The organism is Azohydromonas australica DSM 1124, assembly GCF_000430725.1.
In the GTDB taxonomy this organism is placed as follows: domain Bacteria; phylum Pseudomonadota; class Gammaproteobacteria; order Burkholderiales; family Burkholderiaceae_C; genus Azohydromonas; species Azohydromonas australica.
Genome location: NZ_AUMO01000038.1, coordinates 1 through 57,290, shown reverse-complemented (window position 1 = coordinate 57,290; position 57,290 = coordinate 1). Strand labels below are relative to the sequence as shown.

Annotated in this window: 49 protein-coding genes (1 of these 49 running past the window's edge); 25 read left to right on the top strand and 24 right to left on the bottom strand. The window is 69.8% G+C overall.

Annotated features, from left to right (window positions below; all coding sequences use genetic code 11):
• Positions 1-1,372, top strand: partial view of an amidase gene (locus tag H537_RS0106055; RefSeq protein ID WP_028997171.1) — the 3' portion only. Its footprint begins 26 nt before the window's first position; only the last 1,372 of its 1,398 coding nucleotides appear in the window; its start codon lies off the left edge, out of view; it ends in the stop codon at positions 1,370-1,372.
• 22 nt (positions 1,373-1,394) lie between these two features.
• Here the strand turns inward: H537_RS0106055 and H537_RS0106050 are convergent, their stop codons facing one another.
• The 8 genes from H537_RS0106050 to H537_RS0106015 form a co-directional block, all read right to left on the bottom strand.
• On the bottom strand, positions 1,395-2,159 hold the full coding sequence (locus H537_RS0106050) for a fumarylacetoacetate hydrolase family protein (protein ID WP_028997170.1): 765 nt from the start codon (positions 2,157-2,159) through the stop codon (positions 1,395-1,397).
• A 301-nt stretch (positions 2,160-2,460) separates the two neighbouring features.
• Positions 2,461-3,528, bottom strand: coding sequence for a phospholipase A (locus tag H537_RS0106045; RefSeq protein ID WP_028997169.1), 1,068 nt, complete (start codon positions 3,526-3,528; stop codon positions 2,461-2,463).
• Positions 3,529-3,600: 72 nt separating this feature from the next.
• Positions 3,601-6,030 carry a DUF3772 domain-containing protein gene (locus H537_RS41520; RefSeq protein WP_051242011.1) on the bottom strand — a complete coding sequence of 810 codons (2,430 nt, stop codon included), beginning with the start codon at positions 6,028-6,030 and terminating at the stop codon, positions 3,601-3,603.
• 70 nt (positions 6,031-6,100) lie between these two features.
• Entirely contained in the window at positions 6,101-6,454 is a 354-nt protein-coding gene (locus H537_RS0106035) for a DUF1428 domain-containing protein (protein WP_028997168.1), read from the bottom strand.
• 198 nt (positions 6,455-6,652) lie between these two features.
• A complete protein-coding gene (locus H537_RS0106030; RefSeq protein ID WP_028997167.1) occupies positions 6,653-6,883 on the bottom strand; it encodes a hypothetical protein in 231 nt (76 codons plus the stop codon).
• 107 nt (positions 6,884-6,990) lie between these two features.
• Positions 6,991-7,305, bottom strand: coding sequence for an ATP-binding protein (locus H537_RS41515; protein WP_310733010.1), 315 nt, complete (start codon positions 7,303-7,305; stop codon positions 6,991-6,993).
• Positions 7,306-7,355: 50 nt separating this feature from the next.
• Complete coding sequence (locus H537_RS0106020; protein WP_043458297.1) at positions 7,356-8,540, bottom strand: multidrug effflux MFS transporter; 1,185 nt, start codon at positions 8,538-8,540, stop codon at positions 7,356-7,358.
• Complete coding sequence (locus H537_RS0106015; RefSeq protein ID WP_051242009.1) at positions 8,537-8,992, bottom strand: MarR family winged helix-turn-helix transcriptional regulator; 456 nt, start codon at positions 8,990-8,992, stop codon at positions 8,537-8,539. The genes H537_RS0106020 and H537_RS0106015 overlap by 4 nt, the downstream gene beginning before the upstream one ends.
• 257 nt (positions 8,993-9,249) lie before the next feature.
• On the opposite strand from H537_RS0106015, the gene H537_RS56455 reads away from it, so the two are divergent.
• Entirely contained in the window at positions 9,250-12,120 is a 2,871-nt protein-coding gene (locus H537_RS56455) for an ATP-binding protein (protein WP_310733009.1), read from the top strand.
• Here H537_RS56455 and H537_RS0106005 read toward each other — a convergent pair.
• Positions 12,063-12,788, bottom strand: coding sequence for a hypothetical protein (locus H537_RS0106005; RefSeq protein WP_156901458.1), 726 nt, complete (start codon positions 12,786-12,788; stop codon positions 12,063-12,065). The two genes, H537_RS56455 and H537_RS0106005, sit on opposite strands and share 58 nt — an antisense overlap.
• A 269-nt stretch (positions 12,789-13,057) precedes the next feature.
• Between H537_RS0106005 and H537_RS41505 the strand changes: the two genes are divergently transcribed.
• The 16 genes from H537_RS41505 to H537_RS0105920 all read left to right on the top strand — a co-directional run bounded on the left by H537_RS41505 (position 13,058) and on the right by H537_RS0105920 (position 29,777).
• Positions 13,058-13,906: a DUF3014 domain-containing protein gene (locus tag H537_RS41505; protein ID WP_051242005.1), complete on the top strand. Its 849-nt coding sequence runs from the start codon at positions 13,058-13,060 to the stop codon at positions 13,904-13,906.
• A gap of 6 nt (positions 13,907-13,912) precedes the next feature.
• Positions 13,913-15,106: a cation:proton antiporter gene (locus H537_RS0105990; protein WP_028997162.1), complete on the top strand. Its 1,194-nt coding sequence runs from the start codon at positions 13,913-13,915 to the stop codon at positions 15,104-15,106.
• 1 nt (position 15,107) lies between these two features.
• A complete protein-coding gene (locus H537_RS0105985) occupies positions 15,108-16,232 on the top strand; it encodes a YbdK family carboxylate-amine ligase (protein WP_028997161.1) in 1,125 nt (374 codons plus the stop codon).
• A 71-nt stretch (positions 16,233-16,303) separates the two neighbouring features.
• The gene (locus tag H537_RS0105980; RefSeq protein ID WP_064735923.1) at positions 16,304-16,816 is read left to right on the top strand and encodes a MarR family winged helix-turn-helix transcriptional regulator; all 513 of its coding nucleotides are present in this window, start codon (positions 16,304-16,306) and stop codon (positions 16,814-16,816) included.
• Between the two features lie 112 nt (positions 16,817-16,928).
• Positions 16,929-17,372: a hypothetical protein gene (locus H537_RS0105975; RefSeq protein ID WP_028997159.1), complete on the top strand. Its 444-nt coding sequence runs from the start codon at positions 16,929-16,931 to the stop codon at positions 17,370-17,372.
• A gap of 140 nt (positions 17,373-17,512) precedes the next feature.
• Positions 17,513-18,718: a formaldehyde dehydrogenase, glutathione-independent gene (fdhA, locus tag H537_RS0105970; protein ID WP_043458294.1), complete on the top strand. Its 1,206-nt coding sequence runs from the start codon at positions 17,513-17,515 to the stop codon at positions 18,716-18,718.
• Positions 18,719-19,269: 551 nt separating this feature from the next.
• On the top strand, positions 19,270-20,277 hold the full coding sequence (gene paaA, locus H537_RS0105965; RefSeq protein ID WP_028997157.1) for a 1,2-phenylacetyl-CoA epoxidase subunit PaaA: 1,008 nt from the start codon (positions 19,270-19,272) through the stop codon (positions 20,275-20,277).
• Positions 20,278-20,304: 27 nt separating this feature from the next.
• Positions 20,305-20,601: a 1,2-phenylacetyl-CoA epoxidase subunit PaaB gene (gene paaB / locus H537_RS0105960; RefSeq protein ID WP_028997156.1), complete on the top strand. Its 297-nt coding sequence runs from the start codon at positions 20,305-20,307 to the stop codon at positions 20,599-20,601.
• A gap of 12 nt (positions 20,602-20,613) precedes the next feature.
• Entirely contained in the window at positions 20,614-21,396 is a 783-nt protein-coding gene (gene paaC / locus H537_RS0105955) for a 1,2-phenylacetyl-CoA epoxidase subunit PaaC (protein ID WP_028997155.1), read from the top strand.
• 37 nt (positions 21,397-21,433) lie between these two features.
• Positions 21,434-22,525 carry a 1,2-phenylacetyl-CoA epoxidase subunit PaaE gene (gene paaE / locus H537_RS0105950; RefSeq protein ID WP_028997154.1) on the top strand — a complete coding sequence of 364 codons (1,092 nt, stop codon included), beginning with the start codon at positions 21,434-21,436 and terminating at the stop codon, positions 22,523-22,525.
• Positions 22,526-22,895: 370 nt separating this feature from the next.
• Complete coding sequence (locus H537_RS0105945; RefSeq protein WP_028997153.1) at positions 22,896-23,957, top strand: branched-chain amino acid aminotransferase; 1,062 nt, start codon at positions 22,896-22,898, stop codon at positions 23,955-23,957.
• A complete protein-coding gene (locus H537_RS48940; RefSeq protein ID WP_051242004.1) occupies positions 23,954-24,442 on the top strand; it encodes a hypothetical protein in 489 nt (162 codons plus the stop codon). The genes H537_RS0105945 and H537_RS48940 overlap by 4 nt, the downstream gene beginning before the upstream one ends.
• A gap of 42 nt (positions 24,443-24,484) precedes the next feature.
• Positions 24,485-25,663 (top strand): benzoate/H(+) symporter BenE family transporter, encoded by a 1,179-nt coding sequence (locus H537_RS0105935; RefSeq protein WP_028997152.1) that lies wholly within the window; start codon positions 24,485-24,487, stop codon positions 25,661-25,663.
• A gap of 65 nt (positions 25,664-25,728) precedes the next feature.
• A complete protein-coding gene (locus H537_RS0105930) occupies positions 25,729-27,795 on the top strand; it encodes a glycosyltransferase family A protein (RefSeq protein WP_051242003.1) in 2,067 nt (688 codons plus the stop codon).
• 14 nt (positions 27,796-27,809) lie between these two features.
• Positions 27,810-28,634: an alpha/beta hydrolase gene (locus H537_RS0105925; protein ID WP_028997150.1), complete on the top strand. Its 825-nt coding sequence runs from the start codon at positions 27,810-27,812 to the stop codon at positions 28,632-28,634.
• Positions 28,635-28,637: 3 nt separating this feature from the next.
• Entirely contained in the window at positions 28,638-29,777 is a 1,140-nt protein-coding gene (locus H537_RS0105920; protein ID WP_028997149.1) for an alpha-hydroxy acid oxidase, read from the top strand.
• Between the two features lie 130 nt (positions 29,778-29,907).
• Here the strand turns inward: H537_RS0105920 and H537_RS0105915 are convergent, their stop codons facing one another.
• Both H537_RS0105915 and paaN read right to left on the bottom strand, forming a co-directional pair.
• Positions 29,908-30,729: an enoyl-CoA hydratase-related protein gene (locus tag H537_RS0105915; protein WP_238446616.1), complete on the bottom strand. Its 822-nt coding sequence runs from the start codon at positions 30,727-30,729 to the stop codon at positions 29,908-29,910.
• Positions 30,722-32,377, bottom strand: coding sequence for a phenylacetic acid degradation protein PaaN (gene paaN, locus H537_RS0105910; protein ID WP_028997147.1), 1,656 nt, complete (start codon positions 32,375-32,377; stop codon positions 30,722-30,724). Before paaN ends, H537_RS0105915 begins: the two co-directional genes overlap by 8 nt.
• 218 nt (positions 32,378-32,595) lie before the next feature.
• Here paaN and H537_RS0105905 point away from each other — a divergent pair, with 218 nt between their 5' ends.
• Positions 32,596-34,122: a 3-hydroxyacyl-CoA dehydrogenase gene (locus tag H537_RS0105905; RefSeq protein ID WP_028997146.1), complete on the top strand. Its 1,527-nt coding sequence runs from the start codon at positions 32,596-32,598 to the stop codon at positions 34,120-34,122.
• A 143-nt stretch (positions 34,123-34,265) separates the two neighbouring features.
• The gene (gene paaK / locus H537_RS0105900; protein ID WP_028997145.1) at positions 34,266-35,582 is read left to right on the top strand and encodes a phenylacetate--CoA ligase PaaK; all 1,317 of its coding nucleotides are present in this window, start codon (positions 34,266-34,268) and stop codon (positions 35,580-35,582) included.
• A gap of 81 nt (positions 35,583-35,663) precedes the next feature.
• Here paaK and H537_RS0105895 read toward each other — a convergent pair whose 3' ends face one another.
• The 7 genes from H537_RS0105895 to H537_RS0105865 all read right to left on the bottom strand — a co-directional run bounded on the left by H537_RS0105895 (position 35,664) and on the right by H537_RS0105865 (position 44,139).
• A complete protein-coding gene (locus tag H537_RS0105895) occupies positions 35,664-36,776 on the bottom strand; it encodes a porin (RefSeq protein ID WP_028997144.1) in 1,113 nt (370 codons plus the stop codon).
• Between the two features lie 131 nt (positions 36,777-36,907).
• Positions 36,908-37,879: a Bug family tripartite tricarboxylate transporter substrate binding protein gene (locus H537_RS0105890; protein ID WP_043458293.1), complete on the bottom strand. Its 972-nt coding sequence runs from the start codon at positions 37,877-37,879 to the stop codon at positions 36,908-36,910.
• A 33-nt stretch (positions 37,880-37,912) separates the two neighbouring features.
• The gene (locus H537_RS0105885) at positions 37,913-38,992 is read right to left on the bottom strand and encodes a CobW family GTP-binding protein (RefSeq protein WP_028997142.1); all 1,080 of its coding nucleotides are present in this window, start codon (positions 38,990-38,992) and stop codon (positions 37,913-37,915) included.
• A 4-nt stretch (positions 38,993-38,996) separates the two neighbouring features.
• Positions 38,997-39,365 carry a hypothetical protein gene (locus tag H537_RS0105880; RefSeq protein ID WP_028997141.1) on the bottom strand — a complete coding sequence of 123 codons (369 nt, stop codon included), beginning with the start codon at positions 39,363-39,365 and terminating at the stop codon, positions 38,997-38,999.
• 8 nt (positions 39,366-39,373) lie between these two features.
• Positions 39,374-41,185, bottom strand: coding sequence for a hydantoinase B/oxoprolinase family protein (locus H537_RS0105875; RefSeq protein WP_028997140.1), 1,812 nt, complete (start codon positions 41,183-41,185; stop codon positions 39,374-39,376).
• The gene (locus tag H537_RS0105870) at positions 41,185-43,260 is read right to left on the bottom strand and encodes a hydantoinase/oxoprolinase family protein (RefSeq protein ID WP_028997139.1); all 2,076 of its coding nucleotides are present in this window, start codon (positions 43,258-43,260) and stop codon (positions 41,185-41,187) included. The genes H537_RS0105875 and H537_RS0105870 overlap by 1 nt, the downstream gene beginning before the upstream one ends.
• A 27-nt stretch (positions 43,261-43,287) precedes the next feature.
• A complete protein-coding gene (locus H537_RS0105865; RefSeq protein WP_028997138.1) occupies positions 43,288-44,139 on the bottom strand; it encodes a fumarylacetoacetate hydrolase family protein in 852 nt (283 codons plus the stop codon).
• Positions 44,140-44,298: 159 nt separating this feature from the next.
• Between H537_RS0105865 and H537_RS0105860 the strand changes: the two genes are divergently transcribed.
• From H537_RS0105860 to H537_RS0105840, 3 genes are all read left to right on the top strand, one after another.
• A complete protein-coding gene (locus tag H537_RS0105860; RefSeq protein WP_028997137.1) occupies positions 44,299-45,297 on the top strand; it encodes a LysR family transcriptional regulator in 999 nt (332 codons plus the stop codon).
• A 477-nt stretch (positions 45,298-45,774) separates the two neighbouring features.
• Positions 45,775-46,854 (top strand): 4-hydroxyphenylpyruvate dioxygenase, encoded by a 1,080-nt coding sequence (gene hppD, locus H537_RS0105845; protein WP_028997136.1) that lies wholly within the window; start codon positions 45,775-45,777, stop codon positions 46,852-46,854.
• A 121-nt stretch (positions 46,855-46,975) separates the two neighbouring features.
• The gene (locus tag H537_RS0105840; protein ID WP_028997135.1) at positions 46,976-47,680 is read left to right on the top strand and encodes a glutathione S-transferase N-terminal domain-containing protein; all 705 of its coding nucleotides are present in this window, start codon (positions 46,976-46,978) and stop codon (positions 47,678-47,680) included.
• 69 nt (positions 47,681-47,749) lie between these two features.
• On the opposite strand, the gene H537_RS48935 is transcribed toward H537_RS0105840, so the two are convergent.
• From H537_RS48935 to H537_RS0105825, 3 genes are all read right to left on the bottom strand, one after another.
• Positions 47,750-49,957, bottom strand: coding sequence for an ATP-binding protein (locus H537_RS48935; RefSeq protein WP_156901456.1), 2,208 nt, complete (start codon positions 49,955-49,957; stop codon positions 47,750-47,752).
• Between the two features lie 212 nt (positions 49,958-50,169).
• Positions 50,170-50,691: a GNAT family N-acetyltransferase gene (locus H537_RS0105830; RefSeq protein ID WP_028997134.1), complete on the bottom strand. Its 522-nt coding sequence runs from the start codon at positions 50,689-50,691 to the stop codon at positions 50,170-50,172.
• A 108-nt stretch (positions 50,692-50,799) separates the two neighbouring features.
• Positions 50,800-51,849 (bottom strand): UDP-glucose--hexose-1-phosphate uridylyltransferase, encoded by a 1,050-nt coding sequence (locus tag H537_RS0105825; RefSeq protein ID WP_028997133.1) that lies wholly within the window; start codon positions 51,847-51,849, stop codon positions 50,800-50,802.
• A gap of 637 nt (positions 51,850-52,486) precedes the next feature.
• Between H537_RS0105825 and H537_RS41490 the strand changes: the two genes are divergently transcribed.
• Together H537_RS41490 and oxlT are read left to right on the top strand one after the other, a co-directional pair.
• The gene (locus H537_RS41490; RefSeq protein ID WP_169516958.1) at positions 52,487-54,007 is read left to right on the top strand and encodes a sensor histidine kinase; all 1,521 of its coding nucleotides are present in this window, start codon (positions 52,487-52,489) and stop codon (positions 54,005-54,007) included.
• 208 nt (positions 54,008-54,215) lie between these two features.
• The gene (gene oxlT / locus H537_RS0105810) at positions 54,216-55,427 is read left to right on the top strand and encodes an oxalate/formate MFS antiporter (RefSeq protein ID WP_051242051.1); all 1,212 of its coding nucleotides are present in this window, start codon (positions 54,216-54,218) and stop codon (positions 55,425-55,427) included.
• Position 55,428: 1 nt separating this feature from the next.
• Here oxlT and H537_RS0105805 read toward each other — a convergent pair whose 3' ends face one another.
• The 3 genes from H537_RS0105805 to H537_RS0105795 form a co-directional block, all read right to left on the bottom strand.
• Complete coding sequence (locus tag H537_RS0105805) at positions 55,429-56,124, bottom strand: response regulator (protein WP_028997130.1); 696 nt, start codon at positions 56,122-56,124, stop codon at positions 55,429-55,431.
• A 49-nt stretch (positions 56,125-56,173) separates the two neighbouring features.
• Entirely contained in the window at positions 56,174-56,800 is a 627-nt protein-coding gene (locus H537_RS0105800) for a Crp/Fnr family transcriptional regulator (protein ID WP_043458292.1), read from the bottom strand.
• Positions 56,801-56,955: 155 nt separating this feature from the next.
• The coding region (locus H537_RS0105795) for an NAD(P)(+) transhydrogenase (Re/Si-specific) subunit beta (protein ID WP_211234968.1) at positions 56,956-57,290 on the bottom strand (335 nt) is incomplete at its 5' end.

Sequence of the window (57,290 nt, the reverse complement as noted above, 5' to 3'; positions counted from 1 at the left end):
GGCCTGCGCCCTGCGCGCGGGCTACGCCGAGGGCCGCCTCGACCCGCCGGCGGCGATGCGCGCGTGCCTGGCGCGCATCGCCCAGGTACAGCCCGCGCTCAACGCCTTCACGGCGCTGCGCGCGCAGGCGCAACTGCTGCAGGAGGCCGAGGCCAGCGCCGCGCGCTGGCGCGCAGGCCGGCCCTTGGGCGCGCTGGACGGCATACCGCTGGCGGTGAAGGACAACCTGCCTACCGCCGACCTGCCCACCTCCTGGGGCTGCGCACCCGGCTTCCGTGGCGATCGCGACGAGCTGGCCGTGGCGCGCGCTCGCGCTGCGGGCGCCATCGTGGTCGGCAAGACCAACGTGCCCGAGTTCACGCTGGAGGGCTACACGTCCAACCGGGCCTTCGGCACCACGCGCAATCCCTGGAACCGCGAGCTCACGCCCGGCGGCTCCAGCGGCGGAGCGGTGGCGGCCGTGGCCGCGGGCTGCGTGCCGCTGGCGCTGGGCACCGACGGCGGCGGGTCGATCCGCCGCCCGGCCTCGCACACGAACCTGGTGGGCCTGAAACCCTCCATCGGCATGGTGCCGCGCGTCGATGCGCTGCCCCCGCTGCTGCTGGACTTCGAGGTGGTGGGGCCGATCGCGCGCAACGTGGAGGATGCCCAGCTGCTGTTCGACGCCTTGCGCGGCCCCGACACACGCGACCGCCGCTCGCTGGCGGCGACGGCGGCATGCCGCGAGCGCCCCGCACGGCCGTTGCGCGTGCTGCACGTGGCCACGCTCGACGGCGCGCCGGTGGACGCGCAGGTGCGCCGCTGCACCGCCGAGGCCGCCGCGCGGCTGGCCCGCATGGGCCACGCGGTGGAGGAGGGCGCGCTGCCGCTGGAGCTGGCGGCGCTGAACCGCGACTGGCCGCGCGTCGGCCAGATCGGGCTGGCCTGGCTGTTCGCGCAGCACCCGCACTGGCACGAGGCCGCGGGCGCCCGCTACGCGGCCCTGGCTCGCCAGGGCGCCGCGCAGCCAGCGTCGGCGCTGTGGGGAATGCTGGAGGCGGTGGAGCAGCTGCGTCGCGACTGCGCGGCGCTGTTCGAGCGCGTGGATCTGGTGCTGATGCCCGCGGCGGCCGCGCTGCCGTGGCCCGCCGACGAGTCCTTTCCGCCGCTGATCGACGGCGAGCCCGTGGGCCCGCGCGGGCATGCCGTCTTCACCGGCTGGGTCAACGCGGCCGGGCTGCCGGCGCTGGCGCTGCCCGCGGGCTTCTCGGACGAGGGCTTGCCCATCGGCATCCAGCTCGTGGCCGGCTACGGCCGCGACGACGATCTGCTCGACCTCGGCTTGGCGTGGCAGGCCCAGGCGCCGGAGACGGGGCGACGGCCGGTGCTGTAGCGCCGGCAGCCCGGGGTGGCGGTCAGAGCTGCACCGCCGCCTCGCCGATGCCCTCGAACACCACCTCCACCCGCTCGCCGGGCTGCGCATCCAGGATGCCGACCCAGGTGCCGGTGGTCACGACGGTGCCCTCCGGCACCACTTGGCCGCCGCGCGTGGCATGGCGCAGCCACGCCGGCAGCACCCAGGCCGGGTCGCTACACGAGTGGGTGCCGGTGCGCTGCACGTCCAGGCGCTGGCCGACGCGTACGCGGCAACGTTGCGCGGTCCAGTCGCGTGGTTGCCACGGCACCCATTCACCCAGTACCAGCGCGCCGTGGGTCTGCAGGTCCGCCAGGCGCAGCAGCGCCGGGGCCTGCATGCCCTCGCTCCAGCGGCCATCGACGATCTCGATCGACACCGCCATGGCGTCGAGCAGGGAGCGCGCCTTGTCCACGTCCAGCGTGGCGGCCAGCGCCGCGTCCACCGTGCGGCCCAGGCGCAGCGCGATCTCGGCCTCGATGCCGCGCCGGTGGAAAGGCTGCTTCGACAGGTCCGCCGGCGATGGCTTCACCCCTGCGGGCGGCAGCGGCGCGTGTGTCAGCACGGCCTCCCGCGAGGGGCCGCCCGACTTCCACCAGCGCGGCGGCGCGTCGCCGAACCAGCCCAGCGCACGCGCCACGCGCTCCTGCACCGCGTAGGCCTGTGCGGGCTCGGCCAGCGCCTGGGCCAGCGGCAGGCTGGCCTCGGCTTCACCAGTCCTGCGGGCGTTCACCAGTGCCGTGGCGATGTCGTCGATGTCGGGCATGCTTCGTTCACTCCTGTGCGGCTGCATCCTTTGCGATGGGACGATTCTGTGTGGCGGGGCCCCGCGCCACCACACGCATGGAAGTTCGGACAGTCATGCGCGATGAGGGCTGGCGCCGCAGGGCCTGACTGCGCTAGGCCCCGTGCAGCCCCGTTGCGGCAGGTGGTACGCCACACCGTGGCGCCGTCCGCCGGCAACCCGCATCAGGCCCGTCTGGTTGCAAGCTCAACGCCGATGCGGCAGCTGATGGAAGCGGTGCTGTCCAGGCAGTTTCCGCATTGGCCTGGCGTGGCGGCCATGGTCATTGCCACGGCAGCAGCAGGATGCCCACGCCGAGTGTGGTCTGGCGGTGGTTGTAGTCGATCAGGCTCTCGCCGTGGCCGTGGGTGAGCTGCAGGTAGCCATTGAGCCGCGGCACCACGGGAAAGGCCCAATCGAGCTGCAGCAGGCCGCGGCCGCCGTCGCCGAAGCGGCCCAGCGCGGAGAGCACATGGCCGCCGCGCGTGTACACGAGCCGCACGTCGCCGGAGCCCAAGTAGCGGTCGATGTCCGGGTTGTCGTCGTTGCTGCCCTCGCGCAGCCGCTTCCAGGGCCGCACCAGCAGCGCGTAGTCGCCGCGCTCCAGCCCGAACATCGCGTAGGCGCGGTTCCAGCTGCGCGACAGCGGCTGGCCGCGCCCGTTGGACTGGTGCGCCAGTCCCAGGTTCAGCAGCCGCCAGCGCCAGCCCAGCACGTCCACGCCGGTACGCCAGGAGAAGATCAGCTCCGGCTCGTGGTTGGTCTCGCGCACCGGCGACGAGATGGACCGGTTGTAGAGCTGCCAGCTCGACTGCTGCGTGTAGCCGAACCACAGGTCGCCGTTGTCGCCGATCAGGTTCTCGGCCACCTTGAGCTTGAGGCTCAGCTGGAACTTGGCCTCGGTGTGGTCCAGCCCCAGCGGCTCGGACACCGAGTGATTCGGCGCCGGGCTGGAAGGGCGGGAGTTGGGGTGGGTGGAGTAGCGCACGGGCAGCACGTAGCTCGCCTGGTGTGGACGCAGCTCGAAGGTTCCCCGCCGGCTCTCGGGATCGAGGTCCCACAGCCGGGCGAGCCAGCTGCCGGGCCGGGTCGTCGCTTCCTCGGGGCGGGCCGCGGCAGCGGGCTCGGTGGCAGCTGGAACGGGCGCTGGTGCCTGTGGTGCCTGCCCGAAGCGCGTGTCGTAGCAAGCCAGGCGCTGCGCGTCGTCGGCGATGGAGCGGCACGCGGCGGCCGCGTCATCGGCCGCGGCGGCCTGGCCGCACACGCACAGCAGGGCGGCCCCCAGCAGCGCCCGGTCCGAGCCGCGTCTTGCGGCGGTTTGCGCTGGTGTCGTCACGTGGTCACCCTCCATTCACTGCGTTTCTACCTGCGGCAGGCGCCGCGTCGGGGCCGATGCCTGGTTCCGCCGGGGGCTGCGAGCTCATCACGGCGCCTGCCTCATCCGGCGCAGCTCGCCCATCACCGTGAACAGCAGCGCACTGCGCGTGGCGGCGGTCTTGCGGGGGGATGAGACGAAGCCGGTGGCGTTGAAGATGAGCTTGTCGCCCTCGACGCCGTCGAGCAGCACGTTCGGCGGCGGGTCCTGCAGCACCTCATCGTGCGCCTGGAAGGCCCGCAACAGCAGCTCGCGCACCCGCTCGACGTCCACGTCCAGGGGCAGCGGCAATTTCACCTGGACCAGGCCCAGCGGGTTGTCGTGCGTGACGTTGCGAACGACCTTGGTGATGAATTCCGAGTTGGGCACGATCACCGTGGAGCGGTCGCCCATGCGGATCTCGGTCGCGCGCACGTTGATGCGCCGGATGTCGCCTTCCACCCCGCCGAGCGCCACCCAGTCGCCGACCTTCACGGGCCGCTCGGCCAGCAGGATCAGGCCCGAGACAAAGTTGGACACCACTGCCTGCATGCCGAAGCCGACGCCCACCGTCAGCGCGCTGGCGATCCAGGCCACCTTGTCCAGCGCCAGGCCCACGGCCGAGAGCCCCAGCGCCACGGCCACCACCAGGCCGACGAAGCCCAGCAGCGTCACGAGCGAGCTGCGCATGCCCGCGTCCAGCGAGGTGGTCGGCAGGTAGCGGCAGGCCAGCCAGTGCTGCAGCACCCGCAGGGCGCCCAGCGACAGCATGAACACCAGCACCGCCTGCAGCACCGAGGCCGGGCGCAGCTCCAGCGCCCCGACCGTGATGCCCGCGCCCAGCCGGCTGGTGTGGCCCAGCAATTCGCTCGGCCCTTCGCCGAAGGGCGCCAGCAGCAGGATCAGCAGCACCAGCACGACCAGCAGCCGCAGGACGCCTGAAGCCAGCACGGCCACTTGCGCGCGCCGGCCTGGAGCAGCGTCCAGGTGGCCTGCGGCGTCGCCCGTGGACACGTCCACCGCAGGCCGGACCTGCCATGCCGCGGCGGCGTCGTCCACCACTGCGCACAGCAGGTAGGCCGAGCCCGCCAGGACCATGATCCACACCGCCTGGCGCACCACGAAGCTGCCCAGCGCCACGTAGCCGATCAGGATCGCCGCCAGGCTCAGCACCAGCAGCAGCCAGAGGGCAACGATGAGCATGGACAGCCACCATGGGCGGGCCGGCGTCGCGTCGGACGAGGGCGCCTGCGCCTGGCCGCGCAGCCGCTCCGCCCGCGACACGCCCCGCACCAGGATCAGCCCCAGTGCGAGCGTCACCAGCGCGTCGATGGCCACGGCCGTGGCCAGCCCGGTCTGGACCAGCGCGCCAAGGCGCTGCAGCAGCCAGCTGGCGAAGACGGCCCAGCCGAGCAGCAGCGGGTACGCGCGCAGGCCATGCGCGAGGTGATCGGGCAGCGGCAGCAGGCGCCACGAGGGTCGCTTGGCCAGGAGCAGGGAGCGGCCCAGCCCGACGACGTAGGCCGAGAAGCACACGGCCCCCACCGCGTCGCCCAGCAGCGTTTCCCAGCCCTGCCTCAGCCCGGCCTGGCGGCAGGCGAACAGCAGCGCGTAGGCCACCGCGCCGGGCAGGAGGATCGCCAGCAGCGAGCGGGCCAGGGCGAAGAACGAACGGCGCAGGCGCCCCTGGGGAATGCGCTGCGTGACGAAGCGGTCCAGCCAGCGCCCCAGCGCCCTGCGCAGCGCCACCGCCAGGACGACCAAGGCCAGGCCTCCGGCCACGCCCCAGGCTACGCGCCCCGGGGGCGGCGCACGCAGCGGCGCCGCCAGCTGTCCGAGGCGGATCCGGTCGCGGTGCCAGCTGGCGCGCAGGTCGGTCCAGAAGGCCACGCTCAGCAGCGAGTCGGTGCGTTCGAAGAGCTCATCGCGGAAGCGCTTGCGCTGCAGGACGGCCACCTCGTCCGCCACTTGTTCGCTCTCGACGATCAGCAGCCGGGCCAGCTTCACCCGGGCCTCGATCTCGCTGGTGGACTGCTCCAGGCCCTTGCGCTGCGTCGCAACGTCGGGCGCCTCCGCGGCGGGGCTGCTGGCCGCCGGCCCCAATCCCGCCAGCCGGTCCTGCGCACCCTGGAGCTGCTGCGTCTGCTGCTCGATCACGTCTTCGGCCTGCTGCTGCATCGCCAGGAGCGTGCGGCGCATGTCCACGAGCTGCGCGTCGCTGAGCTCCCGGGCCTGCAGCTGGCGCTGCAGCGTTTCCAGGGTCTTGCGCGCACTGTCGATGACGGCATCCGGGTTGTCGTCGGGCTCGGCCCGCGCGGCGCCCAGCACCAGAACGCACGACAGCACCAGGAGGCAACGCAGCCCGGCGCGCCAGCGCCAGGCGCTGGCCCCAAGGCGGCGGATCAGGTGATAAACGACGGAAACGGCAATTGCGTGGGCCCGCACGTCAGGCAGGCCGACAGCCGCATGCGCGCGCGGCTGTGCGCAGGGGTACAGCACGGGGCATCACGGCAGCCGGCTTCGAAATTCAACAGGCCCGGCCGTTGGCAATTGTGATGCCCGGCAGCGCTCAGGCGTTCACGATCATCTGGAAGCCGCCGTAGATCAGGCGCTTGCCGTCGAAAGGCATGGGATTGGTGTCGGGCTGCAGGCGCGGGTCTTCCATGACCTTCTTCATCCCTTCGTCGCGCACCTGTTTCGACGGCCAGGTGATCCAGGAGAACACGACCGTCTCGTCAGGCTGGCGCTGGACGGCCATGGGAAAGGACGTCAGCTTCCCTTCCGGCACGTCATCGCCCCAGCACTCCACCACGGACAGCGCCCCGTGCTCCTTGAACACGGCGGCTGCCTTCTCGGCGTGCTGCCTGTAGATCTCCCGGTTGGCCGTGGGCACGGCCGCGACGAAACCATCGACATAGTCCATGTAGCGCTCCATCAGTGGGTCCAAGGTGGCGTTACTGTATGAACGTACAGTAGCTGTGGCAACCATGTCAGCGCGGCGCGGATGGAGATCTGGGGACGCCGGGCAGGACGCGCTGGAAAGCGCGCGGGTCGCGACAGTGCCGCTTCTCCGCTCAGCGCCGAGGCCTGGGCGTGCTCGCGGTCCCTGTCCATGGACGGCTCACGCGCCGCCGGGGGCGGGAGGCCGGCCGGCGCAGCCGTCGCGGTAGCCACGGCCCGCTGCCGCGTGTTGCAGGTCCATGCTGCCGGCCAGCGCCATGAACGCCCTGTGGCGCACGAGATCGTCGGTATCTCCAAGGAAAAAGCGCCGCAGGCCATGCCTGTAGCCGGCACCGTAATGGCCCATGTACTGGGCCAGGCGCATGCGCCTCGTGAACTCCTCTGCAACCATGTTTCACCTCGCCTCTTCGGACGTGCAAGGCTTGAACGGGTCTGCCGCGGGATGAGTTGACGCCGCCACCGCAAGCTGTTCGCAAAGGCGCCCAAGGCTGCCGGCGCTCAGGTGCCGTGCGGCTTGACCTGCGCGGCGGGACGCATCGTGATCGCGTTGAAGGGACAACGCACCTCGCACCGGCTGCAGCCGGTGCAGGGCTCGGCCTCCACCAGCACCGCGAACTTCGTCCACCGCTCGGTATGGAAGCCCAGCACGTGCACCGGACACACCGCGATGCAGCGTCCGCAGCCGGTGCAGCGGGCCGGGTCGATGTCCGGCAGGGGCGCTTTCGGAGGCCGCCCACGGGCCTCGCACGCCGGCGCGGGTGCGGGCGCAATCGAATCAGCGAGGTCGTCGGGCGGCAGCATGGCCTGGATCATGCGCGTGCTTCGCATTGGCGCTGGCGTGAGGGCAGGGCGACCGCAAGCGCTCAACGTTCGATCTTCACGCCCCAGCGGAACGCCGCCTGCGCCACGATGCCGGCACCGACCAGCACCAGCGCGGCGGAAACGCCGTGGTCGCTGCCCAGGCCCGCCAGCGCGCTGCACAGCGCGCCAATGGCCATCTGCGTGAAGCCATAGAGGCCCGCGGCGGAGCCGGTGAGGCGCGGATCGACGCTGATGGCCTTGGTGGACACGGCCGGGCTGCACAGCCCGGCGCCCATGGCGTAGAACCCCATGAGCACGGCCACACCCCAGGCCGACGGCTGCGCCATCCACAGCATGGCCAGCAGCAGCGCGGTGGCGCTGGCCAAGCTCAGCGCGCTGGCGTGGCGCATGAGTCGCGCTTGGTGCACTCGGCCTGCCAGGCGCCCGGCCAGCAGGTTGCCGATCGACATGCCGATCACGGGCGCCATCAGGTAGTAGCCCACCTCGTGCAGCGGGCGGTGCAGGCGCTCGCCGAAGATGAAGGGTGCCGCCGCCACGAAGGCGTAGAAGGCCGTGGTGGAGCAGCCGCCGCCGAGGGTGTAGGCCACGAACAGGCGTGAGCGCAGCAGCGTGCGGGCATCCGCGAGCAGCGAGGACTGCCGCGCGGGCGCCGCCAGCGCCGGCCGGGTCTCGGGCAGGCGCAGCCACACGGCCGCCAGCGCCAGCCCGCCCAGCAGCACGAAGCACGCACACACCCAGCGCCAGCCCAGCGTGCTCACCACCGCCGAGCCCAGCAGCGGCGCGATGCCCGGGCCGACCAGCGTGATGAGGCCGAGGGTCGCCAGCCGCTGCAGCGTCTCGGCATCGCCCGAGGTGTCGCGCACGATGGCGCGCGCCAGCAGCAGCCCGGCGCAGCCGCCCACCGCCTGCAGCAGCCGCGCGCCGAGCAGCACCTGCATGGTGGGCGCCCACAGGCACACCAGGCCGGCCGCGGTGTAGAGCGCCAGCCCGGCCAGCAGCGTGGGGCGGCGGCCGAAGCGGTCCGACAGCGGGCCGTAGAGCAGCTGGCCGAAAGCCAGCCCCAGGATGTAGAGGCTGATGGTCGACTGTGCCGCCGCCGCGGTGGAGTGCAGCTCGCGCGCCACCAGCGGCAGCGCCGGCACGAACATGTGCATTGCCAGCGTGCCGCCGAAGGTCACGAGCACCAGCAGCCACAGCGGCGGGGAAGCGTTTCGCAGCGGGCTCATCGGGCTTGCAGGGCCTGGTCGGCCAGCGCGGCTTCCAGCGCGGAGAAGACGCGCAGCGCGGCCTCGACGTCGTCCTTGGCGGCCGACTTGAACAGCCGCCGCCGCAGCTGGGCCAGCGCGTCCTCCAGCCCCTGGGCGCACGCCTGGCCTGCGGGCGTCAGGCGCAGGATGCGCGCACGGCGGTCCTGCGGGTCTTCCTCCCGCAGCACGAGCCCGGTTTCCACAAGCTGGTCGATCACGCGCACCAGCGACGACGGCTCGATCTCCAGCGCCTCGGCCACCGCCCCGGGGCGCGTGCCGTCCGGGCTGCGGCCGATCACCACCACCGGCCAGGCCGTCGCATGCGACAGCCCGAAGCCGGCCGCCACCTGGTCCGCCGCCGCGCGGTAGGCCCGGGACAGCCGCAGCAGGCCCAGCGTCAGCTGGCGCAGCATCAGGTCATTGCTTCGCATGCTAAATAATAGCATGCTAAATTTTAAGGCCGAGGCGTGGTGCCTTCCATGGACTGCGCTGCCGCGCCCGAAGCCGCTTGAGCCGGTCCGAAGCTCACCAACGAGGGGGCTGTACCGGCGCCGCCATAATGGTCCTCGCCCGTCTGGGCAGGTGTAGTGCTTGCTGGGCAGGCTCCGAGGCTGTCATGCGGACGGCCGTATTGCGCGAGCCGTTGTCCATGCCGGACCTGCCGCGCTGCTGACCGATGGATGAATCCATGTCGAGTGTTGCAGGAGCCGCGCGGGACGATGCACGGGCGTCGATCTTTGTGGGCGAAGGCGAGATGGCCCACCTCATGCGGGCCTTTGATTGGGAAGCTTCATCGCTGGGGGCGCCTGAGCGGTGGCCCGAGGCGCTCAAGGTGGCGGTGCGGCTGCTGCTGACCTCGCGCTTCGAGATGTGGCTGGGCTGGGGGCCGGACATCGCCTTTCTCTACAACGACGCCTACCGCCCGACCCTGGGTGCCAAGCATCCGCGTTCGCTGGCCATGCCCACGCATGAGCTGTGGGCAGAGATCTGGGAAGAAATCCAGCCGAGGCTGCGCACGGTGTACGAGCGCGGCGAGGCGACCTGGGACCGTGCGCTGCCGCTGATCGTGCACCGCCACGGCTATCCGGAGGAGACCTACCACACCTTCTCCTACAGCCCGCTGTTCGGCGACACGGGCCGGGTAGAAGGCGTGTTCTGCGCCGTCACCGAGGAAACCGAGCGAATCGTCAACGAACGCCGGCTGGCGCTGCTGCGCGAGCTGGCCTCGGCGCTGGCCGCGGCCGACACGCACGACGAGGTGCTGGCGGCGGGTGAGCGCCAGCTCGCCACCGACCTCAAGGACCTGCCGTTCTGCCTGGTCTACCTGTTCGCCGGCACGCAGGGCGAAGCCGAGCTGGCCATGGCCACGGGCATTGCCCGCGACAGCGCGCATGGGCCGCGGACGCTGCCCGCCCGGGGCGGTGTGTGGGACCTGGGCGGCATCTGGAGCGGCGAGGCCGGCGCGGTGGTGAGCCTGGCGCAGCGGCCGGACCTGCCCGTGGGCGCCTGGGACCGCTCGCCGGTGCAGGCAGCGCTGGTGCCCGTGCTCGGTCAGGGCTCCAAGCGGCCGCTGGGCGCCATGGTGGTCGGCCTCAACCCCTACAGGCCCTTCGACGAGGACTACCGCGGCTTCCTGCGGCTGCTGGCCGACCAGCTGGCCTCGCGGCTGGCCAGTGCCCAGGTGTACGAGAACGAGCGCCGGCGCTCGCAGTCGCTGGCCGAGGCCGTGCGGCTGCGCCAGGAGGCGGCGCAGGCACTGGAGTCGGCCAACGAGCGGCTGAGCTCGGAAGTGGCGCTGCGCACCCAGGAGCGCGACCGGCTGCAGCGGCTGTTCCAGCAGGCGCCGAGCTTCATGTGCCTGCTCGAAGGCCCGCGGCACGTCTTCAGGCTCGTCAACGAGGCTTACCTGCAGCTGGTCGGGCATCGCGACCTGGTCGGACTGCCGGTGCGCGAGGCGCTGCCCGAGGTGGCGGGGCAGGGCTTCTTCGAGCTGCTGGACCGGGTCTACGAGGGCAAGCAGACCTACGTCGGCCGCGACCTGGCGGTGCAGCTGCAGCGCCAGCCCGGCGCGCCGCTGGAGCAGCGCCACGTGCACCTGGTGTACCAGCCGATCATCGACGCGCACGGCGAGGTCGTGGGCATCTTCGTCGACGGCTTCGACAACACGCACCAGGTGCAGGCCGAGACGGCGCTGCAGCGCCTCAACGAGACCCTGGAGCAGCGCGTGGCGCAGCGGACCCGCGACCTCGACGAGGCCATGGAGCAGCTCAAGCGGGAGTCTGAGGAACGCGAGGCCGCGCAGGCGGCGCTGCGGCAGGCCCAGCGCATGGAGTCCCTGGGCCAGCTCACGGGTGGCGTCGCGCACGATTTCAACAACTCGCTGCAGGTGATCAGCACCAACCTGCACCTGCTCTCGCGCCTCGTGGGCGACCATGCGATGGCACAGAAGTGCGTGCGCAGTGCCCTGTCGGGCGTCAGCCGGGGCGCCAAGCTCGCCTCGCAGCTGCTGGCCTTCGGGCGGCGCCAACCGCTGGAGCCGCGTGTGGTCAACATCGGGCGCTTCGTGCACGGCCTGGAAGACATGCTGCGGCGCGTGCTGGGCGAGGAGATCGAGCTGTGCTCGGTGGTGGCGCCGGGTCTGTGGAACACCCAGGCCGACCTGAGCCAGATCGAGAACGCCATCCTCAACCTCGTCATCAACGCCCGCGACGCCATGGACGGCCATGGCCGCCTCACCATCGAGGCCGGCAACGTGGTGCTCGACGACACCTATGCGCGGCTGCACGGCGAAGTCACTCCCGGGCCCTACGTGATGCTGGCCGTCTCCGATACCGGCGACGGCATGTCGGCGCACGTGCTGGAGCGCGCTTTCGAGCCCTTCTTCAGCACCAAGCCCGAGGGCAAGGGCACGGGACTGGGGCTGTCGATGGTGTACGGCTTCGTCAAGCAGTCCGGCGGCCACGTGCAGATCTACAGCGAGGAGGGCAAGGGCACCTCGGTGAAGCTCTACCTGCCCCGCATGCTGCAGGAGGAGGAAGAGGTCGTGGACGCGACGCAGCAGCCGGTGCGCGGCGGCCATGAAACCATCCTGGTGGTGGAGGACGACGATGCCGTGCGCGAGGCAGCCGTGGCGCTGCTGACCGAGCTGGGCTACCGCGTGCTCCAGGCCCGCGACGCCGTCAGTGCCTCCAGCCTCCTCGACGGTGGCGCGCCGGTGGACCTGCTGTTCACCGACGTGGTGATGCCCGGGCCGATGCGCAGCACGGAGCTGGCCCGGCTGGCGCGCGAGCGGCTGCCGGGCCTGGGCGTGCTCTACACCTCGGGCTACACCCAGAACGCCATCGACCACGGCGGACGCCTGGACCCCGGCGTGGAGCTGCTGCCCAAGCCCTACACGCGCGAAGCCTTGGCACGCAAGGTGCGCCACGTGCTGATGCAGCAGGCTCAACAGGCCAGAGAACCCGGCCCCACCGCCGGGCTCGCCATGGGGCGGCTCGCACGCTACGTTCCTGGCGCGGCGTCCGCGGACTCCGGCCTGGCCGGGGAGTCCACGGGCTGAGCCCTGCAGGGCGGCTGCTCGCGAAGCGCGGGCAAGGGCTGCTCCGGAACCTTCAGCGGTGCGAAAAGCCTGATCGACGTCTGGCCGGAGACGTCGCGCCGCCAGAGCACCGCCGGCTGGTCGTTCGTGGGATAGCTGGGGTAGGCCGCGTAGCGGCCACGAATCTCGTCGCTTGCCCGGTCGACCTGCGCGGCATCCGCCTCCTTCGGGAACCGGACCGATATCGTCGCCACGCGGAAATGCTGTCGAGCGTCCAGCGAGGCCACGGGTTCGAAGGCGACGGTCAAACGGGAATCGCCCGGGCCCTTGAGCATCGCGCGAGGCCGCCAGGAGTAGCCCATGTCCACGCACACGGCACGAAGCGAGGCGAGTGCACGCAGCGCCGGCCCGTTGAACCAGCGCTGCGGCCAGTACGCCAGCACGGTGTCGATGTCCTGCGGCTGGCCGCGCAAGGCCGCCGCCACGCGGCGCTGGCCGCGCGTGCGCCCCGCATCGCTCGCGGGCGGCTTCACTTCCAGCCAGGGCAGCTCCAGCATCGACTGGAGCTTGGCTCCGACACAAACGGGCCCGATGCAAGGCATGGGCATGGCGGCATCCTCGGTACGGGCCTGCGCGGAAAACGCGAGCAGGCCGCCGAGCAGCAGGGACGGCAATACAACCTGGGTCATGTAAAACAGCGGATCTCGGCGCTCCCGCGGCGGGAGCGTGGGCCGCGATCCTAAGAGCTGTCCAGCCGCATGACGTAACCGCTGAAGTCATCTGCTGGCCTGCGCGCCGAGGCGCACGGCGGCACGGTTGCAAACTCATCAAACCATGAAAGGGGACGGCACGCCGGGCGCCGTGAAATGCCAGCTCAGGAAGAAGAGGCGCGGCAGGATGTACATTTGCACAAACATTAAAGCACGCGTCGATTTCTTGAAACCTATGGAGAACAGCCATGAGCCTCACGGGTCGCGCCATGTTCGTGGGCGCCGTCGCCACGGTGGTCGCCGTGGTTGCCTTGCGTTGGCGCAGCCAGGACGAAGTTCCGCCGCCGATGCCCGTGCAGCCTGAAGCCGAGACGGTAGAGGCCGCGCCGCCAGCAGCAGCCAGCGCCGCCGAGGCGAGCGCGGCAGCGTCGCAGCCGGCGCCGGAGGTGCAGGTCGAGGTGCCTGCAGCCACGGCACCGCTGGCTGGACCGGAAGACATCGCCTCGGCGCTGGTCGATCTGCTGGGCCGCAAGGCCGTTCTGACCTTCCTGCAGACGGACGACTTCCCGCGGCGTTTCGCCGCGACCGTCGACAACCTGGGGCGCACGCATGCGCCGTCCCGCCTGTGGCCGCTCAATCCCACGGGCGGGCGCTTCACGGTGGAGGAGCGCGAGGGGCGCACCTTCATCTCCGCCGACAACGCACTGCGCTACACGCCCCTGGTGCTGCTGGCGGAGACCGTGAGCGTGGAGCGCGCGGTGGACCTCTACGTGCGGATGTACCCGCTGCTGCAGCGCAGCTACGAGGAGCTGGGCTATCCGAAGGGCTACTTCAACACCCGGCTGCTGCAGGTGATCGACCAGCTGCTGGCCACGCCGGACGTCACCGATCCGATCCCGGTGCAGCTGACCGAGGTGAAGGGGCCCATACCGTCCACGCAGCCCTGGGTGCGCTACGAGTTCGCGGACCCGGCGCTGGAGGCGCTGTCGGCCGGCCAGAAGATGCTGCTGCGCACGGGGCCGGTGAACGAGCGCCGCCTCAAGGGCAAGCTGCGGGAGATCCGCAATGAACTGGTCAAACGGGCAGGGGAGCGATAAGGCACGGTGAGCACTTTCGAACAATTCTTTGCCACCACGGAGCTGGGCTGGCTGCTGCTGTTGGCGCTGGCATGGCTGGTGGGCGAGCTGGGGCACCGCTGGACGAAGCTGCCGCGCATCAGCCTGTATGCCCTGGTGGGCTTCGCTTGCGGGCAGCTGCGCGGCACGCTGCTGCCCGCGGCGGGCGACGACACGGGCATGCTGCTGGCCAACATCTCGTTCGGGCTGATCCTTTTCGAGTTCGGCTACCGCATCAACCTGCGCTGGCTGCGCATCAATCCCTGGCTGGGCGTCAGCGGTGTGCTCGAAGCCGCGGTGACCTGCGTCGCGGTCTACCTCCTGTCGCGGGCATGGGGCGCCTCGATGCTCACGTCGCTGCTGCTGGCGTCGCTGTCGATGTCCACCTCGCCGGCGGCCGTGATGCGCGTGGTCAACGAGCAGCGCAGCGCGGGGCAGGTGACGGAGCGGCTGCTGCACCTCACGGCGCTCAACTGCGTGCTCTCGGTGTTCGTGTTCAAGGTGGTCGTCGGCTTCTGGGCCTTCGACAGCTCGGGCAACGTGTGGCAGGCGGTCTCCAGCAGCGGCCTGGTGCTGGTCGGGTCGGCGGCGCTGGGCATCGCGTTCGGCACCGGCATGCCCGCGCTGCTGCGGCGCCTGGGGCCGCTGAGCCGCGACGCGACGGTGGGCTTCGCGGTGGCCGTGATCCTGCTGGTCGGCATGGCGCAGGCGTTCAAGCTCTCGCCGCTGCTGGCGGCGCTGGCCTTCGGGCTCGTGGCGCGGCATCGCCGGGTGGCGCTCACGCAGACCCAGCGCAACTTCGGCGCGCTGGGCGAGCTGCTCGCGGTGGCGCTGTTCACCTACACCGCCATGGCCGTGGAGTGGCCGCGGGTGATGGCCGGGCTGGGCCTGGCGCTGGCCCTGGTGGCGGTGCGCCTGGCGACCAAGGTGCTGTGCGTCACGGCGCTCGCGCGGGCCAGCGGCAGCTCGTGGCGCAAGGGCGCCCTGACGGGCCTGGCGCTGACGCCGATTTCCGTGTTCGTGATCCTGCTGCTGGACCAGACCCGTTACCTGGGCATCGACCTGCTCGACCAGCTGGCGCCGCTGGCGGCGGCAACGCTGTTGCTGGAGCTGGTCGGCCCGGCAGTGACGCAATACGCGCTGCGCCGTGCCGGCGAGTGCCATGAATCCGAGGAAGCCTGAGATGCCGCTGGAAAACTTCAAGGCCTCGAAGCCGCTGACGCTGGGCGTCGAGCTGGAGCTGCAGCTGGTGTCGTTGAGCGACTTCGATCTCGTGGAAGCCAGTCCCGACATGCTGGAGCTGCTTGGGCGGGGCAAGTTTCCAGGCACCGTGGTGCCCGAGATCACGGAAAGCATGATCGAGATCTCGACCGACGTGCACTCGCGCCATGCCGGCCTGCTGTCGCAGCTGCACGCGATCCGCGACGCGCTGGTGCACGCGGGCGACATGCTCAACGTGGGCGTGTGCGGTGGCGGCACGCACCCGTTCCAGCAGTGGTCCGAGCGCAGGATCTTCTCCAAGCCGCGCTTCAAGGAGGTGTCCGCGCTGTACGGCTACCTCGCCAAGCAGTTCACCATCTTCGGCCAGCACGTGCACGTGGGCTGCGAATCGGGCGACGACGCGCTGTTCCTGCTGCACTCGCTGAATCGCTACATCCCGCACTTCATCGCGCTGTCGGCCTCGTCGCCCTTCGTGCAGGGCAGCGACACGCTGTTCAACTCGGCGCGGCTGAACTCGGTGTTCGCCTTTCCGCTCAGCGGCCGTGCGCCTTTCGTGCTGCGCTGGAGCGACTTCGAGGGCGACTACTTCGCGCACATGGAGCGCACCGGCATCGTGCGCAGCATGAAGGATTTCTACTGGGACATCCGGCCCAAGCCCGAGTTCGGAACGATCGAGCTGCGCGTGTGCGACACGCCGCTGACGGTGGAGCGGGCCGCGGCGCTGGCGTGCTACCTGCAGACGCTTTGCCTGAGCCTGTTGCAGCGCAACGAGCCGCCACCGGCCGAGAGCGACTACCTGGTCTACAACTACAACCGCTTCCAGGCCTGCCGCTTCGGGCTTGACGGGACGGTGGTGGACCCCAAGACCTACGAGTCGCGCACGGTGCGCGAGGACATCCTGGCCACGCTGTCCGGGCTCGCGCCGCACGCCGAGGCGCTGGAGTCGGACGCCGCGCTGCAGCACATCCGCGACGTTGCCCAGGCCGGCGGCGACGCGTCGTACCTGCGCCGCGAGCACCGCGAGCGTGGCAGTGCCGAAGGCATGGTGGAGGCGGCGATCGAGCAGTTCCGAAGCGGCACGTCGTGAAAGCGCCACGGCCCGGCGCCGCGGATGCGCCGCGGTGAGGGATCACCCCCGGGCTTGAATATCATCCGGCGATGTCCACAGCGCGCAAGAAGCCGGCGGCAAAGCCGCCGCAGCCGACCGATAAAGATGAACTGGCCGGGGAGGTGCTCAGGCAGTTCAGGCAGGTCTTCAACGCGGTGAAGACCCATTTCCAGCAGGTCGAGAAGAAGGTCGGCCTGGGAGGCGCGCAGGTGTGGGCGCTCAGCGTGATCCGCGACACGGCGGGCATCCGGGTCAGCGAGCTCGCCCAGGCCATGGACATCCACCAGTCCACGGCCAGCAACCTCGTCAAGGGGCTCCTCGAGAAAGGCCTGATCTCGGCGGAACGGGATGGCCCCGACAAGCGGGTCGTGCGGCTCAAGCTCCAGCCGGCAGGCGGCAAGGCGCTGCGCGCGGTACCCGGCCCCTTCGAAGGCGTGTTGCCCAGCGCCTTGCAGTCCCTGGACGTCGCGACGCTCAAGCGCCTGAATGCGGACCTAGGGGGCCTGGTCACCGTGCTCAACGCCGATGAGCACGGCGCCAAGGTGCCCTTGGCCGAGATGTGAGCCCGCGGGCGTTTCTTCAGCCATCCGCCATGCCCAAGCACCGGGACCTGCACGGCCCCATGCGCCTGCAGCGTGCCGCAACCCGTTCAGTTCCCGATTGGAGACAACGCCCATGCGTGCCATGAAATCCTGGACCTCCGCCACCGCGGTCTCCGTGGCCTGCGGACTGTATGCAACGCCCACGTGGCTGTCGGCTGGACAGGAGAGCCAGAACGGCGCTCGTCCCGTGCAGATCGTCTACTGCAGCGACGTGCGCTGCAGCACCGGGGAAGACGGTGCGGACGACGCGCTGTCCATCCAGCTCGAATCCCGCTATCCGCAGCATGCCGGCGCCATTCTTCGCGTGGTGGTGGTGTCGGAGCATGACAAGCGCTCGGCGCTGATCGACATGACCGTGGACGTGCAGGAGGACGGCGCATTTGGCGTGCAGTTGCCGGTTCACGAGCTTCCCCAGGGCGTGTACGACATCAGCGTGATGGGAGAAGCGGGCTTCGTCGCCGAAGGACGCTTCAAGCTGCTCAAGCTCGGCCAGACGCCCCCGGTACGCCGGCGCTGAACCGGGAGGCGGCAGCACGGGCGGGCTTTTCACCCGGTGGAATGCTGTCCATCCCAGACAATTTTCCGGCGTTTCCGTACAAGACGCCGCTGCCCGCGCTTCCTACAGTCAAACGCTGACCTTGCAACAGGAGACAACACATGAGTGCAAGCAATAGGGGCGTGGTGTACATGGGCCCGGGCAGGGTGGAGGTCCAGGGCATCGAATTTCCCAAGCTGGTGGACCCGCGCGGGCGCACGGCCGAACACGGCGTGATCCTGCGGGTGATCTCGACCAACATCTGCGGCTCCGACCAGCACATGGTGCGCGGCCGGACCACGGCGCCGCTGGGCCTGGTGCTGGGCCACGAGATCACCGGGGAAGTGATCGAGAAGGGCCGCGACGTGGAGACGCTGCAGGTCGGCGACGTGGTGTCCGTGCCCTTCAACGTGGCCTGCGGACGCTGCCGCACCTGCAAGGAGACGCACACCGGCGTGTGCCTGAGCGTCAATCCGGCCCGCGCCGGCGGCGCCTACGGCTACGTGGACATGGGCGGCTGGGTGGGCGGCCAGGCCGAGTACGTCATGGTGCCGTACGCGGACTTCAACCTGCTGCGCTTCCCGGACCGCGCGCAGGCGATGGAGAAGATTCGCGACCTCACCTGCCTTTCCGACATCCTGCCCACGGGCTACCACGGCGCCGTGACGGCCGGGGTGGGGCCAGGCAGTACGGTCTACATCGCCGGCGCGGGGCCGGTGGGCCTGGCGGCGGCGGCCTCGGCGCGGCTGCTGGGCGCAGCCTGCGTCATCATCGGCGACGTCAACCCGGTGCGCCTGGAGCATCCGCGCCTGCTGGGCTACGAGACGGTGGACCTGTCGCTGGACGCCACGCTGGCCGAGCAGGTGGCGCAGATCCTGGGCACGCCGGAGGTGGACTGCGCGGTGGACGCGGTGGGCTTCGAGGCGCGCGGACACGGCCACGAGGGCGCGCAGCATGAGGCGCCGGCCACGGTGCTGAACTCGCTGATGGAAATCACGCGCGCTGCCGGCGCCATCGGCATCCCCGGCCTCTACGTCACCGACGATCCCGGTGCCGTGGACGAGGCCGCCCGGCGCGGCTCGCTGAGCGTGCGGCTGGGCCTGGGCTGGGCCAAGTCGCACAGCTTCTTCACCGGTCAGACGCCGGTCATGAAGTACAACCGCGCGCTGATGCAGGCCATCCTGTGGGACCGCATCAAGATCGCCGACACCGTGGGCGTGGAAGTGATCTCGCTGGACGATGCGCCCAAGGGCTACGAGGCCTTCGACCACGGCGCGCCGCGCAAGTACGTGCTCGATCCGCACTCGCTGCTGCGCAAGGCAGCCTGATCCGGGCGGGCGTGGCCGGGCTTGGCTGAAGCCCGCCACGCCGCGTCCGCCGCGGTCCCGCGCGCGTGTTCGCCGCCGGACCGCGGCCCGCAGTGCCTGCCGCCCTGGCCGGCACTGCCAGCGTCACCTTGGCCCATCTCCGGCGCCACTTTCCCGGCCATGCCTCCCGACGGCAGGGTGCGCCGTGAACCTCTTCCCGCACACCTTGTTCGGTACCACGCCAGCCCAGCTGTCGCGCCGCTTCGGGGTGCACGCCTGCGCCCGCGTGGACGCCTGCCTTTGATCGCCCTCGCCCGGTCCTGACGGCGGCCAAGGGTTTCCCCTGATCCGCGTGACCTGGATCAAATTCTTCCTTGCTCTTATCATCTACCGAACGGTCGGTCGAACATTGCGACAGCGCAACGGCAGCGTTGAAACCTTGCCGCGGCTTCTGGCGCGAGCGGGGTTCGCTTCACCGACTTCCGATTCGCGCCGGGTGGACCGATCCCGGAATGCGGTGGCCGCACGCCGCGTCGCGGACCGGCTTCCCGAGCAAGCAAGGAGATTCAGCCATGTACACCCAGGCGATGGACACCATGGGCCGCGAGGCCGAGGAGAAAGGGCTGCGCAGCGTCGAGGAGCTTCAACTGCAGCAGCGCTTCGACGCCAACATCGACGATGGCGGCTTCATCGAGGCCAAGGACTGGATGCCGGAGAACTACCGCAAGACGCTGGTGCGCCAGATCAGCCAGCACGCGCACTCCGAGATCGTGGGCATGCTGCCCGAGGGCAACTGGATCACGCGCGCGCCCACGCTCAAGCGCAAGGCGATCCTGCTGGCCAAGGTGCAGGACGAGGGCGGCCACGGCCTGTACCTCTACGCCGCGGCCGAGACGCTGGGCACCAGCCGCGACCAGCTGCTGGCGGCGCTGCACTCGGGCAAGGCCAAGTACAGCTCCATCTTCAACTACCCCACGCTGACCTGGGCCGACGTGGGCACCATCGGCTGGCTCGTTGATGGTGCAGCGATCATGAACCAGGTGCCCATCTGCCGCTGCTCCTACGCGCCCTATGCGCGGGCGATGATCCGCATCTGCCGCGAGGAGAGCTTCCACCAGCGCCAGGGCTTCGACTCGCTGCTGGTGATGATGAAGGAAGGCACCGAGGCGCAGAAGGCGATGGTGCAGGACGCGGTGAACCGCTGGTGGTGGCCGTGCCTGATGATGTTCGGCCCGCCCGACGACCAGTCGCCCAACAGCGCGCAGGGCATGCGCTGGGGCATCAAGCGCGTCTCCAACGACGAGCTGCGCCAGAAGTTCGTGGACGCCACGGTGGAGCAGGCCAAGGTGCTGGGCGTGACGCTGCCCGACCCCGAGCTGAAGTGGAACGAGGCGCGCGGCCACTGGGACTTCGGCGCCATCGACTGGGACGAGTTCTGGGGCGTGGTCAACGGCAACGGCCCGTGCAACCGCGAGCGCCTGGCCGCGCGCGTGAAGGCCTGGGACGAGGGCGCGTGGGTGCGCGAGGCCGCGCTGGCCCACGCCGCCAAGCAGGCCGAGCGCGAGCCGCAGGCCGCCTGAGCCCCGACGCATCGAGGAGACGAGATCATGAGCACCGAAGCAAAGAACGAATGGCCGCTGTGGGAAGTGTTCGTGCGCAGCCGCGCCGGCCTGGACCACAAGCATTGCGGCAGCCTGCACGCCGCGGACGCGCCCATGGCGATCCAGATGGCGCGCGACGTCTACACGCGGCGCCAGGAGGGCTCCAGCGTGTGGGTGGTGCGCTCGGACCACATCACCGCCAGCGACCCGGGCGACAAGGGCATGTTCTTCGACCCGATGGAAGACAAGGTCTACCGCCACCCCACGTTCTACAAGCTGCCGGACTCGGTGGACCACATGTAAGGCAGCACCGTCATGCAGGCTTCGATCTCACTTCAACGCGACGCGCGCCAGCAGTACCTGCTGCGCATTGGCGACACCTGCCTGATCCTGGCGCAGCGCCTGGGCGAATGGACCGGCCACGCGCCGGTGCTGGAGGAGGACATCGCGCTGGCGAACATGGCGCTGGACCTGCTGGGCCAGGCGCGCGCGGTGCTCACGCTGGCCGGCGCGCCGCAGGGCCTGGACGAGGACCAGATCGCCTTCCTGCGCGAGGAGCGCGACTACTTCAACCCCACGCTGGTGGAGCTGCCCAACGGCGAGGGCCGCCTGGGCGACTTCGCGCTCACGGTGCTGCGCAACGCCTTCGTGTCCACGCAGCTCAAGCTGCTGTGGCAACGGCTGCAAGGCTCCAGCGACGAGGAGCTGGCCGCCATCGCGGCCAAGGCCGTCAAGGAGGCGCGCTACCACCAGCAGCATTCGGCCGACTGGGTGCTGCGCCTGGGTGACGGCACGGAAGAATCGAACCGGCGCATGCAGGCCGCGCTGGAGAAGCTGTGGCCCTACGTGGCCGAGCTGTTCGAAACCGATGCGGTGGACGACGCCGCGGCCGAGGACGGCCTGGGCCCGCGCTGGGCCGAGCTGCGCGAGGAATGGCAGGCGCAGGTCCACGCGCTGTTGCAGGCCGCGACCTTGCGCATCCCGGCGAGCAGCCCCTTCCGCAGCACGGGGCGGCGCGGGGTGCACAGCGAGCACATGGGCTTCCTCCTGGCGGAGATGCAGCACCTGCAGCGTGCCTACCCGGGCGGTGCCTGGTGAGCGCGGACCTCTCGAACATTTCAAGCCGAGCTGAACCATGAGTGTCATGTTCCATCCGCTGCGGGTGCGCGCCATCGAGCCCGACACTGCCGAGGCCGTGGTCGTCTCCTTCGACGTGCCGGCCGGGCTGCGCGAGGCCTTCGGCTTCACGCAGGGCCAGTACCTCACGCTGCGCAAGACCATCGACGGCCAGGACCTGCGCCGCTCCTACTCCATCTGCGCCGGCGTGGACGACGGCGAGCTGCGCGTGGGCGTGCGCAAGGTCAAGGGCGGCGTGTTCTCCAACTGGATCAACGCCGAGCTCAAGGCCGGCGACGAGATCAGCGTGATGGCGCCGCAGGGCCGCTTCTTCGTGCCCATCGAGGCCGAGGCGCAGCGCCATCACCTGGGCATTGCCGGGGGCAGCGGCATCACGCCCATCCTGTCCATCATGAAGACGGTGCTGGCGCGCGAGCCGAAGTCGCGCTTCACGCTGGTCTACGGCAACCGCTCGCTGCAGTCGACCATGTTCAAGGAAGAGCTGGAAGACCTGAAGAACCGCTACATGTCCCGGCTGGTGCTGCACCACGTGTTCTCCGACGAGCCTACCGACGCGCCGCTGAACATGGGGCGCATGGACCGCGACAAGATCGGCGAGTTCCTGCGCGGCGTGGTGCCCGCCAAGGCCATCGCGCACGTGTACGTGTGCGGCCCGTTCCAGATGAACGACGAGGCCGAAGCGGCGCTGCTGGCTGCGGGCGTGCCGGAAGACCGCATCCATATCGAGCGCTTCGGCATCGCGCAGGCACCGAGCACGGCGCAGAAGGCCGATGCCGTGGTGCACGAGGCGCAGCCGGGCGACGCGGAGAGCGCGCGCATCGTCATCATCCGCGACGGGCTGCGGCGCGAGATCCAGTTCCACAGGCAGCAGCCCAGCATCCTGGACGCGGCCTCGGCCTGCGGCATGGAAGTGCCCTTCTCATGCACCTCGGGCGTGTGCGGCACCTGCCGCGCCAAGGTGGTGGAGGGCGAGGTGCGCATGGAGCGCAACTTCGCACTGGACAAGAACGAGGTCGCGGCCGGCTTCATCCTCACCTGCCAGGCGCACCCGCTCACCGAACGCGTGATCCTGTCCTTCGACGAGCGCTGAGCGCCATCCGGTGGAAACCAGCCGGTGCGTGCAGCACCACCGACGGCCGGCCCGTCACCGGCCGGGTCGGCAACAAGCCTCCCGCTGAGGGCGGCATGGCGACGCGGCCCTGGCGCCGTGGAAACCCAACCACGGCCGCACCGTTAAATAAGTCGCGCCTCACTCCAGTTTTTCGTGCTCGCGGCAATGGACGCAGAGTGTTTACAACCTTGTGACACATACTTACATGTCCTGAGGCCGGCAGTTGCAGGTAGTGCCAGCCCTGAATGTCGGCTGATGGCTGCCCGGTGTATTTCGGTGTGCGGAACGTAGTTCCATGCCGAGGCGGTCCCGTGGCCTTGTAATAACAGGCATGGGTTTGTTGCAGAGCATGGAAATTGACGTCCAGTTGCGCGCAGAGCGCAAGGAGAAACTGCCGGCCGCGCAGTTCGGGTTTGGGGAGAAGGTCAGCGACCATATGCTGGTCATGACCTATGACGCTGATGCAGGGGGCTGGAATCGGCCTGAAATCAAGCCTTACCAGAGTTTTTCCCTGGAACCGCGTGCGCTGGTGCTTCATTATGGCCAGAGCATCTTTGAAGGCTTGAAGGCATTCAGGCGGCCTGATGGCCACATTGCGCTGTTCCGGCCCGAGCAGAATATCCGACGGATGAACGCATCGGCGCGCAAGATGGCCATGCCGGAAATTCCGGAAGCCCTGTTCATGGACGCGCTGCTCAAGTTGGTCGACATCGAGCGGGATTGGGTGCCCGCCGAAGCGGGCGCCTCGCTGTACATCCGTCCGCTGATGTTCGGCAGCGATGCCGTGCTGGGCGTGCGCGCGGCGTCGCGCTACATTTTGTGCGTGATGCTCTCGCCCGTGCCGCCCTATTTCGTGCCGGGCGGCAAGCCTTTCAAACTCCTGGCCCGCGAGGATTGCGCGCGCACGGTGGCCGGCGGTACGGGGGATGCGAAGACTGCTGCCAATTACGGGCGCAGCCTGGTGCCGCTCGATGCCGCGCGCCGCGAGGGTTACGACAATTTGCTTTGGCTCGATAGCGAACAGCACCGCTTCGTCGAGGAAGCCGGTATTACCAATGTCTTTGTCCAGTATGCCGACCGGGTGGTCACGCCGCCGTTGAGCGGGCGCATCCTGCCCGGCATCACGCGTGACAGCGTGATCCGGTTGTTGCGCGACGAGGGCCGCACGGTACTGGAGCAGGAAACCGATATCGGCGACCTGGTCCGTGACATTGACGACGGACGGGTGCACGAGATATTTCTCACCGGCACCGCCACCGTCGTCGCGCCGGTGGATGAAATCGGTTTTCGCGGCCGGCGCCATGCGCTTCAAATTCGGGACGACGGCTTGGCGCTGTCGCTGTACCGGCAACTCACCCAAATCCAGTATGGCTTGGCGCCGGATCGCCACGGCTGGATGCGGGCGCTGTGACGCCCGGCGACGAAAAGCTGGTCGCACGGCTGCATGCCGAACTGTCACGGGTGGCACGTGGCGCCGGTGAGGACTTCACCGGCACCGGCTGCGTGGTGTGCCGCACGTTGCAGGGCTTGCCGAGCTACCCGCTGAATCCCGCCTGGCCGCAGTTCCAGAGCAGCGGAACGGCGCAGCGCCTGTTGGAGCTGTCCCGCCAGGGCAGCGCCCACCACGACGGCTTCCACCTGCTGTCACCGGCGCTGGAGTTCCTGGCGCTGTCGTGCTACGTGGCGGCGCCGGTGATGCCGCACCGGCCCCCGGCAGCGCTTGCCGGCCGCGGCAGCCGCTACGCCACGGCCTGGTTCAGCTCGATGCTGCCGCAGGTGGCCTGCGTGGGCATCGTCAGCCAGCAGCGCCAGGTCAGCCTGTTTTGCCGCGGCGAGCTCGTCGATGGCGATGCCTGCGCAACGCTCTTGGCGGCCGGCTCGCTCACCCAACCTTGAGAGGATATTGCCTTGTATTACGAAGCACGGGCCGGACAGGCCATGCCCAGCCGGTGGCGGCAATTGCGCGAGGATTTCTCCTGGCCCTCCGTCATGGCCGGCTTGATCGCCGTGATCGTGGGTTATGCCGGACCGACGGTGCTGGTATTCAAGGTGGCGGAAAGCGCCCACCTGAGCGAGGCCCAGATCACGTCGTGGCTGTGGGCCTATTCGATTGCCTCGGGCATCACCACCCTCATCGGCAGCCTGATTTACCGCATGCCGCTGATCACCGCATGGTCCACGCCGGGCATTGCCTTCCTGATGTCGGCGATGGCGGGCGTGAGTTTCTCGGACGCCATCGGGGCCTTCATATTGTCCAACGTCATCGTGGTCGCGGTCGGGGCCTTTGGTTTCCTGCAGCGCCTGGTGCGCTGGATACCCCTGAACGTGGCCTCGGCGCTCAATGGCGGCATCTTGATGACCTTCGCGCTGGGCATTGTCGGCTCACTGCAGCAAAACCCGCTGCTGGTGCTCGGCATGTCGCTGGCCAATTTTCTGGTGCGGCGCTTCTCACCGCGCTGGTCGGTGGCGGCGGTGCTGGTGGCCGGGGCATTGCTGTGCCTGCTCACCGGGCAATTGAACCTCGACCGCCTGGCACTGGGCATGGCCAGCCAGGTGTGGACCACGCCGACCTTCAGCTGGCATGCCACGGTGAATATCGCGGTGCCGCTGGCCGTGCTGGCGCTCACCGGCCAATACCTGCCCGGCTTTGCGGTGCTGAAGACCTCGGGTTATGAGCCGCCGGTGGACCGGGTGGTTTCTCTGTGCGGCATCGGCTCGATTCTGGTGGCACCTTTCGGCTGCCACAACATCAATCCCTCGTCCATGATCGCGGCCATCGTGGCCGGGCCCGAGGCCCATCCGGACAAGAGCAAGCGCTACGTGGCGGCCATTTTCGCGGGCTTGGTCTATATCCTGTTCGGCACGTTTGCCACCACGTTCGTGAATCTCTTCGCGGCCTTGCCCAAGGAAGCGGTGGCTGCGCTGGCGGGGTTGGCGCTGCTGTCGGCCATTGCCTCTTCCGTCGAAACCGCGTTCACGCAGCAAAAGGGGTCGCTCACGCCGCTGGTGGTCTTCGTGATTGCGGCCAGCGGCATCAGCATTTACGGCATCGGTGCGGCGTTCTGGGCCATCGTGTGCGGCATCTTGATCCATCACCTGCTGGAGAAAAAGGCTTGAAGAAAGGCCTGAAGGTGACGGCAACCGAATTTTCGCAGTCGGCTGTTTACTCTGGAAGTCATGAAATGACGAACGAATTTCCCTCCCTGTGGAATGAGCTGCCCATGCTGGCCAACCGCCGGCGCGACGCGCAGCAGACGCTGGAGTCGCGCCTGCTGGCGCTGATGCACAGCTCCGATGTCAACAAGATCCCGGCCGAGCAGATCGACGACGCCCGCACTGTGCTGCAGCTGCGCCAGGCGCTGCTGGAGCAAGGCGTGCAGGACCCGCGCGACGCGCGCTGGCAGCCGGTGGCGGCGGTGCAGCGCCGCATCCTGGAGCGCCACCTCCAGGGCCGCGCCGACTACTACGGAGCGGCGCAGTGCGAGCCCTTCGACGAGGCGCAGGCGCTGCTGCGCGAGGGCCGCGACACCTTCCTCGTCATCAAGTTCATGGATGAGGGCCCGCACATCCGCGCCACGCTGGCCTCGCTGCTGACGCAGACCCGCGTCGACCTGCGCCGCGTGGTGATCGTGGCCGCCAACAACAACTCCACCGACGGCTCGGATCGCATCGTGGCCGAGACCGTGGCCGAGATCGCCTCGGCAGCCCGGGTGATCCAGGTCACGCAGACCACGCCGGGCGGGGGCAGCACGGCGCGCTACGGCGTGGACCGCTGCCTGGCCACCATCCACCACATGTGCAGCCTGGACGGCGACTGGAGCCGGCTGCAGCGCGCGCGCATCGCCGTGACCGACGGCGACACCGTCTACCACCACGAGGTCGTGCACCAGCTGTGCGAGACCTTCGACACCCACCAGGGCGTGGACGGCGTGATGCCCTTCCTGATGTACAAGCTGACGGCGGCGCTGCGTTTCTTCCGCAACTACCGCGCGCCCGACGAGCAGGCCCTGGCGCGCATCGCCGCGGGCGCCGAGGCGGTGGCGGTGGGCTTCGCGCTGTCCAACATCGACGCCCACGCGCAGCTGCCGCGCGCCGGCCGGCGCCTGGACGGCGCGCAGATGCGGCTGGCCCTGGCCGACGGCACGGCGCTGAGCGTGCCGCTGGCGCACCGCGCGCCCGATGGCCGCCGCTTCGGCGTGCTGCAGGACCCCGCCGGTGCGCGCGCCTTCGTGCTGGAGGACCGCCAGGTGGTGCTGCACCAGGCGCCGGTCACCGGCTACGACGCGGTGCTGGTGTTCATGGAGAACGGCGGCGTGGGCCCCGACGAGCAGTGGAAGTGGCACACCATGCTCGGCCACGACATGTTCCTGCTGTGGATGTTCCGCGCCTTCGGCGTGCCGGAGGAGGTGGTGGCGCCCGACACCAGCGACGCGCTGAAGATGTTCCGCTGCTGGGCCTTCGCCATCGGCGGGCAGCACCAGCTCTCGCGCCCGGGGCTCAAGATCGTCACGGGCACCGACTACCAGTCCGGCCGGGTGCTGCAGTCCGTGGGCTGCCTCACGGTGCTGGGCCGCGCCGACGCCTGGGCCGAGACCGAGGTGGACCGCCTGGCCAAGATGGTGCGCAACTTCGCCAACGCCCAGAGCGTGTTCTACGGCGAGACGCGCTCGCGCGGGCTGGAGCGCGCCAGCGGCCTGTACCTGCACATGACGCGCATCCAGAAGCAGGTGGAGCAGCAAGTCCTGTCCTATCCCGACAGCTTCTTCCGCGACGTCGCCTTCCCCGAGCGCGTGGTGTTCCCGCTGCGCTGGCTGCTGCAGAACGCGCTGTGCGTGTACGCAGCGCTGGCGCCGGCGCAACGGGCCGGGCTGGAGGCATCGCTGTTCGCGCCGATGTTCGGCACGGCCTGGACGGGGCTGCGCGCGGCGCTGCTGGGCGACGCCACGCTGGCGGCGCTGGACGCGCTGGACTTCGACGCCAAGCGCGACCGCGCCGAGGAGCTGGCCGAGACGCTGCTGCTGCAGGGGCATGCCCAGGCCATGGCCTTCTACCGCCAGGTGGTGACGGCCTTCCTGGAGGCGCACCAGCTGGCCCCGGCCGAGCACGGCTGGCTGTTCGAGGGCTTCGCCCAGGGCCGCAACGCCCTGAAGGAGGAACGCCCCAGCGTGGACCCGGCCGCGGTGTGGCAGGGCCGCGAGTTCGTCATCGACCAGGCCCGTGGCCAGGTCGTGGACATGCACGTGGCCTGAGCGGGAGGCCCTGCATGGAAATCCTGCTCGACCTGCCGCTGTGGCCCGAGGCGGCGCCGCTGGGCGGCATGGCGCATCCGGCCGACATGCCGGTGCTCGACGCCTACCTGCCCGACCCGGCGCGCGCCACCGGGTACGGCATGCTGTCCCTGCCCGGCGGGGGCTACACCTTCCTGTCCGAGAAGTCCGGGCGCGAGTACGGCGAGTGGTTCGCCGCGCGCGGCGTGGCGGTGTTCGTCGTCAAGTTCCGCCTGGGCTCGCGCGGCCACGACTTTCGCGCCAAGTGCGCGGACCTGTTCGCCGCCCAGGCGCTGGTGCGCTCGCGCGCCGCGCAGTGGGGGGTGGACCCGGCCCGGCTGGGCGTGATCGGCACTTCGGCCGGCGCGCACCTGGCCGGGGTGATGTGCGCGGCGGCCGAGCCCGGGCCGGTGCGCGAGCGGCTGGCGCACGCCGGGGTGCTGGCGCAGGTGCCGGGCGCCGCGGCGCCGGCCTTCGCGGTGCTGTGCTATGGCGTGCTGGACCTGACCGAGCCGCTGGCCCACAAGGAGACGCGCGCCAACTTCCTGGGCGCGCTGCAGGCCGACGCGCAGGCGCGCATCGACTTCTCGCCGCGCCTGCAGGCCTCGCCGCGCTGGCCGCGCTGCTTCGTCTGGCACACCGCGGAGGACACCGAGGTGCCGGTGGAGCACTCGCTGCTGATGGCGCAGCGGCTGCGCGAATGCGGCGTGCCGCACGAGCTGCACCTCTACCAGAAGGGCGCGCACGCGCTGGGACTGGCGCTCAGGGAGGGCCTGCACTGGGCCGAGGACTGCCTGCGCTGGATCGTGGCGGACGCCTGAGGCATGGGGGCGATCACCTGCGTCGAGGACCTGCGCCGGCTGGCCCGGCGCCGCGTGCCGCGCATGTTCTTCGATTACCTGGAGGGCGGCTCCTACAGCGAGTCCACGCTGCACGCCAACCGCCTGGAGCTGCAGCGCCTGGCGCTGCGCCAGCGCGTGGCGCGCGACATCAGCCGGCGCGAGCTGGGCTCGCGCATGCTGGGCCGGCCGGTGAGCCTGCCGCTGGCGCTGGCGCCCACGGGGCTGTGCGGCATGCTGCACGCCGACGGCGAGATCCACGCCGCGCGGGCGGCCGAGAAGGCGGGCGTGCCCTTCACGCTGTCGACGATGAGCATCTGCTCGATCGAGGACGTGCGCGCGCACACCAGCGCGCCGTTCTGGTTCCAGCTTTACGTGATACGCGACCGCGACTTCCTGTGCCGGCTGCTGGAGCGCGCCCGACAGGCCGGCTGCTCGGCGCTGATGCTCACGCTGGACCTGCCGGTGATGGGGCAGCGCCACCGCGACGTGAAGAACGGCCTGACCGCGCCGCCGCGGCCCACGCCGCGCAACCTGCTGGACCTGCTGCGCCGGCCGGCCTGGTGCCGCGACATGCTGCGCACGCCGCGGCGGCAGTTCGGCAACATCGTCGGCCACGCGCGCGGCGTCACCGACGGCGCCAGCCTGGCGGCCTGGCACGTCCAGCAGTTCGACTCGTCGCTGGGCTGGGACGACGTGGCCTGGATCAAGGGCGAATGGGGCGGCCCGCTGATCGTCAAGGGCATCCTGGACGCGGAGGACGCGCGCAGCGCCGTGGCGGCCGGGGCCGATGCGGTGGTGGTGTCCAACCACGGCGGGCGCCAGCTCGACGGTGCCCCGGCGACGATCCGCGTGCTGCCGCAAATCGCGGCGGCGGTGGGGCAGGACGCGGATGTGTGGCTGGACAGCGGCATCCGCACGGGGCAGGACATCCTGCGCGCCCTGGCCTACGGCGCGAGCGCCGTGCTGGTCGGCCGGGCCTTCCTCTACGGGCTGGCCGCCCAGGGCGAAGCGGGCGTGACGCGGGTGCTCGACATCCTGCGCCAGGAGCTCGACGTCACGCTGGCGCTGTGCGGCCTCACCGCGCTGAGCCAGGTCGATGCGCGGGTGCTGTACGCGGACTGAGCGCTGAAGCGGCTGACGCCGGTCTTGCGCCGGCGCGCCCATTCCATGCCCATTCCTTGAGGCGCCGGCGCTTGCCGCGGGACAGCCGAAGGGCCAGTGCGCGCATGGCCGTACCTTCTGCAAGCGCCGATCAGGCGTGGGGCTCGGCCCGCCAGCGGGCCGGCCGCTTCTCCAGGAAGGCCGCGAAGCCTTCCCGCGCCTCGCTGGTGCTGCGCACCCGGCTGATGGTCTGGGCCGTCAGCTCGCGCACCTGCGGCGTGACCGGGCCCACGCCCAGCTGCGCGAACAGCGCCTTGATCTCGGCCTGCGCGCCCGGCCCGCTGGCCAGCAGCTCGCCGATGCACTGTTCGACCGCGGCATCGAGCTGCTCCGCCGCCACCACCTGCTGCACCAGCCCGATGGCCAGCGCCTCGGCGGCGCCGACCACCGTACAGCCCAGCGCCAGGCGCCGTGCCTGCCGGGGACCCACGGCGTTGACCACGTAAGGACCGATCACGGCCGGCAGGATGCCGAACCGGGCTTCGCTGACGGAAAACTTCGCGTGCTCGCTGGCAATGGCGATGTCCGCCGCGCAGGCCAGCCCCACGCCGCCGCCGTAGGCGCCGCCCTGGATGCGCGCGACCACCGGCTTCGGGCAGTCGTGGATGGCGGCCATCATGTTTGCGAAGCGGCGTGCGTCCTCCAGGTTGGCCGCCTGGTCGTTGGCCGCGGCGCGCCGCATCCAATCGATGTCCGCGCCGGCGCAGAAGCTGCGCCCCTGCGACTGCAGCACGATGACGCGCACTGCCGGGTCGCTGCCGAGCGCCTGGAAGGTTTCGGCCAGTCCGGCGATCAGCGCCTCGTCGAAGGCATTGAGCACCGCCGGCCGGTGCAGGGTCACGCGCACGACGCCGCGGGCATCGCGCTCGACGATCAGGTGGCTTTCCTCGCGCATGGGCCGGGCCTCAGACATGGCGGCGGCGCTGCACGACCACGAAGCGGTCGGCGACGAAGGCCAGCGTGGTGTAGCTGGCATTGGCCGCCGGGTTGCCGCCGCTGCCGTGGTAGTCGGAGAAGGCCGCCGCCTGGTTCACGTAGACGCCCTGGGTCAGGTTCACCGACAGTGCCACGCGTGCGCGCCGCCCCACGGCTTCCATGCGCTCGATGAAGCCCTCGTCGGTGGAGTACACGCCCAGCGTGAGCGCCCCGTGCTCGCGGATCACGGACCCGGCCAGGTCTGCGGCGGCAGCCGCGGAATCGGTCGCCACCACGTACGACACCGGGCCGAAGCACTCCTGTCGGTAGACCGCCGCATCGGCCTGGTCCAGCGCCACGATCACCGGCGTGCGCGCCTGGGCCTCCGGGAAGTCAGGATGCGGCAGCGCGCGTGAGGCCAGCAGCACGCGGCCCGAAGCCTGGGCCGCGTCGACCCGCTGCCAGACGTCCCTGGAGACGATGGCCCCCAGCACGGACGAGGCGATCTTGGGATTGGAGGCCAGCTTGTCCACGGCCGCGGCCAGGTCCTGGCCGAACTGCTCGAAGCTCTTGTGCCCCTCGTCGGTGTCGATGCCCGCGCGCGGCACCAGCAGGTTCTGCGTGGTGGTGCACATCTGGCCGCTGTACAGGCACAGCGAGAAGGCCAGGTTCTGCAGCATCGCGGCGTACTCGCCGGTGGACTCCACCACCACGGTGTTCACGCCCGCCATCTCGGCGTACAGCCGCGCCTGGCGCGCATGCTCCTGCAGCCAGCGGCCGAAGGTGTTGCCGCCGGTGAAGTCGATGGAAGCCACCGCCGGGTGCGTGGCCAGCGCCTGCGTCGCCTCGGGGCGCTCGCTCACGGCCAGCGTGACCACGTTGGGGTCCAGCCCCTGCTCGGCCAGCACTTCGCGCAGCACGCTCACCGTCAGCGCCGCCGGCAGCACCGAATGCGGATGCGGCTTCACGATGGCCGGGTTGCCCGTGGCCAGCGCCGCGAACAGGCCCGGGTAGGTGTTCCAGGTCGGGAAGGTGGCGCAGCCGATCACCAGCGCCACGCCGCGGCCCACGATCTCGAACTGCTTGCGCATCACCAGCGAGGGATTCTTGCCCTGCGGCTTGTCCCACAGCGCCTCGGACGGCACGTCGTCCATCGCCTTCCAGGCATAGGCGATGGCCTCCAGCGCGCGGTCCTGCGCATGCGGACCGGCGGCCTGGAAGGCCATCAGCGCGCCCTGGCCCGTGGTCAGCATCGCCGCGCGGGCGAACTCGTGGCTGCGGCGGTGGATGCGCATCAGCGCCTCCAGCAGGATGCCCACGCGGCCCTGCGGGCCGATGGCCTGCCATCCCGGCTCCGCGGCCAGCGCGGCGTCGACGAGCGCCTGCGGCGCGCACTCGGGATAGCGGATGCCCAGCTGCACGCCGTAGGGCGAGCGCTCGGTGGCCACGCGGCCCGTCTCGCCGGGCTGCGTGAGCGGGTAGTCGCGCCCGAACAGCGCGGCCACCGCCGCCTCGCCGTCGGCCTGCGCGGTCTCGCCGTAGACCTTGGGCGAGGGCATCTCGGGGAAGGGCGTCCAGTGGCCGCGCGTGCGGCTGGCTTGCACGGCGGCATCGAGCAGCGGGCGGTGCGTGTCGAACAGGTTCATGCGGGGGCCTCTGAGAACGGTGCGCGCGCATCGGATCGGGCGTGCGCGAAACGGGGTCTAGGGTTTTCCTGAGTAGGCCATTGACTTGCGTCAAAGACGGGTCGGACCTTAATATCAACCGACCGGTCGGTCAATTGTTGTTTGCGGCAAGTCACCCGCCGTGGCGCGGTCCTCCTGCTCCGTTACCGCCCTTCGCAACCTTCTTACGCATCACACGCATGGATCAAGTTTTCCTGGAAGCCACCACCCGCGTGGCCGTGATCGGCGCCGGCAGCATGGGCGCCGGCATCGCGCAGCTGGCGGCGCAGTCGGGCCACGAGGTGCGGCTTTTCGACATGCAGCCCGGCGCGGCGCAGCGGGCGCTGGAGCGCATCGAGGCGGACCTGGACGGCGCGGTGAAGCGGGGCCGGATGACACCTGCCGCGCGCGACGCGGCGCGTGCCCGCCTGGTGGCCGTGCAAGCACTGGAAGAGTTGGCCGGCTGCGGCCTGGCGGTCGAGGCCATCGTCGAGAAGCTGGAGCCCAAGCAGCAGCTCTTCAGGCAGCTGGAGCCCCTCCTAGGCGAGCGCGCGGTGCTGGCGACCAACACCTCGTCGATCTCCGTCACCGCCGTGGCGCAGGGCCTCCAGCATCCGGAGCGGCTGATCGGCTGGCACTTCTTCAACCCGGCCACGCGCATGAAGCTGGTGGAGATCATCCGCGGCGTCGAGACCGACCCGGCGCTGGTGCTGGCCCTGCACGCCCTGTCCGAGGCCTGGGGCAAGACCTCGGTGGACGCGCCCAATGCGCCCGGTTTCATCGTCAACCGCGTGGCCCGGCCTTACTACGCGGAAGGGCTGCGCCTGCTGGCCGAGCGCATCGCATCGGCCGCCGCCATCGACCGGCTCATGCGCGAGGCCGGCGGCTTCGCCATGGGCCCGTTCGAGCTGATGGACCTGATCGGCGTCGAGGTGAACCTGTCGGTGACGGAGTCGGTGTTCCAGGCCACGGCCTTCGACCCGCGCTTCGCCCCCAGCCTGATCCAGCAGGAGCTGGTGCGCAGCGGCCGTTTCGGCCGCAAGAGCGGCCACGGCTTCCACCGCTACGGTGCCGATGTGCCGCCGCCGCAGGTCTTGACCGTGGCGCCGGCGCCGGCCGCCGCGGTCGTCCACTGCGCCACGGACATGGGCCTGCTGGCGCCGCTGGCCGAGCGGCTGCGCCGCGCCGGCGTGGCCGTCGAGACCGATGCCGCGCTGCCGGCGGAAAGCTTCAACGTCGCCGGCGTGCGGGTGCTGCTCACCGACGGCCGCACCGCCACCGAGCGCGCGGCCACCGAGGGCCAGGGCCCCGTGCTGCTGCTGGACCTGGCGCGCGACTTCGCCTCCACGGCGCTGCTGGGCGCCGCGGCCAGCGTGGGCGCCGAGGCGCGCCTGGCCGACCTGGCCGCCGTGCTGCAGCCGGCCGGCATCGGCCTGCTCGCGCTGGACGACGTGGCCGGGCTGGCGCTGATGCGCACCGTGTGCTGCCTGGCCAACGAGGCGGCCGACGTCATCACGTGGTCGGGCGCCACCGCTCGCGACATCGACGTCGCCATGCGGCTGGGCACGGCCTACCCGGTGGGGCCGCTGGCCTGGGCCGACACGCTGGGCGCCGCGCGCGTGGCCACCGTGCTGCAGCACCTGCAGGCGCACTACGGCGACGTGCGCTACCGGCGCTCGCCGCTGCTGACACGGCTGCAGCACGCCCGCGGCCGCTTCCATTCCTGAGATCAGCCCGCGTCCGATGGGCTCCTGAGCCGGCCCTGGCCGGCACCGATGCCAATCGCCAGGCACCGCGGCAGCCCTTGCCGCGCGTGCCTTGCCGGGCCGTGCCCGGCCATCCCGATTCACATGACAACTGGAGACAAGCCATGCCCGTGAAACGACCCGCCCCCGGCGACCTGGAGCCCATCGAGCGCGCCAGCCGCGACGAGATCGCCGCGCTGCAGCTGCAGCGCCTGCGCCACACGCTGGAGCACGCTTACGAGAACGTGCCGCACTACCGCCGGGCCTTCGACGAGAAGGGCGTGCATCCCTCGGACTTGAAGTCGCTGGCGGACATCGCGAAGTTCCCGTTCACGACCAAGAAGGACCTGCGGGACAACTACCCCTTCGGCCTCTTCGCCGTGCCGCGCCAGCAGGTCTCGCGCATCCATGCCTCCTCGGGCACCACGGGCAAGCCCACGGTGGTGGGCTACACGAAGAACGACATCGACACCTGGGCGGGCCTGGTGGCGCGTTCCATCCGCGCCGCGGGCGGGCGGCCCGGCGACATCGTGCACATCGCCTATGGCTACGGGCTCTTCACCGGCGGCCTGGGTGCGCACTACGGCGCCGAGCGCGCGGGCTGCACCGTGGTCCCGATGTCGGGCGGGCAGACGGAGAAGCAGGTGCAGCTCATCCGCGACTTCCAGCCCGACATCATCATGGTCACGCCCAGCTACATGCAGGTGATCATCGAGGAGTTCACGCGCCAGGGGCTGGACGCGCGCGAGAGCAGCCTGAAGGTGGGCATCTTCGGCGCCGAGCCGTGGACGGACGCGATGCGCCGCGACATCGAGGGCAAGGCCGGCATCGATGCGGTGGACATCTACGGCCTGTCGGAAGTGATGGGCCCGGGCGTGGCCAGCGAGTGCGTGGAGAGCAAGGACGGCCCGGTGATCTGGGAAGACCACTTCTATCCCGAGATCATCAACCCCGACACCGGCGAGCCGGTGGCCGACGGGGAGGAGGGCGAGCTGGTCTTCACCTCGCTGACCAAGGAGGCGCTGCCCATCATCCGCTACCGCACGCGCGACCTCACGCGGCTGCTGGCGCCGACCTCGCGCTCGTTCCGCCGCATGGGCAAGATCGTGGGTCGCAGCGACGATATGCTGATCATCCGCGGCGTGAACGTGTTCCCGACGCAGATCGAGGAGATCGTGCTGCAGCACGAACAGCTCTCGGGCCAGTACCAGGTGCAGGTCGAGCGCAACGGGCTGCTCGACGAGGTGCTGGTGCGCTGCGAGCTGCAGCCCACGGTCGCGGCACTGGCGCCGGCGCAGGTGGAACAGACGGCCAAGTGGCTGCAGCAGCGCATCAAGACGCTGGTGGGCATCACGACGCGCGTGGAGGTGCTGCTGTCGGGCTCGATCGAGCGCACTCTCACCGGCAAGGCGCGCCGGGTCGTCGACCGGCGGCCCAGGTGAGCCGGGCAGCTCGCTGCCGAGCGAGTTGAACCGCTCCGGCGACCTCGGTAAACCCGATGCTTGTGCGGCCCCGGCCGGCGGTCAGAAGTCGTGCCGCAGGCCGAGCTCGTACGCTGTGGAGCGCTGGCCGCCGAAGTAGTTGACGGCCGTGGGCGTCGCGCTCACCGCCGGCCCGCCGGCGACGGCGAAGGTGGCGGCACCGTCGTTGGAGATGCGCGAGGCGTGCCCGTACAGCGCCGTGCGCTTGGAGAGGCTGTAGACGTAGCCGGCGCCGATGAGGTGGGCGTCGTTGGCGCTGAGCGCCGCGGTGGCGCCCTTCTGGTCCAGCCGCACGTAGGTGAGCTTGACCACGCCCGGCCCGGCCGGGATCTGCGCCGCCACCAGGGTGTTGACGCTGCGGTCGGTGCCGAACACCCAGCGCCGCTGCGCCACGCTCAGCCGCGCGAAGCCGAAGTCGTAGCCCGCACCAAGCACCTGGTCCTTGAAGTCCAGGCCCGCGTTCGTGTTGCGGGTGACGAACTGGGCCGCGCCCACGTCCAGCCCCTTGCCGGCCCAGCCCAGGCGAAAGCCGTTGCCGCGCGTGAAGCCCGTGGCCGTGGTGCCGTTCTCGCCGGCCGTCACGACGGCGTGTCCGTAGAAGCCGCCCAGGCCGCCGGGCAGGAAGTACTCCACCGCATTGCTCACGCGCAGCGTGGGGTTGGCCTGCGCGGCGTCGGGCAGCCCACCGAAGGCCTGGCCCAGGGCGCGCGAGGCCGCGAAGTTGCGGAAGCTGTTGGCGCCGGCGATGCCCAGCGTGGAGAACGGGTCCAGGCTGCTCCACACCAGGTGCGTGGGCACCCAGTCGCGGCCCAGGCGCAGCTCGCCCAGCCGCTTGCTGGCGATGCTCACCGTGGAGCGTCGGTCCCACAGCTGCCCGGCGGGCGTGCTGGCGCCGGCCTGGCCGGTATCGCCCAGGATGGTGGCGTCGAGGTAGAAGCCCGCGCTCAGGTCGCCGCCCAGGTTCTCGTTGCCGCGGATGACGAGCTTGCTGGTGGCGTTGGAGCCGCTGGCCTCCGAGGTGATCGAGCCCAGCGAGCCGTTCTTGACGTGGCGCACGCCCACGTCCATGGTGCCGCCGATGGTGACCGACGACTGCGCCGTGGCCGCCAGGCAGGCCGCGCCCAGCGCCGCGCCGCAGAGGGATGACTTCAACATGTCCCTGTCTCCTTGATAGGGGCGCCGTGGCGCCGGTTCTTCGAATGCGTGAAGGCCCGGCTCCGCCGGCGTGCTGCGCGCCAGCGGAAGCGGGTTGATGTGTGGGGCCGGCTGCCATGCCGGCTGCGGCGTCACTCGGGCCGGAAGCCCGCGCTCTTGAGCAGCTCGGCGTTCTGCGCCACGTCGTTGGCGACGTAGCGCTTGAACTGATCGATGCTCTCCGTCACCGGCTCGACGCCCAGCTTGGCCAAGGCGCCGGACTTGCCCAGCTCCGCCATGGCCTGGTTGATGGTGGTGTGCAGGAACGAGATACGCTCCGCCGGCGTGTCCTTCGGCGCCCAGACGCCGTACCACGTGACGAAGTGGAAGTTGGGCACGCCGCCTTCCTGCACCGTGGGCACCTCGGGCGCCAGCTCGCTGCGCTTGCGGGTGCTGATGGCGATGGGCTTGACCTTGCCCGACTTGGCCAGCGGCAGCAGGGAGATCATCGAATCGAACTGCAGGTTGACGTGGCCGCCGGCCACGTCGGCCAGCGCCGGCTGCGTGCCCTTGTAGGGCACGTAGGTGAACTTGACGTTGCCCTGCTTGGACAGCAGCAGCGTGGCCAGGTGGCTGGCCGCGCCCGCGGCGGGAATGGCCGCCGTCCACTTGTCGGGCTGCTGGCGCGCGGCGGCCAGCACGTCGGACAGCTTGTCCTGCGGCAGCTGCGGTGAGATGACCAGCATCAGCGGCGCCTCGCCCACGCGTGCCACCGGGGCGAAGTCCGCTTGCGGGTCGTAGGGCGGGGTGCTCATCACCTGCTTGGCCAGCACGTGCGTGGAGGCCGAGAACAGCAGCGTGTAGCCGTCGGCCGGCGCGATCTGCACCGCCTTGCCGCCCACGGTGCCGTTGGCGCCGGCGCGGTTGTCCACGATCACGGTCACGCCCAGCTGCTTGCGCAACTGCTCGCCCAGCAGCCGCGCGGCGTTGTCCACGCCGCCGCCCGCGGCGAAGGGCACGATCATGCGGATCGTCTTGCCGCTTTCCGGGAACTTGGGCGCCTGCGCCCAGGCCGGTGCGATGAGCAGGGCCAGCCCTGCCGCGAGAAAGCTCTGCAGCTTCATCTTGTCTCCTACGGTTTGTGAGGGTTCGCGGAATCAGGGCGTGGTGCGCCGGCTCCTCATGTGGCGGCGCACGAGCACGTCGAGCGTCTGCTCCAGCGCCTCGGCATCGACCCCGCGCGTGATGAACACAATGCGCGTGCGCCGGTCCGCGCCCGGCCAGGCCGGCAGCACCTCGGGCGGATGGAACAGGTGCTGCACGCCGTGGATGACGAGCGGCTGCTCCGGGGTTTCGGCCAGGTGCACCAGGCCCTTGACGCGCAGCAGGTCCTCGCCGCGGCTGGCCACCAGCAGGTCCATCCAGGCGAAGAAGGCCTCGCGCGGCAGCGGCTCCTCGCGCACCAGCACGAAGGACGAGATGCCGTCGCGGTGCCGGGGCGCATCGGCCGCCGCGGCGTCCGAGCCCATCGGCTTGTAAAACGGCGCATCCGCCGCGGCTGCCGCCCAGGTTCGCCCGTCGCGGTTCGACATCAGGCGGCGCAAGGCCTCGGGCAGGCCGTCGCGATCCCGATGCAGCGGCGCGTCGGCGTTGAGGGATTGCAGCCGCTCCAGCAGCGCCGGGGCGGGCGGCCCGTCCAGCAGGTCCGTCTTGGTCAGGAACAGCGCATCGGCCACCGCCACCTGCTGCACGGACTCGGGATGCGCGTCCAGCGTCTGCGTGCCCAGCACCGCGTCCACCGTGCAGGCCACGCCGGCCACGGCGAAGCGTGGCCGCACGGCGGGGTCGCCCAGGAGCGTGCGCAGGATCGGGCCCGGGTCGGCCAGGCCGCTGGTCTCGATCAGCACCTGCCGCAGCGGCGCTCCGGCGATCTCGCCCTGCTCGGCCAGCCGCGCCAGCGCCTCGACCAGGTCGCCGCGCATGGCGCAGCACAGGCAGCCGTTGGGCAGCAGGATGGTGTCGTCGCTGGCCTGGGCGATCAGGTCCTGGTCGATGCCCACCGAGCCGAACTCGTTGACGATGACGGCGGTGCCCTGCAGGTCCGGCCGCTGGAGCAGCCGGTTGAGCAGCGTGGTCTTGCCGCTGCCCAGGAAGCCGGTGAGCACCGTGACGGGGATGCGCTCGCCGTGTTCCTCCTGCGCCGCGGCGGCCAGCAGCGAAGTGAAATGCCCGCCCATCGCTTCAGCCCTGGCCCTTGGGGCCGTGCAGCTCGGCGAAGGAGCGCAGCGTGCGCTCCATCCGCGGCAGCAGCCAGGCGGCCACCTCGCCCGGCAGCCGCTCCTGCTGCATGTCGTGCAGCAGCGCCAGCAGCGGCTGCGAGGGCTGCGGCGCGGCTTGCAGCGCCTGGAAGAAGCTGACCACGGCCGCCACGTCGCAGCGCAGGCCGGCGTCCTCCAGGTAGCCGACGATGTCCAGCTCGAAGTCCTCCAGCCGCAGGCTCACGCCGCCCACGCCGCAGGCGCAGCCCGAGCCCAGCACGACGTGGTGGGCCGAGAGCTGGCTCCAGAGATCCAGCAGCGCGCCGGCCTTGTGCGCGAGGTCGTCGGCCACGGCGGTGCTCACTGGCCGGCCCAGGCGAGGTCGTCGGCAGCGCCGTCGGCGCTGGCGGCAGGCGCCTTGCGCAGCGCGGCCGTCGCGTCGGCGTCTACGCGGCCCCTGGAGTCCAGGACCACCTTGTAGACCTCGCGCGCCACCTCCGCGCTCACGTAGCCCTCGCGCACGTCCTCGGCCACCTTGTCCAGCTCACGGTCCAGCGGATTGCCGAAGCCGCCGCCACCGCCCGAGAGCATCTTGTAGGCGTCGCCGCGCTCCAGGCGCACGTTGAAGATCTTGGCGTTCGGGTGGTCGGTCTTCCACTCGCCCTTGTGGCGCACCGCCAAGCCGTTGCCCATGGCGTCGCCGCCGCCTTCCAGGCCCCAGGGCTTGCAGTGCACGCGGTCGATGCGGGTGGTGACCGTGAAGGGCGACAGCGCCTGCACCACCATCTCCGCGCCCAGGCCGCCACGGTACTGGCCGGCGCCGCCGCTGTCCTTGCGGATCTCGTACTTCTCGACCAGCACCGGGTACTTGGCTTCCAGCTGCTCGGTGGGGCTGTTGTGGGTGTCGCCGTCGTTGATGCACACCGTCACCGACACGCCGTCCTCCTTGGACTTCGCGCCCCAGCCGCCGCCCAGCGGCCCGATGCCCACGATGAACAATCTGCCGTCCTCCGGCGAGATGCCGTGGATGTTGGGGAACACCAGGTCGGCGTGGTGGCCGGCGATGGAGCGGTCGGGAATGGCCGGCGCCAGCGCCTTGAAGATGGTGTCGATCACCGTCATCGGGAAGGTCATCCACACCCGCATCGGGTAGGGACGCTCCGCGCTGATGACGGTGCCCATGGGCATGACCACCTTCAGCGGCCGGAAGCTGCCGTCGTTGACCGGGTAATCGGTCGGCGTGGTCAGGCACTTGTAGGCCACCTGCGCGCAGGCGATGCCGGTGGTGAAGCCCGAGTTGTAGAAGCCGCGCACCTGCTTGCTGACGTCCGAGAGGTCCACCGTCATCTCGTCACCCTTGACGATGACCTTGACGCGGATCGGGATGCGCTTGCCGATCTCCAGCCCGTCGTCGTCCATGAAGGACTCGGCCTCGTAGGTGCCGTCGGGGATGGAGAGCGTGTTCTTGCGCGCCACGGCCTCCGAGGAGTCCATGATCTGGCGGATCGATCCGTTCACGGCGTCGGCGCCGTAGCGCTGCAGCAGCTCCACGTAGCGGCGCTCGCCGGTGGTGATGGCGGTGATCTGCGCCCGCAGGTCGCCCAGCGCGCGCTCCGCGAGGCGCACGTTCATGGCGATGATGTCCACCAGGTCCTGGTTGACCACGCCCTCGCGCTGGTACTTCATGATGGGGATCTGGATCCCCTCGCTGAAGATGTCGGTGGTCACGTTGCCCAGCGTGCCGCCCACGTCCAGCCAGTGCGCCATGCAGCAGGTGAAGCCCTCCAGCCGGCCTTCGTGGAACACCGGCATCGTGAACGTGAAGTGGTTCAGGTGGCTGCCGGTGGTGTAGGCGTCGTTGGTGACCAGGATGTCGCCGGGCTTGATGTTCTCGTAGCCGAAGTGGCGGATCTTGGCCTTGACGGTCTCCGACATGCCGCGGATGAACATCGGCAGGCCCAGGCCGATGGAGACCGTGTCGCCTTCCTTGGTGAACAGGCCGACCGTGAAGTCCAAGGCCTCGTAGATGATGAGGTTGTAGGCCGTGCGGGTCAGGTTGGTCTTCATCTCCTCCGTCACGGCGTAGAGGCCGTTGCGGATGATCTCGACGGTGACCGGATCGACGGTGGCGGTGGCCGCAGCGTTGGCGGCGTTGTTGGTGAGGGTGCTCATCAGCGGTCGCTCCCGATGGAGATTTGCAGGTTGCCCAGTTCATCCACGCGCAGCTCGTCGCCGGGCTGCACGACCGTGGTGGAGGCGTGTTCCTCGATCAGCGCCGGGCCGGCGATGACGTTGCCCGAGCGCAGGTGGTCGCGGACGTAGACGGGCGTGTCGGCCCAGCCACCCTGGCGGAAGTACACCGGTTTCACCACGCGTACCGCGGCCTTCTCCGGCTGGGCGGTGCCGGCCTCGACGCTGTGCTTGGGCGGCTTCTTCATGGTGCCCAGCACCGTGACGCGCAGGCTCACCAGGTCGGCCGGCTCCTTGGGTGCCGAGGTGCCGTAGCGCACCTTGTGCAGCTCGTCGAACTGCTGCTTGATGGCCGAGCGGTCCTTGCTCTCGAAGAAGGCCATGGGCAAGTCCACCGTGACGGCGTGCTCCTGGCCGACGTAGCGCATGTCCGCGGCGCGCTCGATCACGACGCTATCGGGCTTGACGCCGGACTGCGCCAGCGCGGCGCGGCCTTCGTCCTCCATCGTCTTGTAGGCCGCCTCGATCTCCTCGAAGGAGACGTCGTTGAGCTTGCGGAACACCGAGCGCACGTAGTCGTAGCGCAGGTCCGAGAACAGCATGCCGTAGGCCGAGAAGTAGCCCGGTGCATACGGGATGAGCACCTTGCGGATGCCGATCTCGCGCGCGATGGCCGAGGCGTGCAGCGGGCCGGCGCCGCCGTAGACCACCATCGTGAAGCTGCCGGCGTCCAGGCCGCGCTCGGTGGTCACGGCCTTCACCGCGTGCGACATCTGCGTCACCGCGATGCGCAGGATGCCGTCGGCCGCTTCCGTCGGGTCCAGCCCCAGCGGCTTGGCGATGCGCTCGCGCATCTGCCTCTGGCAGCCGTCCATGTCCAGCTTCAGCTCGCCGCCCAGGAAGTGGTCCGCGTCCAGGCGGCCCAGCAGCAGGTTGGCGTCGGTCACGGTCGGCTCGGTGCCGCCGCGGCCGTAGGCCACAGGCCCGGGGATGGAGCCCGCGCTCTGCGGGCCCACGCGCAGCGCGTTGCCGGTTTCCACGCGGGCGATGGAGCCGCCGCCGGTGCCGACCTCGTGGATGTCCATCATCGGGATCTGGATCGGCAGCGCGCGCTCGTAGCCGCCGATCAGCGCCGACCCCGTGGTCAGCGGCCGGCCCTCGCTGATCACGCCGGCCTTGGCCGTGGTGCCGCCCATGTCGAAGGCGATGGCGTCGCCCATGCCCAGCTGCGCGCAGATGGCCTGTGCGCCGATCACGCCCGCCGCGGGGCCCGACTCCAGCATGCGCACGCAGCCGACCTTGGCGTGCTCCACTGGGAACAGCCCGCCGGTGGACTGCACGATGTAGAAGTCGCCGTCGAAGCCCTTGCTGCCCAGGTGCGTCTCCAGCTGGCCCAGGTACTCGGACACGCGCGGGCCGACGTAGGCGTTGGCCACCGCCGTGGAGACGCGCTCGAACTCGCGGTACTCCTGCGACAGCTCGTGCGAGGCGCACACGAAGGCGCCGGGAATCTCCTCCTGGAGGATCTGCTTCACCCGCTGCTCGTGCGCCGGGTTGCGGTAGGAGTGCAGCAGCAGCACGGCCACGGCCTCCACGCCCTCGCCGCGTAGTTCGCGCGCCAGCTCGCGCACGGCGCCTTCGTCCAGCGACTTGTGCGTGCTGCCGTCGGCGCGCAGCCGCTCGGCCACCTCGAAGCGCAACGAGCGCTTCACCAGCGGCGTGTGCTTGTTGAAGAACAGGTTGTAGGCGTCGGGGCGGTTGACGCGGCCGATCTCGTAGATGTCGCGGAAGCCTTCGGTGATCAGCAGCGCGGTGTTGGCGCCGTTGCGCTCCAGCAGCGTGTTGATGGCGATGGTCGAGCCGTGCAGGAACAGGTGGCCGTCGCGCCAGTCGATCTTCGCGCTGTCGATGGTGGCCTGGATGCCCTTGACCAGCTCGCCGTGCGTGGACAGCGCCTTGCCGAACAGCAGCTTGCCGCTGGCCTCGTCGAAGGCGGCCATGTCGGTGAAGGTGCCGCCGATGTCGACGGCGATGCGCAGTTGGGGTTTGTTTGCCATGGTGGTGACCGGGTGGGGTGCAGCGCGTCAGGCCGCCGTGCCGACGGAGTTGCGGAGGGTGCCCAGGCCGGTGATCTCGACCTCGACCACGTCGCCGTCCTTCATGTAGAGCGGCGGGTTGCGCTTGTCGCCCACGCCGCCGGGCGTGCCGGTGGCGATCACGTCGCCGGGGGACAGCGGCGTGAAGCGCGAGAGGTATTCGATGACCACCGGGATGGTGAAGATCAGGTCCGACAGCGAGGCCTGCTGCACCACGTCGCCGTTGAGGCGCGTCTGCAGCGTGAGCGCATTGACGTCGCCCACCTCGTCGGCCGTGACCAGGTACGGGCCGAAGGCGCCGGTGCCGGGGAAGTTCTTGCCCGGCGTCCACTGGTGGGTGTGGCGCTGCCAGTCGCGCACTGACCCATCGTTGAAGCAGGCGTAGCCGGCGATGTGGTCGAAGGCGTCGGCCTGCGCGATGTGGCGGCCGCCCTTGCCGATAACGATGGCCAGCTCGCCCTCGTAGTCGAAGCGCTCGGAGAAGGCCGGGCGCAGCAGCGTGTCGCCCGCGGCGATCAGGCTGTCGGCAAAGCGCACGAAGATGGCCGGGTACTCCGCATCGGCGCGCTTCATCTCGGCGACGTGGGTCTTGTAGTTCAGCCCCACGCAGAAGATCTTGCCGGGCGCCGGGATCACCGGCAGCGCCTGCACGGCGCCGAGCGGCACCGGGGTGCCGCCGTCGCGCACCGCGGCTTCGAGCTCGGCCAGCGCGCCGGCGCGCAGCACGGACGCCAGGTCCGGAAAGCGGCCCAGGAACTCGGCGGGCGGCACGAGGCAGTGGTCGGGCTGCACGACGCCGTAGGCGGCGCGACCCTGGTGGCTGAAGCTGGCGAGTTTCAAAAGAGGCTCCTCTTGTGGACCGCTGTGGACGCCGCGCCAGGGACATCAGGAGGCGCGGCAGCGAATGGAGGGCACTGTAGAAACGGGCCAGAATTCCGCCTAGATAGAATTCAGAGGATTCAGACTTGCCTCATTTGGCATGAGTCGTAGGGGGAAACCATGAACCTGGCCAGCGTCAAGCTGTTCCTGGAGGTGGCCGAGGCCGGCAGCATCAGCAAGGTGGCCGCACGTCGGCAGACGGTGCAGTCGCACATCAGCCGCCAGGTCAGCGACTTCGAGGCGCAGTGCGGCAGCCCGCTGTTCCGGCGCACCGGCCGTGGCGTGACCTTGACGGAGGTGGGCGAGTACACCGCCCAGCGCCTGCGCCGCTGGCTGCAGGACACCGAGCAGCTGATGGACGAGCTGCGTGCCGACGCCGGCAAGGTCGTCGGCGAGGTGAAGCTGGGCATCGTCCCGGCGGCGGCGCACCCGCTCATGACGCGGCTGTTCCAGCGGCTGCGCATGGAGCACCCCGGCATCCGGCTCAACGTCATCGAGGCGCAGGGCACCGAACTGGACGCGATGCTGGACAGCGGCAGCGTGGACCTGGCCGTCCTGTTCCGCTTCCAGCGGCCGAGCGGGCGCGAGGAGAAGCTGCTGTGCGTGGCGCACACCTACGTGGTGTCGGCCCCGGGCGACGCGCTCACCAACGAGCCCACGGTGGACTTCGCGAAGCTGGCCGGCCTGCAGCTGGTGCTGCCCCGCCGCCCCGGCCACTGGCGCCACGCCCTGGACGAGACGGCGCGCAGCCTGGGCTTCAAGCTCGATGCCGTGATGGAAGCCGACTCCCTGACCGTGCAGAAGGAGCTGGTGATCCACACGCCCGGGCTGTACTCGGTGCTTGGGCCGTATTCCCTGAAGGCCGAGCTGGAGCGCGGGCAGCTGCAGGCCAGCCGGCTCGTGAAGCCGGACCTGGTGCGCCACGTGACGCTGGGTTTTCCCAGGCAGGGAAAACTTTCCCCCGCCTCCCGAACGGTGGCCGAGAGCGTGCAGCAGCTGGTCGAGTCCTGGGGCAACCAGCTGACCGAGCCTTCGGCGGATTCCGCGGTCGACCAGCGGCTGTCCACGCCCGCGGGCGCGGCCCGCCCGCGACGCGCGACCGGGACCGGCGCCCGCTGAAGCGCCGCGGGGCGTTCCCCGTGGCGACCTTCGCAACCCGAGGTGCCCCATGAGCCTGACGTGCGCGCTGGCGGGCCCGGCCAGGCTGCCGGCGGACCACACCAAGCACCTCTACAGCGCCTTCGCCACTGCGGCCAACACCCCGGAGGTGAAGCAGGCCATGGAGTAGCAGGGCACGATCCTGAACCCCATGACGCCCAAGGCCTCAGCGCAGGGCTCCTGCAGCGAGCAGGAGCGCTACGCCAGGATCGTCAAGAAGGCCCACATCACGATGAAATGAGCGTCCAGGCTGTTTCCGCATCCCGGCGCCCGCAGCTCGTCCTGCGCGACGGGCTGCAGCTCCTGGCACGGCCCGTGCCCCCATCTGTCGAGTGCGGCTGCATCCTGGTGGCCTGTGCCACGGGCCAGCGACATACCGACGTCATGTGCACCCTGACTGCCTGACCCCCCGCACCACAAGCATTTCTGGAGATCGACATGGCCGACCTTTTTGACAATCCCATGGGCCTGATGGGCTTCGAGTTCGTCGAGTTCGCCTCGCCCACGCCGGGCCTACTGGAAGCGGTCTTCGAGAAGATGGGTTTCACCCTCGTCGCCAAGCACCGTTCGAAGAACGTCCTGCTCTTCCGGCAGGGCGACATCAACTTCATCGTCAACAACGAGCCCAAGAGCGTGGCGGCCTACTTCGCCGCCGAGCACGGGCCCTCGGCTTGCGGCCTCGCATTCCGCGTGAAGGACTCGCACAAGGCCTATGCCATGGCGCTGGAGCAGGGCGCGCAGCCGGTGGACATCCCGACCGGCCCGATGGAGCTGCGGCTGCCGGCCATCAAGGGCATCGGCGGCGCGCCGCTGTACCTGATCGACCGCTTCGAGGACGGCAAGAGCATCTACGACATCGACTTCGAGTTCGTCGAGGGCGTGGAGCGCCGCCCGGTGGGCCATGGCTTCAAGGTGATCGACCACCTCACGCACAACGTGTACCGCGGGCGCATGGCGTACTGGGCCTCGTTCTACGAGAAGCTCTTCAACTTCCGCGAGATCCGCTACTTCGACATCCAGGGCGAGTACACGGGCCTGACCTCGAAAGCCATGACGGCGCCGGACGGCCAGATCCGCATCCCGCTGAACGAGGAATCCAAGCAGGGCTCGGGGCAGATCGAGGAGTTCCTGATGCAGTTCAACGGCGAGGGCATCCAGCACGTGGCGCTGCTCACCGACGACATCTTCGAGTCCGTGGACAAGCTGCAGATGGCGGGCATTCCAGTGATGACCGCGCCCAACGACATCTACTACGAGATGCTGCAGGAGCGCCTGCCCGGCCACGGCCAGCCGGTCGAGGAGCTGAAGGCGCGCGGCATCCTGCTCGACGGCAACACGCAGGGCGGCGAGAAGCGGCTGCTGCTGCAGATCTTCTCGCAGGCGCTGTTCGGGCCGGTGTTCTTCGAGTTCATCCAGCGCAAGGGCGATGACGGCTTCGGCGAGGGCAATTTCAAGGCGCTGTTCCAGTCCATGGAGCGCGACCAGATCCGCCGCGGCGTGCTCGACGTCGAGAGCTGACGAGCCTGGCGCCGGGCCACGGCCGCGGCGTCGCGGCCGTCCGCACGGCACTGGAAGACGGACGCCTTTCGCTTTCATGCGACATTCCGGCGTCATCGTTCACTCCCTGTGCCAGCACGCCATGACCGACCTGTCCAGCTTCCCGATCGCCCGGCAGCGCCCCCCGAAGTTTCCTGACCACATCCAGCTCTATTCGCTGCCCACGCCCAACGGGGTGAAGGTCTCGATCATGCTGGAAGAGACGGGCCTGCCCTACGAGCCGCACCTGGTCAGCTTCGACAAGCAGGAGCAGCTCGCGCCCGAGTTCCTGGCGCTGAACCCGAACAACAAGATCCCGGCCATCATCGATCCCCACGGGCCGAATGGCGAGCCGCTGGCCCTGTTCGAATCCGGCGCCATCCTGCTGTACCTCGCGGACAAGGCCGGCACCCTGATGCCCAAGGATCCCGCCGCCCGCTACGAGGCGATCCAGTGGCTGATGTTCCAGATGAGCGGCGTCGGACCGATGTTCGGCCAGCTGGGCTTCTTCCACAAGTTCGCCGGGAAGGACATCGAGGACAAGCGCCCGCGCGACCGCTACATTGCTGAATCGAAGCGGCTGCTCGGCGTGCTCGACCAGCGCCTGAGCGGGCGGCAGTGGATCATGGGCGACGAGTACTCGGTGGTGGACATCGCAACCTTCCCCTGGGTGCGCAACCTGGTCGGCTTCTACGGCGCGGGCGAACTGGTCGAGATCGAGCGCTTCCCTGAGGTCACGCGCGTCCTGCAGAGCTTCGTGGAGAGGCCCGCGGTGGCGCGGGGGCTGGACATTCCCAAGCGGGCATAGGTTTCGAACTTGTGCCCGCCTTCGCCGCTGCTGGCTGGGCGGGCGCGTATCCGGGGTTGCTTCGCCACCCTATGCAGCCTGTTTGCCGGTTCGGTCCGACGCGTGTTTGATCGCCTGCTCAAGCGCGTTGAGGAGCTCGCTGACGCCATACGGCTTGCGCAATACCTGCAGCGGTCGGCTCGCCCGCTGGGTCGTGTATCCCGAGGCAACGACCGAAGGGAGCGTCGGCCTGTGTACGCCGCACCAGTCGACCAGATCAATGCCGGTCATCGTGCCGGGCATGACGACGTCGGTGAACAGGACATCGAACGGCTGATCCGCTGACAGCGCCAGCACGGCGTCATCCGCCGTCTTGCACAGCGTCACATGGTGACCCAGCGCTTCGAGCGCCGGCTTGACCACCGTTGCCACGAGCAGGTCATCCTCCACCATCAAGATGCGCAATGTCCTGGACAGAGGCTGGCTGGCCGGCGCCTGGTCCGCGGTATCGACCGCAAGATCAGACGTGGGCAGGTACAGGCTGGCGCAGGTACCCGATCCGAGACTGCTCCGGAGCCGCGCCTGCCCACCCGATTGCCGTGCGAAGGCGAGAACCTGGGACAGTCCGATGCCGCTGCCTGAACCGATCGGCTTGGTGGTGAAGTAGGGCTCGAAAGCCTTGCCGAGAGTGTCGGCGTCCATGCCGGGGCCGTTGTCCGTCACTTCCAGGCAAACGAAGGAGCCTTCTCCCAGGCTCGCCGTTTCATCGGAACGGGCCAGGCGCCCCTCGATCAGCACTTTGCCGCCATCGGGCATGGCGTCCCGAGCGTTGAAGACGAGGTTGAGCAGCGCCAGCTCCAGTTGCGTCGGATCGACGAACAGCGCCGGCAGATCGGGAGCGATGGACGCGCTCAGCTCGATGCGCTCGCCCACCGCCTTGCTGGTGAGCTCCTGGCTCTTGAGCACCACGTCGTCGAGCCGTACGGGCCGCGCATGCAAAGGCGGGCTGCGCCCGAAAGCCTGCATCTGGCGGATGAGGTCCGCTGCCTTGGACGTCGCCCGCATGGCAGCGTCCAGGACACGGCGTTGCGGGCCTTCCGCCACGACCCGGTCCAGCACGTGATGCGCCGTGCTGATGGTCTGCAGCAGGTTGTTGAAGTCGTGCGCAATGCCGCCGGTCAGCCTCCCGAGGGCCTCATGCTTCTGTGCCGTGAGCAGTCTTGACTGCGCCTCTTGAGCCTGCTGCACGGCCTCGGCCACGCGCTGCTCCAGCGTCCGGGTGGCCTCCCGTATTCGCCCCCCGGCCTCGTGGAGCGCCACGCTAACCTCGTCCGCTTCCGATAGCCCGGTACGCAGCCTCGGCGGCACGTCTTCCTCTCCCAGTTGCAGCGCGGACCGGCGCAGCGCCAGCAGGGGGCCGCTGATTCCCCGGGACGCATACCAGGCCAAGCCAAGGCCGATGGCGAGCAGTACGCCGGAGACGGCGAACGCCTGCAGTGTCAGGCGCCGCGCCGCCGCCGTCAGCGCGGCCTGGGGCAGGGCAATGACCACGGAGGTGTGGAAACGGTTGGGCTTGGTGAGGTAGGTGAGCGAGGGAACGCCATCGAGCGTCACGGACTGCGCGAACCCTGTCTGGCCGGCCTGGGCGCGTCTCTTGAGGTCACCGGTGGCCTGGAGACCCACCCATTTCTCGGCGTTACGGCTGCGCGCAATGACGATCTGGTCGCGGTCGATCACCGCAGCGACGCTTCCTTCGGGCAGCTGTACCGCGTCCACGACGGCTTGGATGGTCGAGGGGAAAAACGAAACGCCAATGTTGTAGCGAGCGGGATGGACGTTCGATTCCGGCGCGAACAGGGCCAGCACGGGCTTTTGCAGCACCGGGCCACGCGGCGTGAAGAAAAGCTCGGGGTCGCCGGTGATGAACGGCGCAGCCGGCACGCGCGGCACCGGTGCTGCCGGATCGTAGGGACGCAGCGTATTGGCCAGCTGCAGGGTCCTGTCCACCAGGAAGGCCCAGCTTTCACCATCGCGGGTTGCCTGGGCCGCCTCCTGATGGAAACGCTGCAAGTCGCCGTCCCGGACAGCGAACGAAGCCGCCAGCGTCCGCGCCATCACGGCCCGCTTGTCCACCTCCCGCTCAACCGCCAGGACGAGCGTGTCGCTCAGATGCTGAACCTGTTCCTGTGCAGCCGTGATCTCCTTGAGGTAGGTGAAGCGCGCCAGCAGGCTCAAGCCCAGAACGGCTGGCAGCCATAGGGCAAGAACAAGCACCAGAAGGCGTGTGCGGATATTCAAGGCGACCTGCCGGAATTATTGAAATAGGCGCTCTCCACAGCGCTGATGCGGGACTGTATGGAGGCCGGGTCGGCGTTGGGCCCCGCTGACGCCCAGGCATTGGAGAGATCGGCGCCCGTGGCATGGTAGCGGTTGGCCGCAGCCATCCGGCCCGGCCTTCCGGTACAGATCACCATCCACGGACCAGAGTGTCGGAAATTGCCGTTGCAGCTTCACCCGGCTTCTGCGACCTGGGCGTACAGCAGGCAGTCGATGACCTGTCCGTCCTTGTAAACGCTGCGCCGCAGCAATCCTTCCTGCTCGTAGCCGGCCTTTTGCAGCACCCGGACCGAAGCGGGATTCCAGGCCAGTACCGCGGCCTCCACCCGGCACAGCCCGTAGGCCTTCATGGCATGCGGCGTCACCGCGCGCACGGCGGCGGTGGCAATGCCGCGGCCCCAGAAAGGCTCGCCCAGCCAATAGCCGATGCGCGCCGATTTCGAATACACGCCTTCGCCCAGAATCAGGCCGATGCCGCCCGCGAGCGCGCCCTGGTATTCGATGGCCCAGTGCGTCAACGGCGCCTGCCGCGCCAGGAAATCGAACCAGCCTTCCGCGTCGGCCTCGGTATAGGGAAACGGAAACAGGTGCGTGAGGTTGCGCCAGATGCTGCGGTTGTCGGCCAGTCTCACCAGGGCGGCCTTGTCGGCGCGGCGCCACTCACGAATCAGGCATGGGTCGGCGGCAAGATGCATGGTCGGGCTCCAGTGCAGCCATTGTGGATGCCCACCTCGTCATAGGCCTTGCAGATCCGGACTGCGCGGGTGTGCCGGAGCGATCTCATTCGATCCGGCACATCGGCTTCAACGGTCGAGATAGTGGCGCTCGCTCTGCACGCGCAAGCGCTCGGCGGCCTGTTCGGGCGTGAGGTCGCGCTGCGCCTCGGCCAGCATCTCGAAGCCGACCATGAACTTGCGCACCGTGGCCGAGCGCAGCAGCGGCGGATAAAAGTGCGCGTGCAACTGCCAAGGCAGCGGATCGCGCTCGTCGAAGGGTGCGCCGTGCCAGCCCATCGAGTACGGAAACGGGCACTGGAACAGGTTGTCATAGCGTGTGGTGAGCCGCTTGAGCAGCAGTGCCAAGTCGGCGCGCTGCGCCGCGTCCAGCTGCGGCAGGCGCTGCACCGGGAAGCGCGGCAGCAGCAGGGTTTCGAAGGGCCAGGTGGCCCAGAAGGGCACCACGGCCAGCCAATGCTCGGTTTTCACCACCACGCGCTCGCCGGCGGACTCCTCGGCCGCAGCCACGTCCAGCAGCATGGGCCGGCCGTGGCGGGCAAAGTAGTCGCGCTGCTGCACATCCTCCGTGGCGGGCTCGTCGGGCACGAAGTCCGTGGCCCAGATCTGCCCGTGCGGGTGCGGTTGCGAGCACCCCATGAGCTCGCCCTTGTTCTCGAACACCTGCACCCAGGCGTAGCGCTGGCCCAGCTCGGCGCATTGCGCGCACCAGGTGTCCACCACGCCGGTGATGGCCTCCGGGCTCAGCTCGGGCAGCGTGCGGGCGTGGTCCGGCGAGAAGCACACCACGCGGCTGGTGCCGCGCGCGGGCTGCGCGCTGAACAGCGCATCGGTGGCCAGGGCGGGCGGCACGTCGGGCACCTCGGCCATCAGCGCCGCGTGGTCGTTGGTGAAGACGAAGGTGCCCCGGTAGTCCGGGTTGCGCTCGCCATTGACGCGCTGGTTGCCCGGGCAGAGATAGCAGCCCGGATCGTAGGACGGCAACCCGGCCGCCGCTGGGTCTTCTTGCCGGCCCTGCCAGGGCCGCTTGGCGCGGTGCGGGGATACAAGCACCCAGCGCCCGGTGAGCGGGTTGCGGCGGCGGTGCGGATGCTCGGTGGGGTCGAAAAGGTCGGTCATGCGGTGTAGCCCTCAGGGGTCATTTCCTGCCAGCGCCGGGTGTAGGCGCACTCGTCGCCAAGGCTGCGCCTGGCTTGCCAGCGGAGCATGTGCTGCGCCTGCAAAGGCGCCAGCCGGGCTGCTTGATCGTCGGGCGTTCGCCGGGCAGCGGCACCGCGCAGGCGTCAGACAGCCGCGTGGAGACGGTGGTATGAAAGCGGTGAATGGCAGGAACCGATCCAAAACGCTTTGGACTTGGTAAAAATTTCTCAGGCAGTTTCAGTTGTCTCTGGGTGGCGGCTTGGCTGGGTTTCGAGCCCTTGGGCCTCGATGTCAGGATGCGCTCACTGGCAGGAAAGCAGCTCGGCGGCATCCGGCCGGTGCAGCCAAGCTTGCCGGCCTACCGGGCAAGCCTGGCCGCCGCGAGACTCGACGCGCACGGCGTCACGCGTGGCCCTGCCGGTGCGCCAATCGGGTTTATGTCAACTTGGATGCGTGATCAACGGACTCGGCGCGAGGTCCTGCGTGGTGGGCCATACCGCGACCCCTGTGAGCAGGCACTGGCTTTCAGTGAATGCCGCGGGCGCGCCCGTCGATGTTCTGTCAGTCGATATACCGATGGACAGGCGCGAGGCAACGGGCAACATGCGTGTATACGATGTTCCGCTATTTCCGTGCCCTGGATCCCCGACGCAGTCTCGCCACCGCCGTAGCCTGGCTTGCAGTCGTCCTCTCGCTCGCGATTGCCCTGGCGTTGGTGGCGGTCGGCGACTACGCAGCCAACAGCATGCTGGCGCAGCGCGATGCGCTCATGAAGCGCTTCGCCGGCCAGGTGGCGGCCGATCTGGAGCGGGCGCTGATGCACCAGGCCCAGCCGGGTGGCGGCGCCCCGGTGCTGCCGTCCCAGGAGCGGCTGGCTGCACTCGTTCAGTCCGCGCGCCAACGCACGAAGCCCGATCCGCCCGCGCGGCTTCTGCTGCTGGACGAGCGCCACAACATCCTGTTTGGAAGCCCCTCGGGGACGTCGGAGCCATGGCTGCTGCCGGTGCTGCCCAGCGTGGCCATCGTGCCGGGCGAGGACGGTACGAGGATGGTCGTCGTGACGGCGCCGCGCGACGCGTCTTCACCCCTGGCCGCGCTCGGCCTGCAGGTGGCGGTCGTGCAGCCTGCCGAGGACCGCGGCCATGGCGGCAGCTTGCAGGAGAAGCTGACGGCGATCTCCATCCTGCTCAGCATCACGGCCGCGCTGGTGGGCGCGGCCTTCGCCCGTGGCCTCACGCGGCGGCTGGGCGAGCTGACGCTGCAGGTGCAGCGCGTCGCGCGGCAGGAGGCCGAGGGCATCGTCGAGCCCGCGGGACGGGACGAAGTGGCCGTGCTGGGGCGTGCCTTCAGCCGGCTGCTGCAGGCGCTGCGGCAGGAGCACGACGACCTCGACCAGTTGACGCAGGAATTGGAGCAGCGGGTGCAGGCGCGTACGCGCGAGGTGGAGCGCCTGGCGGCCGACAGCCGCTACGCAGCGGTGGTGCGCGAGCGGCTGCGGCTGGCGCGCGATCTGCACGACACGCTCGCGCACTCGATGATGGAAATGCTGCACGAGATACGCACGCTGCGCATGCTGCACGCGCGCGATCCGCAGCGCCTGGGTGCGGAGCTGGAGCGCGCCGAGGAGCTGGCGCGCCAGGGGATGAAGGAGGCGCGCGAAGCGGTGAGCCAGATGCGGCTGAACGCCGTGCGCGACCTGGGCCTTGGCGCGGCGCTGGCCGGCGCCGTGAACCGCTTCGTCGAGCGCACGGGGCTGGACGTGCGCTTCAGCGCCGATCCGCAGGCGGCGAGCTTTGCCGATCCGCGCGCGGAGACGCTGTTCCGCATCGCCGAGGAGACACTGCGCAACATCGGCCAGCACGCGCAGGCCCTGCACGTCGACGTGGCGCTGAAGGACCTGGGCGACGGCACCATCGAGCTGGCGATCAAGGACGACGGCGTGGGTTTCGACGTCGCGGAGCCGCATCCCGGGCACTACGGGCTGCTGGGCATGCAGGAACAGGCGCAGCTGGTCGACGCCGAGCTTGAGCTGCACAGCACACCCGGCGCTGGCACCACCGTGCGGCTGCGGCTGCGCGTCGGCCCGGAGATGCGCTCAGGCAACAACGGCGTGAAGCACGCCGCGCCCACGCCCTGAGCCGCAAGCCATGAGGATGAGCCTGATGCAAGGCATTGGAAACGGCGGGTCGGATGAGCGCCGCGCTGAAGGCAGCGGAGAGCCGGTGAACCCTGCGGGCGCCCTGCCCGCACGCCGGCGATCCGCCGTGCTCGTGCACTGGCCCGACGAGCTCACGCAAGAGGCGCCGCCGGGCCCGCGGTTCCGCTGGGGGCAGCTGGCGGTGGCGATGGTGTGCATGGCGACCATCGCCAACCTGCAGTACGGCTGGACGCTATTCGTCAATCCGTTCGCGGACCGGTTCGGCTGGAGCCATGCGGCGATCCAGGTCGCGTTCGCGGTCTTCGTCGTCACGCAGACGTGGTTCGTGCCGATCGAGGGTTACCTCGTCGACCGCTTCGGTCCGCGCCCGGTCGTGCTGGCCGGGGGGCTGCTGTGCGCGATCGGCTGGGTGATGAACGCCTTCGTCGACTCGCTGCCCTTGCTGTACGCGGCTGCCGCCATCAGCGGCACTGGCGCGGGCGCGGTCTACGGCACCTGCGTGGGCTGCGCCCTGAAATGGTTTCCCGACCGGCGCGGCCTCGCAGTGGGCCTGGTGGCGGCGAGCTTCGGCGCCGGCTCGGCACTGAGCATCGTGCCCATCTCGATGGTGATCGAGTCGCGGGGCTACGAAGCCGCCTTCCTGTACTTCGGCTTGGGCCAGGGGCTGCTGGTGATCGCGCTCGCACTCGGGCTGGAAGACCCGAACAAGTTGCTCAAGCAGATCCGTATCCCGCCCGTGCCCGAGCACCTGGGCCAGTCCCGGCGCGACTACACGCCCAGTGAGGTGCTGTGCCAGCCGACGTTCTGGGCGATGTACGCGATCTTCGTGCTGGTGGCCGCCGGCGGCCTGATGGCCACGGCGCAGCTCGCGCTCATCGCCCGCGACTTCAAGATCGACGACGCCCTGGTGAGCATCGCGGGGCTGGTGCTGCCCGCGCTCACCTTCGCGCTGGCGCTGGACCGCGTGCTCAACGGGCTCACGCGCCTCGTGTTCGGCTGGGTGTCGGACCGCATCGGCCGCGAGCAGACGATGGTGATCGCGTTCTCGCTGGAAGCCGCGGCCATCCTCGCGCTGTACGAGCTGGGGGCGCATCCGCTGGGCTTCGTGCTGCTCAGCGGCGCGCTGTTCTTTGCCTGGGGCGAGATCTACAGCCTGTTCCCGTCGATCTGCGCGGACACCTTCGGCTCCCGGTACGCGGCGGCCAATGCCGGCCTGCTCTACACGGCCAAGGGCGTAGCCTCCCTGGCGGTGCCGCTGTCGAGCGCGCTCGTCCTGGCCTTGCACGACTGGCACGCGGTCTTCCTGATCGCCTTCGGCATGAACGTGCTGGCGGTGCTGCTGGCGTGGTTCGTGCTGCGGCCGATGCGGCAGCGGCTGCTCGAACTGCCGCCGCGTTGAGCTATTCGACCCGGCGCTGGCGCAGCGCGATCACCGCCAGCTCGGTGCGGCTGCCGGCGTGCAGCTTCTCCATGATGCGGCTCACATAGTTCTTCACCGTGCCCTCGGCCAGGGACAGCATCGTGCCGATCTGCTTGTTGCTCTTGCCCTCGGCGATGAGCTGCAGCACGCTGTTTTCCTTTTCGGTCAGCAGCACGGCCGGGTCTTGGGGCTCCTCGCGCCGATGCTCCGGCGGCGGGGCCGTCGCGGCCATGCGGCGGAACTGGTCGAGCACCTTGCGTGCGATCTGCGGGGTCATGCGCGACTCGCCGCGGTGCACCGCCCGCACCGTTTCGATCACCTCCTGCTCGGTGGCGTCCTTGAGCAGGTAGGCCATCGCACCGGCCCGCACGGCGTCGAACACCGACTGCTCGGCTTCCAGTGTGGTGAGCACCAGCACACGTGTCTGGGGCAGCGAGGCAGTGATCTCGCGCGTGGCGCCCACGCCGCCCTTGCGCGGCATGTGCAGGTCCATCAGCACGACATCGGGCCGACGCTGCCTGGCCAGCTCGATGGCCTCGATGCCGTCGCCCGCCTCGCCCACGACTTCCATGTCGGGCTCCATGGACAGCATCAGCGCAAGACCGCGCCGCACCAGGGGCTGGTCGTCAACGATCAGCAGGCGGATGCGCTGGGCCGAGGTTCCTTCCGTACTCATGGAGGCCCATGTTAAGCGCGTCCCCGCAACCGTCCCGGCCGGCTGCATGTCAGGCAGCCTGCAACGCGCGTCGCTGCGGGCGGGTCAGGCGGCAGAAGGTCTCCGCCGACAGGTTCAGGAAGGACGCCACGTCCTTGTGCGGCAGCCGGTCGGCCAGGTCGGGATGCCGGCTGGAGAACTGGTGCACCCGGCTGGGCGCATCCAGCAGCAGCAGCCCGACCGCGTGCTCGACCATCGCCGCACTGATCTGCACCAGGCGTTCGTGGAAGCGCGTCTGCACGCGGGGATGGCGCTCCAGGAACGCGGCCCACTCGCCCATCGGCAGGCAGGCCACGAGCGAGCGCTTGGCGCAGACGACCGCGAAGCCGGAGCCGGTGTACTGGGTCCAGGCTTCATAGCCGGTTTCCATGTCCTGCTCCGCGGCGAAGCGCAGCGTCATCTCGCGGCCCTGGGCACTGCTGACCACGCGCTTGAGCAGGCCTTCGAGCACGAAGAACTGGTGCAGGTCGCGGCTGCCTTGCTCCAGCAGCCGCTCCCCACGTTGGCCTTCATGGACGCTGAGCAACCCGGCCAAGTCGGCGTGTGCCGCATCGTCCAGGCCCGCGAGCAGCGGGTGGGACTTCAGCTGACAGCCGATGGTTTTGCGCAGCGGATGGTTTGACAGCGGAAACTTCATGCAGAGCACTCTAGGTGCCCCATACGTAGATTTACGCTGCTGAACGTCACTGCTGCCGTGGGCCTTTCATCACGACTTTGCGGTGACGAAAGTCACGGGCGGGCCCAGGGAAAGCACGGGCTTTCGCCCGCGCAATTTCCCTGGTCCGCGATGCCTCACTCCACGGCCTTGACCATGTCCTCCACGACCTTCTTGGCGTCGCCGAAGACCATCATGGTCTTGTCCATGTAGAACAGCTCGTTGTCTAGGCCCGCGTAGCCCGCGGCCATCGAGCGCTTGTTCACGATCACGGTCTTGGCCTTGTAGGCCTCCAGGATCGGCATGCCGTAGATGGGGCTGCCCTTTTGCAGCGCGGCGGGGTTCACCACGTCGTTGGCGCCCAGGATGATGGCCACGTCGGCCTGGCCGAACTCGCCGTTGATGTCCTCCATCTCGAAGACCTGGTCGTAGGGCACCTCGGCTTCGGCCAGCAGCACGTTCATGTGCCCGG

Bases quoted from the DNA above. Each gene is read 5' to 3' on its own strand.
- H537_RS0106050 (WP_028997170.1), bottom strand. From the start codon at position 2,159: ATGCCCGACATCGACGACATCGCCACGGCACTGGTGAACGCCCGCAGG.
- H537_RS0106045 (WP_028997169.1), bottom strand. From the start codon at position 3,528: ATGGAGGGTGACCACGTGACGACACCAGCGCAAACCGCCGCAAGACGC.
- H537_RS0106035 (WP_028997168.1), bottom strand. From the start codon at position 6,454: ATGGACTATGTCGATGGTTTCGTCGCGGCCGTGCCCACGGCCAACCGG.
- H537_RS0106030 (WP_028997167.1), bottom strand. From the start codon at position 6,883: ATGGTTGCAGAGGAGTTCACGAGGCGCATGCGCCTGGCCCAGTACATG.
- H537_RS41515 (WP_310733010.1), bottom strand. From the start codon at position 7,305: ATGATCCAGGCCATGCTGCCGCCCGACGACCTCGCTGATTCGATTGCG.
- H537_RS0106020 (WP_043458297.1), bottom strand. From the start codon at position 8,540: ATGAGCCCGCTGCGAAACGCTTCCCCGCCGCTGTGGCTGCTGGTGCTC.
- H537_RS0106015 (WP_051242009.1), bottom strand. From the start codon at position 8,992: ATGCGAAGCAATGACCTGATGCTGCGCCAGCTGACGCTGGGCCTGCTG.
- H537_RS56455 (WP_310733009.1), top strand. From the start codon at position 9,250: ATGTCGAGTGTTGCAGGAGCCGCGCGGGACGATGCACGGGCGTCGATC.
- H537_RS0106005 (WP_156901458.1), bottom strand. From the start codon at position 12,788: ATGACCCAGGTTGTATTGCCGTCCCTGCTGCTCGGCGGCCTGCTCGCG.
- H537_RS41505 (WP_051242005.1), top strand. From the start codon at position 13,058: ATGAGCCTCACGGGTCGCGCCATGTTCGTGGGCGCCGTCGCCACGGTG.
- H537_RS0105985 (WP_028997161.1), top strand. From the start codon at position 15,108: ATGCCGCTGGAAAACTTCAAGGCCTCGAAGCCGCTGACGCTGGGCGTC.
- H537_RS0105980 (WP_064735923.1), top strand. From the start codon at position 16,304: ATGTCCACAGCGCGCAAGAAGCCGGCGGCAAAGCCGCCGCAGCCGACC.
- H537_RS0105975 (WP_028997159.1), top strand. From the start codon at position 16,929: ATGCGTGCCATGAAATCCTGGACCTCCGCCACCGCGGTCTCCGTGGCC.
- fdhA (WP_043458294.1), top strand. From the start codon at position 17,513: ATGAGTGCAAGCAATAGGGGCGTGGTGTACATGGGCCCGGGCAGGGTG.
- paaA (WP_028997157.1), top strand. From the start codon at position 19,270: ATGTACACCCAGGCGATGGACACCATGGGCCGCGAGGCCGAGGAGAAA.
- paaB (WP_028997156.1), top strand. From the start codon at position 20,305: ATGAGCACCGAAGCAAAGAACGAATGGCCGCTGTGGGAAGTGTTCGTG.
- paaC (WP_028997155.1), top strand. From the start codon at position 20,614: ATGCAGGCTTCGATCTCACTTCAACGCGACGCGCGCCAGCAGTACCTG.
- paaE (WP_028997154.1), top strand. From the start codon at position 21,434: ATGAGTGTCATGTTCCATCCGCTGCGGGTGCGCGCCATCGAGCCCGAC.
- H537_RS0105945 (WP_028997153.1), top strand. From the start codon at position 22,896: ATGGAAATTGACGTCCAGTTGCGCGCAGAGCGCAAGGAGAAACTGCCG.
- H537_RS0105935 (WP_028997152.1), top strand. From the start codon at position 24,485: ATGCCCAGCCGGTGGCGGCAATTGCGCGAGGATTTCTCCTGGCCCTCC.
- H537_RS0105930 (WP_051242003.1), top strand. From the start codon at position 25,729: ATGACGAACGAATTTCCCTCCCTGTGGAATGAGCTGCCCATGCTGGCC.
- H537_RS0105925 (WP_028997150.1), top strand. From the start codon at position 27,810: ATGGAAATCCTGCTCGACCTGCCGCTGTGGCCCGAGGCGGCGCCGCTG.
- H537_RS0105920 (WP_028997149.1), top strand. From the start codon at position 28,638: ATGGGGGCGATCACCTGCGTCGAGGACCTGCGCCGGCTGGCCCGGCGC.
- H537_RS0105915 (WP_238446616.1), bottom strand. From the start codon at position 30,729: ATGTCTGAGGCCCGGCCCATGCGCGAGGAAAGCCACCTGATCGTCGAG.
- paaN (WP_028997147.1), bottom strand. From the start codon at position 32,377: ATGAACCTGTTCGACACGCACCGCCCGCTGCTCGATGCCGCCGTGCAA.
- H537_RS0105905 (WP_028997146.1), top strand. From the start codon at position 32,596: ATGGATCAAGTTTTCCTGGAAGCCACCACCCGCGTGGCCGTGATCGGC.
- paaK (WP_028997145.1), top strand. From the start codon at position 34,266: ATGCCCGTGAAACGACCCGCCCCCGGCGACCTGGAGCCCATCGAGCGC.
- H537_RS0105895 (WP_028997144.1), bottom strand. From the start codon at position 36,776: ATGTTGAAGTCATCCCTCTGCGGCGCGGCGCTGGGCGCGGCCTGCCTG.
- H537_RS0105890 (WP_043458293.1), bottom strand. From the start codon at position 37,879: ATGAAGCTGCAGAGCTTTCTCGCGGCAGGGCTGGCCCTGCTCATCGCA.
- H537_RS0105885 (WP_028997142.1), bottom strand. From the start codon at position 38,992: ATGGGCGGGCATTTCACTTCGCTGCTGGCCGCCGCGGCGCAGGAGGAA.
- H537_RS0105875 (WP_028997140.1), bottom strand. From the start codon at position 41,185: ATGAGCACCCTCACCAACAACGCCGCCAACGCTGCGGCCACCGCCACC.
- H537_RS0105870 (WP_028997139.1), bottom strand. From the start codon at position 43,260: ATGGCAAACAAACCCCAACTGCGCATCGCCGTCGACATCGGCGGCACC.
- H537_RS0105860 (WP_028997137.1), top strand. From the start codon at position 44,299: ATGAACCTGGCCAGCGTCAAGCTGTTCCTGGAGGTGGCCGAGGCCGGC.
- hppD (WP_028997136.1), top strand. From the start codon at position 45,775: ATGGCCGACCTTTTTGACAATCCCATGGGCCTGATGGGCTTCGAGTTC.
- H537_RS0105840 (WP_028997135.1), top strand. From the start codon at position 46,976: ATGACCGACCTGTCCAGCTTCCCGATCGCCCGGCAGCGCCCCCCGAAG.
- H537_RS0105830 (WP_028997134.1), bottom strand. From the start codon at position 50,691: ATGCATCTTGCCGCCGACCCATGCCTGATTCGTGAGTGGCGCCGCGCC.
- H537_RS0105825 (WP_028997133.1), bottom strand. From the start codon at position 51,849: ATGACCGACCTTTTCGACCCCACCGAGCATCCGCACCGCCGCCGCAAC.
- H537_RS41490 (WP_169516958.1), top strand. From the start codon at position 52,487: ATGTTCCGCTATTTCCGTGCCCTGGATCCCCGACGCAGTCTCGCCACC.
- oxlT (WP_051242051.1), top strand. From the start codon at position 54,216: ATGGTGTGCATGGCGACCATCGCCAACCTGCAGTACGGCTGGACGCTA.
- H537_RS0105805 (WP_028997130.1), bottom strand. From the start codon at position 56,124: ATGAGTACGGAAGGAACCTCGGCCCAGCGCATCCGCCTGCTGATCGTT.
- H537_RS0105800 (WP_043458292.1), bottom strand. From the start codon at position 56,800: ATGAAGTTTCCGCTGTCAAACCATCCGCTGCGCAAAACCATCGGCTGT.